This window comes from Vibrio sp. 10N.261.51.A4 (assembly GCF_041471945.1).
In the GTDB taxonomy this organism is placed as follows: Bacteria; Pseudomonadota; Gammaproteobacteria; order Enterobacterales; family Vibrionaceae; genus Vibrio; species Vibrio crassostreae_C.
The window spans coordinates 173,015-230,685 of record NZ_JBFRPJ010000001.1 but is presented as its reverse complement, the minus strand read 5'-3'; the positions used below and the strand labels follow the sequence as shown (position 1 = coordinate 230,685).

53 protein-coding genes (2 of these 53 running past the window's edge) are annotated in these 57,671 nt (G+C 45.2%); 18 read left to right on the top strand and 35 right to left on the bottom strand.

Going from position 1 to position 57,671, the window contains the following annotated elements; genetic code table 11:
- The 3 genes from treR to gmhB all read right to left on the bottom strand — a co-directional run.
- Positions 1-782 carry the 5' portion of a trehalose operon repressor TreR gene (treR, locus tag AB4384_RS00970; protein WP_017060760.1) on the bottom strand. It extends 163 nt beyond the left edge of the window, so the window shows 782 of its 945 coding nt (coding positions 1-782); its start codon is at positions 780-782; the stop codon falls past the left edge of the window.
- A 91-nt stretch (positions 783-873) separates the two neighbouring features.
- Complete coding sequence (locus AB4384_RS00965) at positions 874-1,215, bottom strand: MliC family protein (RefSeq protein ID WP_017060761.1); 342 nt, start codon at positions 1,213-1,215, stop codon at positions 874-876.
- 112 nt (positions 1,216-1,327) lie between these two features.
- Complete coding sequence (gene gmhB, locus AB4384_RS00960) at positions 1,328-1,912, bottom strand: D-glycero-beta-D-manno-heptose 1,7-bisphosphate 7-phosphatase (protein ID WP_017060762.1); 585 nt, start codon at positions 1,910-1,912, stop codon at positions 1,328-1,330.
- A 207-nt stretch (positions 1,913-2,119) separates the two neighbouring features.
- On the opposite strand from gmhB, the gene metN reads away from it, so the two are divergent.
- The 3 genes from metN (at position 2,120) to AB4384_RS00945 (ending at position 4,703) form a co-directional block, all read left to right on the top strand.
- Positions 2,120-3,154 carry a methionine ABC transporter ATP-binding protein MetN gene (gene metN, locus AB4384_RS00955; protein ID WP_017060763.1) on the top strand — a complete coding sequence of 345 codons (1,035 nt, stop codon included), beginning with the start codon at positions 2,120-2,122 and terminating at the stop codon, positions 3,152-3,154.
- On the top strand, positions 3,144-3,827 hold the full coding sequence (locus tag AB4384_RS00950) for a methionine ABC transporter permease (protein ID WP_017060764.1): 684 nt from the start codon (positions 3,144-3,146) through the stop codon (positions 3,825-3,827). Before metN ends, AB4384_RS00950 begins: the two co-directional genes overlap by 11 nt.
- Before the next feature lie 66 nt (positions 3,828-3,893).
- A complete protein-coding gene (locus AB4384_RS00945; protein WP_017060765.1) occupies positions 3,894-4,703 on the top strand; it encodes a MetQ/NlpA family lipoprotein in 810 nt (269 codons plus the stop codon).
- Between the two features lie 91 nt (positions 4,704-4,794).
- On the opposite strand, the gene AB4384_RS00940 is transcribed toward AB4384_RS00945, so the two are convergent.
- From AB4384_RS00940 to syd, 3 genes are all read right to left on the bottom strand, one after another.
- On the bottom strand, positions 4,795-6,000 hold the full coding sequence (locus AB4384_RS00940) for a carbohydrate porin (protein WP_372128730.1): 1,206 nt from the start codon (positions 5,998-6,000) through the stop codon (positions 4,795-4,797).
- A gap of 397 nt (positions 6,001-6,397) precedes the next feature.
- Positions 6,398-7,174 (bottom strand): Zn-ribbon-containing protein, encoded by a 777-nt coding sequence (locus AB4384_RS00935; RefSeq protein WP_017060766.1) that lies wholly within the window; start codon positions 7,172-7,174, stop codon positions 6,398-6,400.
- A 4-nt stretch (positions 7,175-7,178) separates the two neighbouring features.
- Positions 7,179-7,724 carry a SecY-interacting protein gene (syd, locus tag AB4384_RS00930; RefSeq protein WP_372128729.1) on the bottom strand — a complete coding sequence of 182 codons (546 nt, stop codon included), beginning with the start codon at positions 7,722-7,724 and terminating at the stop codon, positions 7,179-7,181.
- A gap of 131 nt (positions 7,725-7,855) precedes the next feature.
- Between syd and queF the strand changes: the two genes are divergently transcribed.
- The 5 genes from queF to xni all read left to right on the top strand — a co-directional run bounded on the left by queF (position 7,856) and on the right by xni (position 15,177).
- Positions 7,856-8,701 carry an NADPH-dependent 7-cyano-7-deazaguanine reductase QueF gene (gene queF / locus AB4384_RS00925; protein WP_372128728.1) on the top strand — a complete coding sequence of 282 codons (846 nt, stop codon included), beginning with the start codon at positions 7,856-7,858 and terminating at the stop codon, positions 8,699-8,701.
- Positions 8,702-8,759: 58 nt separating this feature from the next.
- Positions 8,760-11,018 (top strand): tetratricopeptide repeat protein, encoded by a 2,259-nt coding sequence (locus AB4384_RS00920; RefSeq protein ID WP_372128727.1) that lies wholly within the window; start codon positions 8,760-8,762, stop codon positions 11,016-11,018.
- Between the two features lie 118 nt (positions 11,019-11,136).
- Positions 11,137-12,702 (top strand): GGDEF domain-containing protein, encoded by a 1,566-nt coding sequence (locus tag AB4384_RS00915; RefSeq protein WP_081229491.1) that lies wholly within the window; start codon positions 11,137-11,139, stop codon positions 12,700-12,702.
- Positions 12,703-12,945: 243 nt separating this feature from the next.
- A complete protein-coding gene (gene ppnN / locus AB4384_RS00910) occupies positions 12,946-14,310 on the top strand; it encodes a nucleotide 5'-monophosphate nucleosidase PpnN (protein ID WP_017060771.1) in 1,365 nt (454 codons plus the stop codon).
- 93 nt (positions 14,311-14,403) lie between these two features.
- A complete protein-coding gene (gene xni, locus AB4384_RS00905) occupies positions 14,404-15,177 on the top strand; it encodes a flap endonuclease Xni (protein ID WP_017069498.1) in 774 nt (257 codons plus the stop codon).
- Positions 15,178-15,257: 80 nt separating this feature from the next.
- Here the strand turns inward: xni and rlmM are convergent, their stop codons facing one another.
- The 7 genes from rlmM to pomA all read right to left on the bottom strand — a co-directional run bounded on the left by rlmM (position 15,258) and on the right by pomA (position 22,421).
- The gene (gene rlmM / locus AB4384_RS00900) at positions 15,258-16,349 is read right to left on the bottom strand and encodes a 23S rRNA (cytidine(2498)-2'-O)-methyltransferase RlmM (RefSeq protein ID WP_017070491.1); all 1,092 of its coding nucleotides are present in this window, start codon (positions 16,347-16,349) and stop codon (positions 15,258-15,260) included.
- Positions 16,346-16,744 (bottom strand): DUF423 domain-containing protein, encoded by a 399-nt coding sequence (locus AB4384_RS00895; protein ID WP_102319950.1) that lies wholly within the window; start codon positions 16,742-16,744, stop codon positions 16,346-16,348. Before AB4384_RS00895 ends, rlmM begins: the two co-directional genes overlap by 4 nt.
- Complete coding sequence (locus tag AB4384_RS00890) at positions 16,734-17,357, bottom strand: alpha/beta fold hydrolase (RefSeq protein ID WP_102319949.1); 624 nt, start codon at positions 17,355-17,357, stop codon at positions 16,734-16,736. The genes AB4384_RS00895 and AB4384_RS00890 overlap by 11 nt, the downstream gene beginning before the upstream one ends.
- Complete coding sequence (locus tag AB4384_RS00885) at positions 17,350-18,258, bottom strand: transcriptional regulator GcvA (protein WP_012604639.1); 909 nt, start codon at positions 18,256-18,258, stop codon at positions 17,350-17,352. Before AB4384_RS00885 ends, AB4384_RS00890 begins: the two co-directional genes overlap by 8 nt.
- A gap of 671 nt (positions 18,259-18,929) precedes the next feature.
- The gene (thiI, locus tag AB4384_RS00880; protein ID WP_029235325.1) at positions 18,930-20,378 is read right to left on the bottom strand and encodes a tRNA uracil 4-sulfurtransferase ThiI; all 1,449 of its coding nucleotides are present in this window, start codon (positions 20,376-20,378) and stop codon (positions 18,930-18,932) included.
- A 318-nt stretch (positions 20,379-20,696) separates the two neighbouring features.
- Positions 20,697-21,644, bottom strand: a complete 948-nt coding sequence (locus AB4384_RS00875; RefSeq protein WP_017060777.1) for a flagellar motor protein MotB — start codon at positions 21,642-21,644, stop codon at positions 20,697-20,699.
- A gap of 12 nt (positions 21,645-21,656) precedes the next feature.
- On the bottom strand, positions 21,657-22,421 hold the full coding sequence (pomA, locus tag AB4384_RS00870) for a flagellar motor protein PomA (RefSeq protein ID WP_017060778.1): 765 nt from the start codon (positions 22,419-22,421) through the stop codon (positions 21,657-21,659).
- A gap of 298 nt (positions 22,422-22,719) precedes the next feature.
- Between pomA and xseB the strand changes: the two genes are divergently transcribed.
- The 3 genes from xseB to dxs are packed head-to-tail and all read left to right on the top strand — an operon-like array spanning position 22,720 to position 25,772.
- On the top strand, positions 22,720-22,962 hold the full coding sequence (gene xseB, locus AB4384_RS00865; RefSeq protein ID WP_010436379.1) for an exodeoxyribonuclease VII small subunit: 243 nt from the start codon (positions 22,720-22,722) through the stop codon (positions 22,960-22,962).
- 20 nt (positions 22,963-22,982) lie between these two features.
- A complete protein-coding gene (gene ispA / locus AB4384_RS00860) occupies positions 22,983-23,867 on the top strand; it encodes a (2E,6E)-farnesyl diphosphate synthase (RefSeq protein ID WP_010436376.1) in 885 nt (294 codons plus the stop codon).
- 21 nt (positions 23,868-23,888) lie between these two features.
- The gene (dxs, locus tag AB4384_RS00855) at positions 23,889-25,772 is read left to right on the top strand and encodes a 1-deoxy-D-xylulose-5-phosphate synthase (RefSeq protein WP_372128725.1); all 1,884 of its coding nucleotides are present in this window, start codon (positions 23,889-23,891) and stop codon (positions 25,770-25,772) included.
- A 119-nt stretch (positions 25,773-25,891) separates the two neighbouring features.
- Here dxs and pgpA read toward each other — a convergent pair whose 3' ends face one another.
- The 14 genes from pgpA to AB4384_RS00785 all read right to left on the bottom strand — a co-directional run bounded on the left by pgpA (position 25,892) and on the right by AB4384_RS00785 (position 38,683).
- A complete protein-coding gene (pgpA, locus tag AB4384_RS00850) occupies positions 25,892-26,398 on the bottom strand; it encodes a phosphatidylglycerophosphatase A (protein ID WP_017060782.1) in 507 nt (168 codons plus the stop codon).
- The gene (gene thiL, locus AB4384_RS00845; protein WP_372125750.1) at positions 26,398-27,372 is read right to left on the bottom strand and encodes a thiamine-phosphate kinase; all 975 of its coding nucleotides are present in this window, start codon (positions 27,370-27,372) and stop codon (positions 26,398-26,400) included. The genes pgpA and thiL overlap by 1 nt, the downstream gene beginning before the upstream one ends.
- 114 nt (positions 27,373-27,486) lie before the next feature.
- On the bottom strand, positions 27,487-27,954 hold the full coding sequence (gene nusB / locus AB4384_RS00840) for a transcription antitermination factor NusB (protein WP_004734399.1): 468 nt from the start codon (positions 27,952-27,954) through the stop codon (positions 27,487-27,489).
- Complete coding sequence (gene ribE / locus AB4384_RS00835) at positions 27,954-28,424, bottom strand: 6,7-dimethyl-8-ribityllumazine synthase (protein ID WP_004741508.1); 471 nt, start codon at positions 28,422-28,424, stop codon at positions 27,954-27,956. Before ribE ends, nusB begins: the two co-directional genes overlap by 1 nt.
- 295 nt (positions 28,425-28,719) lie before the next feature.
- On the bottom strand, positions 28,720-29,829 hold the full coding sequence (ribBA, locus tag AB4384_RS00830) for a bifunctional 3,4-dihydroxy-2-butanone-4-phosphate synthase/GTP cyclohydrolase II (protein ID WP_017060784.1): 1,110 nt from the start codon (positions 29,827-29,829) through the stop codon (positions 28,720-28,722).
- Between the two features lie 108 nt (positions 29,830-29,937).
- Complete coding sequence (locus tag AB4384_RS00825; RefSeq protein WP_010436361.1) at positions 29,938-30,594, bottom strand: riboflavin synthase; 657 nt, start codon at positions 30,592-30,594, stop codon at positions 29,938-29,940.
- A gap of 69 nt (positions 30,595-30,663) precedes the next feature.
- Complete coding sequence (gene ribD / locus AB4384_RS00820) at positions 30,664-31,743, bottom strand: bifunctional diaminohydroxyphosphoribosylaminopyrimidine deaminase/5-amino-6-(5-phosphoribosylamino)uracil reductase RibD (protein ID WP_017060785.1); 1,080 nt, start codon at positions 31,741-31,743, stop codon at positions 30,664-30,666.
- A 40-nt stretch (positions 31,744-31,783) separates the two neighbouring features.
- Positions 31,784-32,233, bottom strand: a complete 450-nt coding sequence (gene nrdR, locus AB4384_RS00815; protein ID WP_004734394.1) for a transcriptional regulator NrdR — start codon at positions 32,231-32,233, stop codon at positions 31,784-31,786.
- 156 nt (positions 32,234-32,389) lie between these two features.
- Positions 32,390-33,640 (bottom strand): glutamate-5-semialdehyde dehydrogenase, encoded by a 1,251-nt coding sequence (locus tag AB4384_RS00810; protein WP_372128723.1) that lies wholly within the window; start codon positions 33,638-33,640, stop codon positions 32,390-32,392.
- A 66-nt stretch (positions 33,641-33,706) separates the two neighbouring features.
- Positions 33,707-34,891, bottom strand: coding sequence for a glutamate 5-kinase (gene proB, locus AB4384_RS00805; RefSeq protein ID WP_012604650.1), 1,185 nt, complete (start codon positions 34,889-34,891; stop codon positions 33,707-33,709).
- Between the two features lie 76 nt (positions 34,892-34,967).
- A complete protein-coding gene (gene crl / locus AB4384_RS00800) occupies positions 34,968-35,357 on the bottom strand; it encodes a sigma factor-binding protein Crl (RefSeq protein WP_017060787.1) in 390 nt (129 codons plus the stop codon).
- A gap of 144 nt (positions 35,358-35,501) precedes the next feature.
- A complete protein-coding gene (gene frsA / locus AB4384_RS00795; RefSeq protein WP_372128721.1) occupies positions 35,502-36,755 on the bottom strand; it encodes an esterase FrsA in 1,254 nt (417 codons plus the stop codon).
- Positions 36,756-36,844: 89 nt separating this feature from the next.
- A complete protein-coding gene (gene tet(34) / locus AB4384_RS00790; RefSeq protein ID WP_009847475.1) occupies positions 36,845-37,309 on the bottom strand; it encodes an oxytetracycline resistance phosphoribosyltransferase domain-containing protein Tet(34) in 465 nt (154 codons plus the stop codon).
- 84 nt (positions 37,310-37,393) lie between these two features.
- The gene (locus tag AB4384_RS00785; RefSeq protein WP_017060789.1) at positions 37,394-38,683 is read right to left on the bottom strand and encodes an NCS2 family permease; all 1,290 of its coding nucleotides are present in this window, start codon (positions 38,681-38,683) and stop codon (positions 37,394-37,396) included.
- 1,063 nt (positions 38,684-39,746) lie between these two features.
- Here AB4384_RS00785 and AB4384_RS00780 point away from each other — a divergent pair.
- Complete coding sequence (locus AB4384_RS00780; RefSeq protein ID WP_372128719.1) at positions 39,747-41,219, top strand: aminoacyl-histidine dipeptidase; 1,473 nt, start codon at positions 39,747-39,749, stop codon at positions 41,217-41,219.
- Between the two features lie 138 nt (positions 41,220-41,357).
- Here AB4384_RS00780 and AB4384_RS00775 read toward each other — a convergent pair whose 3' ends face one another.
- Positions 41,358-41,897 (bottom strand): DUF3332 domain-containing protein, encoded by a 540-nt coding sequence (locus tag AB4384_RS00775; protein WP_017070352.1) that lies wholly within the window; start codon positions 41,895-41,897, stop codon positions 41,358-41,360.
- 271 nt (positions 41,898-42,168) lie between these two features.
- Between AB4384_RS00775 and AB4384_RS00770 the strand changes: the two genes are divergently transcribed.
- Entirely contained in the window at positions 42,169-43,215 is a 1,047-nt protein-coding gene (locus AB4384_RS00770) for a succinylglutamate desuccinylase/aspartoacylase family protein (RefSeq protein WP_017060792.1), read from the top strand.
- A 202-nt stretch (positions 43,216-43,417) separates the two neighbouring features.
- Here the strand turns inward: AB4384_RS00770 and AB4384_RS00765 are convergent, their stop codons facing one another.
- Positions 43,418-43,735, bottom strand: coding sequence for a DUF3622 domain-containing protein (locus tag AB4384_RS00765; RefSeq protein WP_372128717.1), 318 nt, complete (start codon positions 43,733-43,735; stop codon positions 43,418-43,420).
- Between the two features lie 354 nt (positions 43,736-44,089).
- Here AB4384_RS00765 and AB4384_RS00760 point away from each other — a divergent pair, with 354 nt between their 5' ends.
- On the top strand, positions 44,090-45,097 hold the full coding sequence (locus AB4384_RS00760) for an adenosine deaminase (RefSeq protein WP_372128715.1): 1,008 nt from the start codon (positions 44,090-44,092) through the stop codon (positions 45,095-45,097).
- Between the two features lie 67 nt (positions 45,098-45,164).
- Here AB4384_RS00760 and AB4384_RS00755 read toward each other — a convergent pair whose 3' ends face one another.
- Positions 45,165-46,349: an NnrS family protein gene (locus tag AB4384_RS00755; RefSeq protein ID WP_136973734.1), complete on the bottom strand. Its 1,185-nt coding sequence runs from the start codon at positions 46,347-46,349 to the stop codon at positions 45,165-45,167.
- A gap of 288 nt (positions 46,350-46,637) precedes the next feature.
- On the opposite strand from AB4384_RS00755, the gene AB4384_RS00750 reads away from it, so the two are divergent.
- A complete protein-coding gene (locus AB4384_RS00750) occupies positions 46,638-47,192 on the top strand; it encodes a gamma-glutamylcyclotransferase family protein (RefSeq protein ID WP_017060795.1) in 555 nt (184 codons plus the stop codon).
- Positions 47,193-47,238: 46 nt separating this feature from the next.
- Here the strand turns inward: AB4384_RS00750 and AB4384_RS00745 are convergent, their stop codons facing one another.
- Positions 47,239-47,571, bottom strand: coding sequence for a tRNA-binding protein (locus tag AB4384_RS00745; protein ID WP_017060796.1), 333 nt, complete (start codon positions 47,569-47,571; stop codon positions 47,239-47,241).
- Between the two features lie 197 nt (positions 47,572-47,768).
- Here AB4384_RS00745 and AB4384_RS00740 point away from each other — a divergent pair, with 197 nt between their 5' ends.
- Positions 47,769-48,767, top strand: a complete 999-nt coding sequence (locus tag AB4384_RS00740) for a substrate-binding domain-containing protein (RefSeq protein ID WP_017066816.1) — start codon at positions 47,769-47,771, stop codon at positions 48,765-48,767.
- A 219-nt stretch (positions 48,768-48,986) separates the two neighbouring features.
- On the opposite strand, the gene galM is transcribed toward AB4384_RS00740, so the two are convergent.
- The 4 genes from galM to galE form a co-directional block, all read right to left on the bottom strand.
- Complete coding sequence (galM, locus tag AB4384_RS00735; RefSeq protein WP_248366597.1) at positions 48,987-50,066, bottom strand: galactose-1-epimerase; 1,080 nt, start codon at positions 50,064-50,066, stop codon at positions 48,987-48,989.
- Positions 50,067-50,177: 111 nt separating this feature from the next.
- The gene (gene galK / locus AB4384_RS00730) at positions 50,178-51,338 is read right to left on the bottom strand and encodes a galactokinase (protein WP_372128713.1); all 1,161 of its coding nucleotides are present in this window, start codon (positions 51,336-51,338) and stop codon (positions 50,178-50,180) included.
- A 231-nt stretch (positions 51,339-51,569) separates the two neighbouring features.
- Entirely contained in the window at positions 51,570-52,625 is a 1,056-nt protein-coding gene (locus AB4384_RS00725; RefSeq protein WP_017060800.1) for a UDP-glucose--hexose-1-phosphate uridylyltransferase, read from the bottom strand.
- 227 nt (positions 52,626-52,852) lie between these two features.
- Positions 52,853-53,863 carry a UDP-glucose 4-epimerase GalE gene (galE, locus tag AB4384_RS00720; protein ID WP_372128712.1) on the bottom strand — a complete coding sequence of 337 codons (1,011 nt, stop codon included), beginning with the start codon at positions 53,861-53,863 and terminating at the stop codon, positions 52,853-52,855.
- 393 nt (positions 53,864-54,256) lie between these two features.
- Here galE and ebgR point away from each other — a divergent pair, with 393 nt between their 5' ends.
- Positions 54,257-55,240 (top strand): transcriptional regulator EbgR, encoded by a 984-nt coding sequence (gene ebgR / locus AB4384_RS00715; RefSeq protein WP_017069515.1) that lies wholly within the window; start codon positions 54,257-54,259, stop codon positions 55,238-55,240.
- A gap of 324 nt (positions 55,241-55,564) precedes the next feature.
- Positions 55,565-57,671 carry the 5' portion of a beta-galactosidase subunit alpha gene (gene ebgA, locus AB4384_RS00710; RefSeq protein WP_372128709.1) on the top strand. It continues 1,025 nt past the right edge of the window, so the window shows 2,107 of its 3,132 coding nt (coding positions 1-2,107); its start codon is at positions 55,565-55,567; the stop codon falls past the right edge of the window.

The window sequence follows — 57,671 nt, the reverse complement described above, 5'->3', positions numbered from 1 at the left end:
ACGACCACATCTTCACGTTGTAGTTCTTGCAGACGCTTGATTACACCAAGAGCCAGCGTATCACTGGCACAAACGATCGCTTGAGTCGCGGGAGTTAACACCTCATCCACCAGCTGATAAGCACTTTCGTGATGAAGTTGACCAGTACGATAGTTTGCCACTGAACCTGTGTTTTCACACCAATCGAGATAAGCCTTAAGACGCAGTTCACCGGTTGATTTATCACTAGGATCAACCCCGATAAAGCCAACGTCAGAGATCCCTTGATCCGATAAATGCACCAACGCACTATTGATCACCTGTTGGTTATCATAGTTAATCGACGTCACGTTCTCGGTATCCAGAGCAATCACCACCGCTTTGTGTTCCCAAGCTTCGATTGCCGGAATATCGCAGTCAGTAAAACCAAATACAATAATGCCATCAACGTTACGACGCTTTAGAACTTGCAGGTGCTCATTGGCTTTATCTCTATCAAGTTGGCTTTCCATGATCACGACATCGTAATCCGCTCGATACAACTCGGCCAGCATCGTGCTAACGGCTTTGTTTTCAGAGGGAGAGTCCAAACGAGAGATAATCACGCCGATGACTTTTTGGCTGCCACCGCGCATCGATTGCGCAGATTTTGAAGGCGTGTACCCAGATTCTTGAATTACTCTTTCCACCCTTTCACGGGTTTCAGGTTTCACTTTTGGATCATTGGTCAGAACGCGTGATACGGTTGACTTACCAACACCGGACAGCTTTGCAATATCAAGAATAGTGAGTTTTTTGCTCATAAAAAGTCTAACGTTAAAGGGAAGAGAAGAAAAAGTGAGGGTAGATTCCCTCACTTAACTGTTTGTAAATACTAGCAGTTCTTACTATGACTTACTTTTGGCAATTTCGATAGACTACGCGACCAAGTTCTAGACGCGCATTGTCACCTTTCGTGCGCAAAGTGATGCTGTTAATCATCTCTGAAGTGCCATCATCTAAGATGTATTTGGTTCCTGAGCCCGCTGGAACTTGAGTCAGGCGGTATTCATTATCAGGCAAGCGTAGTACCGCTTTTTCATTATCAAGGTAAGACACATCAAACGAGACGTCAGACTCACATTGATAAGTCGCGAATTGATCATTCGATGTTGCGCTATCAGTCTCAGGGGCTGCTGATTTAGAGCACCCAACCAATGCTACTGTACATAGAGATGCTACCAACATAGCTTTCATACTTCGTTCCTCATCTTTATATAGTCAACGACACTTAGCCTATTCACAGGTTCGAACAAACCTAATGTAAGTGCCTAATGATAGGTCCATACCTTAGTGATAAATAAAACGTTTAGCCTTTTAAGAAAGCGGGTACGTCTTTAATGCTATCAAGTACCACGCTAGCCAACGCTTCACCTTTTTCAGTGATGGGTTTACCCGTTCTTACCAAGACTTTAGTACCAACACCTGCTGCTTCTGCAGCCATCATGTCTTCCGCTTTATCGCCGATCATGACCGAGTTAGCCATATCAATCTTCAGAAAGTCACGAGCAGAAATGAACATGCCTGGCTTTGGCTTACGACATTCACAATCTTGCTTGTAGTCACCAATACCGTGCTCAGCGTGGTGAGGACAGTAATAAATGCCATCGAGCTCGACACCATTATCAACAAAGTTCCAATCCATCCACTGCGTTAAAGAAAGAAAACGGTCTTCACTAAACATGCCGCGAGCAATACCAGATTGGTTGGTCACTAGCACCAATAAATAACCCATATCTTTAAACGCTTTCGCCGCTTCAAACACACCATCGATGTATTCAAAGTCATGCTCATCATGTACGTAGCCGTGATCAACGTTAATCACTCCATCACGATCTAAAAAAACAGCAGGTTTAGACAAAATTTTGTTCTCTATCAACTCTCTATTAATCATTAATTATTACACGCTTTATTTGCTTCATCACTATCTATTTAGTTTTGCGTTCGTTAACGATTTGTTTCTAGCTTAGCCATACAATCGACGTTTAGCCGTCTAGACGTAAAAATATCTATTGACTTAGATCATAGAACACCATAGCATCGTCTGTAAATCGAGCGAGCTATCGACATATTATTCTGTTCTACCTGCACGGGTTTCTCTATGATTAAAGTGAATCAAGTCAATAAGGTTTTTTATCAAGGCACTAAAGAAATCAATGCCTTAATTGATATCAACCTCCACATTCCTCAAGGTCAAATCTTTGGAGTCATCGGCTCTTCAGGTGCAGGCAAAAGTACCCTAATCCGCTGTGTAAATATGTTGGAAGCCCCGACTTCGGGTGAAGTGATTGTTGATGGTATCGACCTAACAAAACTCAGCAAATCAGAGCTTAGCGAAGCGCGCCGTAACATCGGCATGATATTCCAGCACTTCAACCTGCTGTCTTCTCGTACTGTATTTAACAATGTAGCACTGCCTCTAGAACTTGCTGGTAAAGATAAAGCGATTATTGAAGCGAAAGTCAGCGAGTTACTTGAACTGGTTGGCCTTGCTGATAAGCGTGACACCTACCCGGCAAACCTAAGTGGTGGTCAAAAGCAGCGTGTGGCGATTGCTCGCGCACTGGCCTCTGACCCGAAAGTACTGCTATGTGATGAAGCCACCAGCGCATTGGATCCAGCAACAACTCAATCTATCCTTGAGCTGCTGCGTGAAATCAACCGCAAGCTGAACATCACTATCCTGCTTATTACACACGAGATGGATGTGGTTAAAAGCATTTGTCACGAGGTTGCGATCATTGGCGGCGGTGAATTGGTAGAGAAAGGTACAGTCGGTGACATCTTTGCTCATCCGAAGACAGAGCTAGCGCATCAGTTTATTCGCTCAACGTTGGATCTGACGATCCCTGAAGATTACCAAGCACGTTTGCAAGAGACTCGCGTAAACAGCAGCTACCCGCTGGTGCGTCTTGAGTTTACTGGTGCAACGGTTGATGCTCCGCTAATGACGCAAATCGCACGTAAATTCAATATCGATGTCAGCATCTTAAGTTCTGACCTTGATTACGCCGGTGGCGTGAAGTTCGGCATGATGGTCGCTGAACTGTTCGGTAATGAAGCAGATGATAATGCTGCTATCCAATTCCTACGCGACAACAATGTAAAAGTAGAGGTGCTTGGTTATGTCCTTTAGTTTCAACGAGATTGCTGACTGGATCAGCCTTAACGGTAACCTTCTATTAGGCGCAACAGGCGAAACGCTTTACATGGTTGCTGTTGCAGGCATTGTTGGCTTCGCGGTCGGTATTCCACTAGGCGTGATTCTGCATACGACTAAAAAAGGTGGCCTGTTAGAGAACACCAAAGTAAACAAGATTCTAGGTGCGATTGTGAACGTGGGTCGTTCAGTACCTTTCTTAGTTTTGATGGTTGCGATTATTCCACTGACTAAGATGCTGATTGGTACCTTCATCGGTACAACAGCAGCGATTGTTCCACTGACGATTGGCGCTATCCCATTCGTGGCTCGACTTATCGAAAGTGCACTACTTGAAGTACCAACAGGTCTAGTGGAAGCGGCCCAATCAATGGGCGCAACACCAACACAAATCATCAATAAGGTTCTGCTTCCAGAAGCACTACCGACTATCATCAACTCAGTAACGATTACGCTCGTGACTCTGGTGAGCTACTCAGCAATGGCCGGTACTGTAGGCGGAGGTGGCCTAGGTGATGTCGCGATTCGTTACGGATTCCACCGCTACGATGTGACCATCATGGCTGTGACAGTAGTGATGTTGATTGTGCTGGTACAAATTATTCAATCAATCGGTGATTCATTAGTTCGCCGTGTTGACCACAGATAAAGACTCACACATAAAGAGTAGAGTCGTCTGAACCTAATTAAATAGATTTATTAAAAGGAGATTATTATGAAATTTAACCTTAAAGGTTTACTAACTATCGCAGCAGCAGCTTCAGCGCTAGTTCTAGCAGGTTGTGGCGATAAAGAAGTGGATACTTCTAAAGTAAAAGTTGGCGTAATGGCAGGTGCAGAAGCGCAAGTTGCTGAAGTGGCAGCTAAAGTAGCGAAAGAGAAATACGGCCTAGACGTTGAACTGGTTACTTTCACGGATTACGTAACACCAAACGCAGCTCTAGATGATGGTTCTATCGACATCAACGCATTCCAACACGCACCGTACCTAGATCAGCAAGTGGCTGACCGTGGCTACAAGCTAACTATCGCTGGTAACACGTTTGTTTACCCAATTGCGGGTTACTCTAAAGAAGTGAAATCGGTAGACGAAATCCAAGACGGTGCTCGTATTGCTGTACCAAACGACCCTACAAACCTAGGTCGCTCTCTACTTCTTCTTGAGCAACAAGGTCTTCTTGAACTTCGTGAAGGCGCAGGTCTTCTAGCTACAGTTCGCGACATCGTGGGTAACCCTAAGAACCTAACGATTGTTGAACTAGACGCAGCTCAACTGCCACGTTCTCTTGATGATGTTGCTCTATCTATCATCAACACAACTTACGCGAGCTCTATCAACCTGACTCCACAAAAAGATGGCGTATTCGTTGAAGACAAAGATTCTCCTTACGTAAACCTAATCGTTTCTCGTGAAGACAACCTAAACGCTGAAAACGTACAAAACTTCGTTAAAGCTTACCAAACTGAAGAAGTGTACAACGCAGCTTCTGACATCTTCCAAGGTGGCGTCGTTAAAGGTTGGTAATCAACTAAACGACAGCACTGTATAGATACCCGAAGGGGCTGACATAACGTCAGCCTCTTTTTGTTGGTTAGGATTTACCAGAAAGTTCGACTTACCACCAAGCTTCCACTTGCATGCCAACGCTCATTTCACTGTTTTTACCTTCACCGAAGGCATTGTCGTTTTCAGCATCATTCAGGTAAGTGGCGAAGATACGGAATTCAGGACGAGACCAGAAACCCACTTGTGGAACCCAAGCCTGAGCGATGGTGAATTTACCACCTGCCCCATCTTGGTTATCAATCGTTTCTACAAAACCACCAATTTCAAGAATGGTACGCATGCGCTTGTCCCACTTATAAAGCGGACGAATAACTGCACTGAAAGAGTCATCATCACTGTTATTAGCACCCACACCGGTTGACGCGGCATAACGCACAGTATGGCCAAACTCAATGTTCTCACCAATCGCAAGCACGCCCCAGTTAATCAAACGGAAACCCTCGGCGTCGTTGTTGTTTGCATCACGAACAATGCCTTTACCCGTTCCAAAAGTCGTCATCTGCTCGGCATAACCAGAGTTAGCAACCTGTAGAATAGTTTTATTGAAGCCGCCTGATAGGTTTTGATTCAGGCTCGCCGTTAGCATTACGCTGTCATCCGCATCTACCGTTTGACCTTGTTTTTCATTGGCGAAGTTCATATCAATACCGACCTCAAGATCCGCATTGTTCCACAATGGAATGCCTGCATAACGCACATCAGCAATCATGGCTGTGGTTTCTTTGCCATCAAACACATCGCCAGTCACCGTGTCTTGAATCAAAGCCACCGATAATTTACCAGGGCCCATATTGATGTGTTCAACGCCGGCACCAATACCACTTACATCCCAGTAGTAGTTATCAACGATGTGCACATCATGACGTTGGTAGTAGCGCTCACCCGCCCAAATCCCAATGTCCTTATCTTCAAAAAGCCCTACCGCTTGAACATTCAATTGCACCACATCCACGCTTTTATCCGCGGCATTCTCATCTTGGCCTTGCCAGTACGACAACATGGAATCAACTAAAAATGAAACGTCGTCCTCAGCATACACCTCTTTCTTAAAGCCAAACTCACCATACAGGTCATTTTCGTTGCCGAGTCGGCCAACTTTACTCACCTCCCACTTGCTGTTTGAGCCGCCTTCATTACTCAAGCCAACGCCGCCGCGCATGTAGCCATTGAACTCCAATGGCGTGGTTTCATCAGCGTATAAATTAGGGGCAAGTAAAGCAGTAGAGAGTGCAGCAGCAATAGGTAACAGTTTCATCGTCCATTCCTTTCAGATCTAGAATCAGGTTATTATTCACAATGGGAATATTCCCATGGGATCGATCCCATTTATATTGAGCAGAATATAAATTGAAAGAGAACTGATTGATTATTGTGATCAGGCTAACTATTGAGGTAACTAAAAGTTGATGGGAGTTGGATTATCTCAATGAATACATTAGTGCTACAGAAAGAGCTGAATATCACGTTCTGTGCGTATTGAAAGGAGAAGTGGGTAACGATAAGAGAGTAACAAAGATCGAGCTAAGACAGGTAACGAAGTCACTGCATCGGGGATGATACAAGGTGCTAAACATTTAATATAAAAAAAAATATCGGAGCACTAAATAGCACTCCGATATCTAAAGCATGACGCTTAAATAACCACAAGAAGACTACTTCAGGTGATCCCAAGAGATGTTTGACACCAATCGGCAGTCATCACACTTGAAATAGAAAATATCGTGGATAGGCGCATCTAGCAGCCATTCACCACCACATTGCGGGCATTTGCGCTCTTTTTCATCTTTCAGGCTGATCCCACCGACACGGTATAAGTAGTAGTAGGTTGGAACCTTAGTCAGATACTCAATGCGCCCTCTTAGACCCCAACCGCGTTTAAACAGCACACTCTTCGTGTCACTGATCTCGGTTAGCGTTGCATGTTCCGCGCGACAACCACCACCCATTTGTACTTCATCACAGGCTTGCCATTCGGTCTGCCATTTCAACACGGCTTTATGGTCGCCATTGAAGGTAGGTGGATTGCGATACAAAGGGATTGGTAGCAAGCTATCGCCACTACGCAGCGGTGAACAGGTGTGCACGAATGTCGTGTATAACACCTGCCAGCTTGGTGTTTCATCTTCTGCCACTTCTTCTGAGTTCAGATCTCGACCGAGCAAACGCATTTTAGGCGCTAGTAGGCTCGCGTTAGACAAGCGATCAAAACACACTTTCACAAAGTCTGAGTGATTCCGCGGGTGCAAGCTATCTTGCTCCGGGCACACAACGCGAACATAGAATTCCCCATCGCCCATCACGATTGGGAACTCACGACCTAACACTTGTCCGTTATAACGAAGTGCATCCATTAAGCCATTAACCGCCTTGTCGACAGCGCTTACCGTTGTGTTATCAAAACACTCAAATTGAAGTTCTAGTACGTACATCTATTTATACCGCTGGTTGTAGCTTTTCTAAAAATTCTGCCAATGTCTCGGCGAGCACATCACGATTTTTGGTACCGAAGCGCTCCAAAATCACGTTACCCGTTAGGTTACAGATAGAGATAACATCCAGCTCAGCATCGGTCGCGGCAATGAAAACCGTTGGTTTTAGCTTCAAGCGACGCTGAGTTACTAGGTGACCCAAAATGTTTTCTTGTAGGCATTCGAAGTCTTCATCACTCCAAATCTGTAACAGAGTCAATTCGTTACCATCGAAAGTTGCGTTCATATCTGCGCTGAATTGTGCGCCGTAGAAAGTTTTGATGTCTTCATGCAGAGTCAACTCAATACCGGTTTCAACGTTGGTGAAATCCGCGAATTGCTCACGTGGATAGTGCTTCCACAACACGGCATCGCCACTCTTTTCTTCTACGCATGGCGATACGATGTCCACCAACTCCTCATTACGAGGTAAGCTTTGGTGTTTCTGCTGCCACGCGTCAACGTATCGCTGACTAAAAGAAAGTAGTGCGTCTTGAGCACGTTGAGTCATGAAAATCTCCTAAACACAAAATAATAAATAGAATCCGAGCCCTTTCCGCGCCGATTAAGCGATGACTTAATGACAGGGTAAGGGGGATTCAGTAAAATCGACCCCATTCTAATCGAATTTGAAACGAAAGTATGAGCAAATATTCTGACGCAAAAGAGCTAGCGGGTTTAACCCTTGGCCAAAAAACTGAGTACTCTAACCAATACAATGCAAGTTTATTGCAACCAGTGCCTCGTAGCCTTAATCGCGATGATCTTGCGCTAAACGGCGAGCTGCCTTTTGTTGGTCATGATATTTGGACGATGTACGAGCTTTCGTGGCTAAACACCAATGGTCTACCACAAGTGGCTGTCGGTGAAGTTTTCATCCCAGCAACCAGCCCAAATTTAATTGAATCAAAATCTTTCAAGCTGTACCTGAACAGCTACAACCAGACTCAATTTGAAAACTGGGATCAAGTAACCGAGCGCCTGACCCAAGATTTGTCGGCATGTGCAGGCGAAACGGTGATTGTGAATGTAAACTCAGTAACCGACTACACTAACCAACCTATCGTGACGATGGAAGGTGACTGTATCGACAACCAAGACATCCAAATCACTAGCTACGACTTTGAAGCGTCGCTGCTTGAAGGCGCTGCTGGCGAACAAGACGTTGAAGAAACACTGCACAGCCACCTATTGAAGTCGAACTGTTTGATCACCAATCAACCGGATTGGGGCAGCGTTGAGATCGCATATTCTGGTAAGCAAATTGACCGTGAAGCTCTGCTACGCTATTTAGTTTCTTTCCGTGAGCACAATGAATTCCACGAACAATGTGTTGAGCGTATCTTCACTGACATCATGAAATACTGTGCACCTTCGAAGCTAACTGTGTTCGCACGTTACACACGTCGTGGTGGTCTGGATATCAACCCATACCGTTCAACAGAGCAAGATAGACCAAGCCACAATAAGCGTATGGCTCGCCAATAATCAGGCGAGAACCACCCACACTTATTTGAACCTACCAAATCTTTAAAGGGACATTGAAATGCGTTGGTTATACGTTGTTAGTCTATTTATTTTAAGCTTAAGCACATCGGTCAATGCGTCGGTTTATTCGTCGGCGCTACTCAATGAAGCCAATAATTTGGTTGAGATCGAGCCGAGCCAAGCAAAACAAATGGCCAACAGCTACCTAACGCTGCGTGTCCTTTCTGATCAACGCGAGAAAAGCCCTTCAGCTATTTCTCGCGAAGAGACAGACTCCTCGATTCGAACACCAAACAGCAGTATCGATGCGTATAAGATCTTAGCCAAAGCGGAATACAACCTTGGCAATATGCGTATTGCGATTCAGCACATCGACAAAGCCTCCGAGCTAGCGCAAACCTATAAGCTTGATTACCTAAAAATAGATCTTCAGATCCTAAAAGTTCGCTTACTTTGGCTGAGTGATAGAAAATCAGCCAAAGCAAAATCAGAGCTCACTAACATTGAAAAAAATCTAGAGTCGGTGAATAAAACCTTACGCTTAACGGAAGGCATTACCTATCGCTTGATCATGTTGAAAGCCGACATCGCCTCTTACGACAACAAGATCGATGAAGCCGAAAAGTTCTATCAAGAAGCCAAAACCTATCTCGATCAACGTTACTCTGAAAAAGTCACCATCGACTACCATATCTCCGTCGGCGAGTTTTATCTGACTCACAAAGAGTACAACCACGCGTTATCCGAGTTGTTGTATGGCTACTGGAAATCAGTAGAGGGCAATCTAAGTTCACGTTTGGCCAAGGTCAACCGCCTACTTGCGCAGCTTTTCTTTGAGCGCCAAGTGTTGGATAAGGCGTTAGAACACCTATCTCAAGCCGCTGATTTCTATGACAACTTTGAAAACTCGCCTGTCTTAGCACAAGTGCTTAAGAAAATGGGGGATGTGTACTTCTATCAAGGGAAATATAACCTTGCCTTGGTACACTTCTTCAACGTTCTTGATCACGAAAGCACTGACCGAGATATCCACCAAGTCATTGATATCCGACTAAGTCTATCGGCGACCTACTTACGCCTTTATAACTACCCTCTAGCAGAACAGTACCTAACCCGTGCCCTTGAGCTGCTGGAATATACCGACATTCCAAAGCTGGAAGGCCGTGCTGCACTGTTATCTGCAGGGTTAGCGTATCACCTACAAGAAAGCGAAGACGTGATAAAGCATGCGACACGTGCACTTGAGATCTCACGCCAGATAGAGAACATGCGCCTTTCACAACGCTCGTACTACTTACTTTCTTTGGGTTATGAACAGGCAGGTCGTCCACAGCAAGCATTGGCAAACCTCAAGCAATACAACAGCCTTGTCTCTCTAGAGCAGCAAAAACTCAACCGTGTTGGCGAAGACGCGTTCCGTCAACAGAAAGAATTTGCCGAACAAACCCTGCACTACGCAGGCCAAGCGCAAGAGCTAGAGCAATACAAACTGGAGCATCGTAAGTTCCAAAAAATATCGTTCGCCCTATTCCTGTTCAGCATTGTCTTGTTCTTCTTTGTTCTGCGCCGTGGCTATCTCATTCAAACCTTAGCCAAAGAAGTGGACTCACTGCGCACCGACCTATTTACGCACTCACGTTCAAAGCTTCCGAACTTAAGAATGCTCAATGCGAAGCTCTCTAACTCGCTGGAACAAACCAGCCAGACCTTCGAACAGTGGCAACTTGGCGAATTGATTCATGAGCCACTCAACGACCGCTTACGCTTCGTGATGATTGATTTACCGTTCTTACGCAATATGTACACGCAGAACGGTTACAAAGCCGGTCTAGAACTGGAAGACGCTTTCGGTGAATTCCTAAAATCTAAGCTTGAAGGCCCAGCTCGTGTCTACCACTTCTCGGATGCGAACCTGCTTTATATCGAGCCAAACGCGGACCGTGATTTGTCGCCTGAGGACATGTTCAGAAAGATTCAGTCTTGGGTGAATGACTTCGAAACAGAGCGAAACATCAACCGAACGGTCCGTATGGGCATCGCTGACTACCCATTCTTGCCACGCGCTTACACCGCAATTAACGATCAAGAGCTGCTCGACGTATTGTTGATGTCGACCAATCTCGCCCGTGAGATCAGTCTCAAAGAGCGCAGTAGCCAATGGGTCTATCTAAAAGCTATCGATAATGCACCAGCAGCGAGCCTTGCAACTGGTAACATAAGAGAAGCGTGTAAACATGCGATTAATCAAGGGTTAATAAAAATACAATCCTCGTACCAGAATGAGGACAACATCAAAAAAATGCTAAAAGATGACTGATTTGCGAGCGGTTAAGAGCAGCAAGTCGTGACCTTATTTTTAGTTTTGTTATTATCGATGTAACGGAATTTCATCAAAATGATCGAGATCGGTCTACGCGGCGCTAATAAATACATCTATGGGCATTCTTGAAAAAGACATTCAGGCGCAACTCCACCAGCTGAAATCTCAGTTGGAGCAGGTCCGTTTGACGCAAAGAGACACCTCGTTCAAGTTTATTAGAGAACAGAAAGTTCTAAAGCGTATCGTCACGTCTTTAAGTGATGCATGTGTTGGTAGTAACAGCCATTTAGATGAAAACCTCATTGCCCTTAGGGAAGAGCTAGAAAAGCAAAAAGACATTAGCTCAATGATCCCAAAACTGGCAGTATTAGAAAGGATGCTTAAGCAGAAAACGTTGGCTATGGATAAACAGAACGGGTATCTGGACGATAGCATTAAGCACAGTGGGGAAACGCTGCAGCGCATAACTGGCCTTCCAGCACAGCTCAAACGCGACCTACGAAACTTACTTAGCTTCTCCGAATGCAATGGCAGTCAGAAAGTCGACCACGCCATGAAACTTCTCGGTATTTATGAGCGTGCCATAAAGATTATGGCGAATAACTCACGCACCCATTTTGCTGACGCTGCGCACTCTCCGGAACAAGAGCTCCTTTCCGACCTATCAAACGAACTACAACATCTGATCACTGAACTCGACTTCGAGGGTGAATCGGGTGATCTGCTTACCGATATTCGAGCGAAGCTGCTGCTTGGTGTTTCCACACAAAACCTACTTGAGCTAACACTTCAGATCCTCAAACTGGTTATTGAAGGCACCAACCTAGAACGTAAGAAGTCTGAACAATTCATCGATCAGCTTAATTCTTCTTTAGCGTCCAGCATCAAAACGGCAGACCAAAATGCCGACCAGAGCCAGAGCTACTTTGAGCACCGACAAGGTCTAAACTCTGAGTTAAATGAACTAGTCACTAGAAGCCAAAGCTCGGTAGATAAAGCGAAAGATATTGATAGTTTAAAGCTGTCGATTAATCCGCTACTCAGTGAAATCGCCTCTCTTTCGGAAAGGCTGAACCACGCAGAGCAAAAAGAACAAGCTCTGATAGAGAGAATGAGTTACGGAAAGACTCAGTTAGATTCACTCTATGAAGTGACGCAAGATTACCGTAAGCGCTTGGAAGATCAGGCTCAGCGTATGCTGCTTGATCCTCTAACCAAGGTTTACAATCGCACTGCCTTTACTGATCGCTTAGAGCTTGAGTATCGCCGCTGGATCCGCGCGCAACACTCGCTACGCGTAGTACTGCTCGACATCGACAACTTCAAAGCAATTAACGATAGCTTTGGTTACACCGCGGGCGACAAAGCACTCAAGATCATCGCAAGAACTATTACCAAAGAAGCAGGCACCACCGATACTGTGGCACGTTTTTCAGGTGAAGAGTTTGTGTTATTGCTGCCAGAGCAAACCGATGAATATTGCCATCAGGTGATTCAGAACATTCAAACTCAAGTAAGCCGCCTGCCCTTTAAATTCCGTGACCAGCAAATCACGATCACTTTATGCGCGGCAAGTACTCAGTTTAAAGAGTCAGATACACCGGAAGAAGTGTTAGAGCGACTCAATACAACGCTAAATAAAGCAAAACAACGCGGTAACAACCAACTTGTTTGGCACTAGGCCAGCCCTAGATTTAATTTATTTCATTTTTTCAAATACTTATCACATACCATTTCCCTCAATGTTTGCTAAGCTAATGATTAACATTCGCTTAACAAGCATTATTGGCAAGCAACGCTGTCGTATCCGTTTCGTCTGGTTAACTCTCTCCTACCTTTAACCAAACACTTTCAACGTTTGCTTCTCACTCTCGAGCCAGAGGGTCACTTCAACGTCCCCTGCTCTTTTCAACAAGGAGGCACTATGATCACTCATATCAGCCCTGCCGGTAGCATGGATTTACTCTCTCAACTTGAGGTTGAGCGTCTTAAGAAAACCGCGTCTAGTGATCTGTACCAACTGTATCGTAACTGTACGTTAGCGGTTCTGAACTCGGGTAGCCACACCGACAACTCCAAAGAGTTGCTCGACAAATATCTGTCGTTCGATGTTGAGGTGGTGCGCCGTGAGCGTGGTATTAAGCTCGAACTGAGCAACCCACCTGAGCACGCCTTTGTCGATGGTGAAATCATCAAGGGTATTCAAGAACACCTATTCTCAGTGTTGCGTGACATTGTTTACGTCAACATGCATTTAGCCGATAACCAACGACTCAACCTGACTAATGCCACTCACATTACCAACCTTGTGTTTGGTATCTTGAGAAATGCAGGTGCGCTGACGCCGGGCATCGAGCCTAACCTGATTGTATGTTGGGGTGGTCACTCTATTAATGCCAGCGAGTACCAATACACTCGTGAAGTGGGTAATGAACTCGGCCTGCGTGAACTGAATATCTGTACCGGTTGTGGACCGGGTGCGATGGAAGGCCCAATGAAAGGGGCTGCCATTGGTCACGCGAAGCAGCGTTACACCGATCATCGTTATCTGGGGCTTACCGAGCCTTCGATCATTGCGGCTGAGCCACCAAACCCAATCGTGAACGAACTGGTGATCATGCCAGATATTGAGAAGCGTCTTGAGGCTTTTGTTCGTATGGCGCATGGCATCATCATTTTCCCAGGCGGCCCCGGCACGGCGGAAGAGCTGCTGTACATCTTAGGGATCATGATGCACCCGAATAACGCCGAACAACCAATGCCGATTGTGTTAACGGGCTCGAAAGAGAGTGAGGCTTACTTCCGCTCAATCGATAAGTTCATTGGGGAAACTCTAGGGCCTGATGCGCAGAAACATTACGAGATCGTGATTGATGACCCAGCACGCGCTGCGAAAATCATGAAACAAGCGATGCCAGATGTGCGTTCTCACCGTAAAGAGACCGGTGATGCCTACAGCTACAACTGGTCACTGCATATTGAGCCTGAGTTCCAACTGCCATTCGACCCAACACACGAATCTATGGCGGCGCTTGATCTTCATATGGACCAAAAAACAGAAAGCCTAGCCGCTAATTTACGTAAAGCGTTCTCAGGCATTGTGGCTGGTAACGTCAAAGCAGAGGGTATTCTGGAGATCGAGAAGCACGGCCCATTCCTAATTGATGGCGACAAAGAGCTAATGACCAAGATGGACCAACTGCTGAATGACTTTGTTGAGCAACATCGAATGAAGTTACCGGGAGGGACCGACTACGTGCCTTGCTATAAAATCGCCTCACGTGATTAAGGCGTTTACGTTACCAACGTTTCAACTCACCAAGTGATACGTTACTATAAGGGGCTAGCAGCCCCTTTTTTATTGCCTATTTAGTGGAAACTTATGTCTATCCATCTTGTTATTATCGATGCCTTAAACCTCATCCGACGCGTGCACTCTGTTCAGCCGGATCCAACCGATATAGCAAGAACCATTACCACCACAATTCGCACTCTCAATAAGATTCTGAATGAATCAAAGCCCACCCACATCATCGCGGTATTTGATCACCATTTACAAGACCGTGGCTGGCGCGCAGATGTGCTTCCTGCTTATAAGCAGAATCGTAAACCCATGCCAGAACCATTGATGAAAGGCCTTGATGCTATTCAACAAGCTTGGTGGGAGTTAGGCATTGATTCACTGCTGTCTGATGGCGATGAAGCGGATGATCTCGTCGCAACACTGGCAAAGAAAGTGGCTGACCACGGAGAAACCGTCACCATCGTCTCGACGGATAAGGGCTACTGCCAACTGTTGTCACCAACGCTTCAGATCCGAGATTACTTCCAGCACCGCTGGTTAGATAAACCCTTTATCGAAGCTGAGTTTGGCGTTAAACCTGAACAACTGGCGGATTACTGGGGATTAACGGGCGTAAGCTCAAGCCAAGTACCGGGCATCCCAGGTATCGGGCCAAAAGCAGCCAAAGAGATATTGACCACTTACCCAGATATCGAAGCGGCCTATCAAGCAGAAGATCTGCCGAAAAAATATCGTAAGAAGTTCGACGAACACATCGAATCCGCTCGTGTATGTAAGCAAGTATCGGCACTCAAAACCGATATTGATTTAGGGTTCAACCTGCAAGATATTCGTTACGAAGCAAACGCTTAAGTCGCTGTGACTCGATAATATTGATACAAAAAATGCCCCTTAAAGGAGCATTTTTTATCACTGACACACTAACGTAAATATTAGTGCGGTGAGATGTTTGAAAGCGCCTGAATGTGGACCGTGATCTCTTCGCGATCGTGGTAAAGGTGCTTAGCCTGCATCTTGAACTTCACTTTGTTCTCAATCAGGAACACTTTTAGGTTCTCGATATCTTGCAGTACTTCATCGTAACGGCCTTTCATAGGCAGTTTAAGGTTGAACAGTGCTTCTTTCGCCCAGCCTTTGATGATCCACTCACCCATAAGGTGAGCAACACGAGCTGGCTTCTCAACCATGTCACAGATAATCCAAGTTACGTTCTTACGGTCTGGTTCAAACTTAAAGCCATCCACCATGTGGTGCTTAATTTGACCTGTTTCCATTAGGCTGTCTGCCATCATGCCGTTATCAACACAGTGAACGAACATCGAGCGCTTAACCAATTGGTAAGTCCAACCACCTGGACATGCACCTAAATCAACACCCCACATACCTGGAGCCAAACGCTCGTCCCACTCATCACGAGGGATGAATACGTGGAATGCTTCTTCTAGCTTCAATGTAGAACGGCTTGGCGCATCTGATGGGAACTTCAGACGAGGGATACCCATAAAGAACTGGGAGTTGTTCGTTGGGTAAGAGTAACCAACAAAACAGTGGCCCGGAGCGATGAAGCATAAATGAAGCACAGGCTTCTTAGCGTTATCTTTCGCTGTCATCAGGCCTTTACCACGCATCGCTTGACGCATCGGCACGGTAAATTTACGGCAGAACTTCAAAAGCTCTTTTGCTTCGTTAGTATCTGGCGTTTCAATACGGATATCACCACAACGAGGGAAACCTTCTTTCTCAGAAAGCGCCTCAAGAATTGGAGAAATACGGTCATCGGTTGGCAGGTCTTTAATTTCAACAGCCACTGCCAACATTTGACGAGCAAAGATCAGTGATTGGAAATCGATCTCTTTGATCAACTTGTCCGCTTCACCTGCTTGGTAACATTCAAACAATACAAAACCTGTATTGTTCTTTAGGCGAGGAAAACCAAACACTTCCAGTTGTGTTGCCTTGTCTTGAATTTCGCCAGCACATTCTTTTTCAAAACCAGAGCGACAATAAAGTAGTACGTGTTTCACTGAGTTACCTCTTTTATATTCAAAGCAGCGAAGGAGAAGACTCCCCAACCAATGATAAATAGTAGACCACCAAACGGAGTGATAGGGCCAAACCATTTTATTCCTGTCAGTGCCAAGCCATAAAGGCTGCCACTAAAACAAAGGATGCCGATGATAAAGCAAATTGCCGCAATGAAAAAATATTTTTGTGATTTAGCGCCAAGTTTCATCTGCAGCAGAGCGCCACACGCCAATATCGCTAGAGTATGGATAAATTGGTACTGAACACCCGTCTCAAACACGCCTAGCAGATATTCAGACAAGATAGCTTTCAAACCGTGAGCTGCAAATGCGCCAAGCATCACAGCAACCGCACCAGAGATGCCAGCAAACGTGAGTAAATACTTACTTCTCATTGAGTACCTCTTTGATAAACGCTGATAACTTCTCAACGGTTAACGCAATATTCTGCTGCTCGGTGTAACCAGAACTCTTACGAGGTTTAAAGCTGTGGTCGCCATCGGGAATAAATTCAACACGAATAGAATCAGACAGATCAAAATCAGCAAACTCTTCACGCTTACCAAAGGTATCGCGCTCACCTTGTAAAATGAGGCATGGCTTTGCTAACTCAGCCAGATGCTCACCTTTGTATTTCTCGGGTTTACCTGGTGGGTGGAAAGGAAAGCCTAAACACGCCATTGCGGCCACCTTATCAAGTTCAGACAAATGGCTCGCCATACGCCCTCCCATCGACTTACCACCAATCACAAGCTTATCGGCATCAACCTGCTCAATAATCTCTTGATAGGCTTCAAGTAGCTTAGGCGCTCTGTCAGGTGGACGACGCTTACCATCTTCAGCACGTTTAATCATGTAAGGGAAGTTGAAACGAATCACTCGTATCCCTTTAAAGGCTAACCCTTTGGCTACCGACTGCATGAACTCATGCTCCATGCCTGCGCCAGCACCATGGGCAAAGATAAAGGTGATGGGATTGTCTTCACCATCAATGATGACGTTATTCATCGAGTAAGTCCTCTTGTTCACTTTGCGCTTTCGCTAGCATCCAGTCGCGGAAGGTAGCAATACGACCCATGTCGGCTTGTTTCTCATGACAAACCACATAGAAGGCGTTCTTACTCACCAACACTTCATCAAAAGGCGCAATCAAACGACCCGCTTCGATTTCAGGCTGCGCCAACACGTTGTTACCCAGAGCAATGCCCTGGCCGTGAGCCGCTGCCTGCAGCACCATGGTTGAGTGACTGAAGATAGGGCCGTGATTAACGTTTACCCCATCGATGCCATTTTGCTTAGCGAACTGTTTCCAATCCTTTCGAGAAGTATCATGCAATAGCGTATGACATGCTAAATCACTGAGAGATTCTAATGGTTTTACTCCTAGCAGCACGGAAGGTGAGCAAAGAGGGATCAAGTATTCTTGGTAAAGCTTATCGGCTCTAAGCCCCGACCAATTACCTCGGCCATAATAGATAGCGACGTCTACATCATCGGTTAGCGAGCCTTCATCCATATCAACGGCTTTGATTCTTACATCAATATCAGGCTCTTGCTGATTAAAGTCAGCGAGCCTTGGTACCAACCATTGAATAGCAAAACTCGGCGGTAAACTGATGGTCAATGCGCCCTTCTCACTTCGCTCCAGCACTTTGTCTGTCGCTTCTGCTAGTGATGTGAAAATATCTTTGATATCTAAGAAGTAGCTTTGACCTTCTTCAGTTAGCAGCAAAGAGCGGTTTCTTCGGCGAAACAGCTTCAAAGATAAGAATTCTTCAAGCGCTTTGATCTGATGACTGACTGCCGCTTGAGTAACAAACAACTCTTCTGCAGCACGCGTAAAACTCAAGTGTCGAGCTGCAGCTTCAAACACTCTTAGCGAGTTTAATGGGGGTAATCGACGAGACATAGTTACTCTCTAAATAAGCATTAGTTTTTTTTATCTGAAACATTATAATTTGTCCATTGCCTAGCAGCCAGAGAAATTCTATATTTCATCCCGCAGCAGCTAGCCTGAACGGCTTGATTCTCTCTAGAATCAATTGGCTTAGCTCCTGCGATGTTGTGTTTGCAAACTCGTTCTTTTCGAGTTGGGTAGAGTTCTACCAAATGTTTTGTTGCAGTTTATACTGAAACGAGGCATGTACTTCCTGTATTTATTTTGACCTGTCTGTCAAATTTGTTTACACCGCCTTATGGGCGGTGTTTTTTTATGTGCAAAGAAATGTAACAACAAGTTTATCAATAGCTGTGCTAATTAATTTTTATTATTTTTCATCGCCAATCACAGAATCAGACACCCACTCAAATAATCAACTGAACACATACAAATAGCACCATTGAGTTGCACTAAAAAGTAACAGAATACTTCAAGATACTCACACTTCTTCGGTACTTATAAACCCGTTTAGAACACACTCTTTCTATCAATCAAAAATTTCAAAGCTGAGCATGACGATAGCACGCCCAAACTCACGCCTCTGTCTGACTACTGTAAATCATTCACAATAGAAAATAAAAAAGCCGCTTACTTTTCAGTAAACGGCTTTGCAAAATGATTAACGCTTGGTCAACACACCACTATGGGCGGTAAACCTTAACGTTATGGAAGCCCTGCTCTTGTAGGTAAAGTGCCTGTAGACGGCTCATTACACCACGGTCACAGTACAGCAAGTACTCTTTCGCTTGGTCTAGGTCGCCAAACTGAGTCGAAAGCTTGAAGAATGGGATGTGTTTAATTTCAACACCCTCGATCTCTAATGGGCTTTCGTCTTCTTCTTCTGGGCTACGGATATCAAGAACGATAGCGTGCTCAGCAACAGCTTGAACTTGTTCAACTTCAGGCGCTTGCTCTTGGCTCTCTTTCTCGATGTCACGGATATCCATAACACGAGCGTTCTCGATCACTTGATCCAGCACTTCAAAGTTAAACTTAGCTTCTTCTGCTTCCAGTTTGCCTTTCTTCGCTTTCACTGTTGGCTTCTTAGAAATAACACCACAGTACTCAGGCATTACCTTAGCGAAGTCTTCAGTACCGATGATACGAGAAAGGTCGATGATGTCTTCTTTATCCCAGTTGATAAGCGGACGAAGAATCAAAGTATCTGTCACGTTGTCGATGTGACGCAGGTTAGTTAGCGTTTGGCTTGATACCTGACCTAGTGCTTCACCAGTAACCAACGCTTCGATCTTGAACTTGTCTGCAACCATACCACCAGCACGCATGAACATACGCTTAAGAACAACGCCCATTTGGCCGTCTTCTACGTTCTCAAGGATTTCAGCAACCACAGGTTCAAAGTCTACAGAAATGAACTTCACCTTTGCAGATGAGCCGTATTTATTCCATAGATAGTGAGCCACTTGTTTAACACCAATCTCGTGCGCTGGGCCACCAAGGTTGAAGAAACAGTAGTGAACCTTAGAGCCGCGTTTGATGTGCAGGTAACTTGAAACACCAGAATCAAAGCCGCCAGAGATCAAGCTCAGTAGATCTTCTTGAGTACCAAGAGGGAAGCCACCGAGGCCTTTGTGACGAGCTAGAACTTGGTTTAGCTTGTCGTTAGCCACTTCAACCTTAACGGTTACATCAGGGTTCTTAAGTCGAACTTTCGCTGACTCAACTGCTTGGTTTAGACCGCCGCCTACGTAGCGCTCAAGTTCAATAGAGGTAAAGTCATGCTTACCACGACGCTTAGCACGTACAGAGAAAGTCTTGCCTTCAATGTCAGCACGGCTGCGTTCTAGTACTTGCTCGTAAATATCGTGCAAGTCTTTGAATTCAGACTGTTGAACTTCAAGAGAGTGGTGAATACCTGGAGTGTGAGTCAGAGCCTCTAACACTTCTGCGTAGTACTGGTCACTCTCAGACGTCACTTCAATATGATCGCGACGGTTGAATACCGCAACACTTTCACAGCGACGTTGAATAACGTTACGAATGTTGCACTCTAGAATCCTTGTGAAGCGCTTACGCACCGATTCACTTTTTACAAAAATTTCCGGATGGGGCTTAACAATAAATTTCATAGTACTTTCACAACATTAATGTTCAAAATTTTGAAAACGCTCATCGCCAAGTAAATTAGAGAATTTACACAGCACTTGAAGCAAGAATAGATCATATCTAAATCTAAGGGCGCGAATTATACATGAGAAAGTGAAGCAAGGAAAAGAGTGCTTGCTGTAACACCATCATTAAACCGCTTGTTATTAACAGTAGCAGGTTTCGAAACGACATAAATGCCGCAGAGAGAACCATTGAAGACCAGCAAACAAAAAGCCCAACCTCATTATAAGGTTGGGCTTTCGATGCTATCTGCATGCTACCGTGTGTACACGTATCGGCTATTCATTAATAACAGGCACTTCGTCACTGTAAAGCGGCTCGCCCTGCATGATGCTGATTTCAACGCGGCGGTTGAGGCTACGTTGCCATTCAGTATCGTTCGGCTCGACTGGCTCGGTATCCGCCATGCCGCGTACTCTCAAGCGTTGATGAGAGAAACCACGCACCTTTTCCATCTCTTGAGCAACAGACACTGCTCGCTGTGATGACAAGTCCCAATTAGAGCGATAAAGCTCGGAATCAAGACGTTGATTATCGGTGTGCCCTGAGATTCGAACGATACCCGGAACATCTTTCACCAACTCAGCAACCTGTCTCACCAAAGGTCGGAACTTAGGCTGTAGGAAAGCAGAACCCGATGGGAATGCACCCTTCTCACGAATTCGAATCACAATCTGCTGGCCAAGGTTTTCAACTTCAATCGCGCCTTGGTCTATCTCTCGCTCCAACGCCTTCTTGATGCTTTCCATCAAGGTTTCCATCTCTTGCGATTGAGCTTCAGCTTGTTGTTGCTGTTGGTCTGACTCAGAGTTTTGATTGTCGTGAGTCGAAACCTCTGGCGACTTGCCTCCGGTCATCTTGCCTTGATCACGCATGGTACCGCCAGCACGCTCAGATTCACCTTCATGAAACTCAAGCGTTTGCTGCGTAATATCAATCGTCTGCTGCATGATCACATCAATCGGTGTCGGCTCTGGACGACCAGGTCGAAACTCTTGTGCAATGATGCTGGTGCCTTTAGGAATGTCTTTCACTTCCAAGCGGTTTTGTACACCAAACGCAAATTTCATCGAGCCAGCGATCTGTTTGAACTTCAGTACGTCCATCTCAGAGAATGAGAGCAGCAGTACGAAGAAACACATCAGCAGTGACATCAAGTCAGCAAATGTCCCCATCCATTGAGGCAATCCCGGAGGAGGACATTTACATGGATTTTCTTCATCCATCTTCAACTCCTCTTACGCAGGTTCACCATCAATCGTACGCTTACCTTCGTTTAGGTAGCTCTTCAGGTAACCATCGATTACTCGTGGGTTCTGACCATCTTGAATCGCGAGTACGCCATCCATAACCAAACGACGGTTGAGTGTCTCTTGGTCACGACGCAGCGCAAGCTTGTCGGCAATTGGGAAGAACACCATGTTCGAAAGAATCGCACCATATAGGGTGGTTAAAAGTGCCACCGCCATCGCAGGGCCGATCGCTTTTGGATCATCCATGTTAGAAAGCATGGCAACCAAGCCAACCAAGGTACCAATCATACCCATCGCGGGTGCTACATCACCAAATGCAGAGAACACCTTCGCGCCCTGCTCATGACGCTCTGTGGTTAATGCGATGTCTTTTTGCAGTGCAGCACGAACTACATCTCCATCATGGCCATCCACCAAAAGATCGATGCCCTTTTGCATGAAACTGTTGTTAATTTCCATCTCTTCCAGTGCTAAAAAACCACCTTTACGAGCCGCATCAGCCATCTCTACAACTTTCGCAATAAGATCTTCAGGCTCATCCGCTTTAAACATAAAAGCTTTGCCGGCAATCTTAGTCGCGCCAAAGAACTGTCCCATGGTGAACTTCATCAGAACAACAAACGTTGAACCACCAACCACGATCAAAATGGATGTCGTGTCATAGAACATCCCGAGGCTTCCACCTAGGATCATTGCCATGATTACAAAGGCAAATCCACCAATCAAACCTATTAGGGTTGCTAAATCCACTGAGCACTCCTCATGCTTTTTTGTAGCTCTACGTCGACGATAATCTTTTTATCGGCCAGACTATAAGATCTTTTAGTAAATTCTTGGCTTAAGTATCACACTTTTCGTTTTTGAGTCACTACTATTCGCAGACTTTACCCCTATACGTAGCGCATAAACTCGATAAAGCTAAGGTTATTCAATCAAAGTGAGTTCAAGCCCCTTAAAAACGAACTTTCTAGCAAAATTCCTTTGTTACATTTGACCATATCAGCGGCCTAGGGTAACGTTCGTTCATCTTTCCAAACGCAGATTTATTATGGCTACTAAGAAACCTGAAAATATGAGCTTTGAAGCGGCAATCGAAGAGCTTGATGGCTTGGTTGATCAACTAGAAAATGGTGATCTAGCTTTAGATGATGCGCTGAAAAAATTCGAACGAGGTATCTCCCTCGCTCGAGCCGGTCAAAGTAAACTAAACGATGCAGAACAACGCGTTAGCATCTTACTGCAAAACGATCAAAATGCAGAACTTAGCGACTTTAACCCACAACCTGAATAACAAATTGTATGAGATCCCCTATGATCGAGACGTTATTGTCTTATCAAGCACGTAATAACGAGCAACTGAACCTTTGGCTTGATCGCCTGCCACACCAAAATCAAAATCTTATCAACGCAATGCGTTATGGATTGCTTTTAGGCGGCAAACGTGCGCGTCCATTTCTTGTCTACATTACAGGGGAAATGCTCGGGTGCACGGCTGAAGAGCTCGATACTCCAGCTTCTGCAATCGAATGTATTCATGCCTATTCTCTGATTCACGACGACCTTCCGGCGATGGATGACGATGAACTGCGCCGTGGTCATCAGACTTGTCACATCAAATTTGATGAAGCGACCGCTATTTTAACTGGCGATGCACTACAAACTCTCGCGTTTACTATACTTGCGGAAGGCACGTTAAGTGCTGATGGGGAAAGCAATCGCGTTCGAATGATTCAACGCTTAGCTGAAGCCTCTGGTGCTCAAGGTATGTGTATTGGTCAGGCGCTTGATATTGAAGCCGAAAACCGCGCTGTTACGCTAGAAGAATTAGAAGAAGTTCACCGAAATAAAACGGGCGCTTTAATGAAGAGTGCCATTCGATTAGGTGCACTCGCTGCTGGTGAAAAAGCGTTAGAAGTAATGCCTCAATTAGATAGGTACGCCGATGCCATCGGGTTAGCCTTCCAAGTTCAAGATGATATTTTGGATATCACCAGCGACACGGAAACTTTGGGTAAGCCACAGGGTTCTGACCAAGAATTAAACAAAAGCACCTACCCTTCTTTGTTAGGTTTAGAGGGCGCTCAAGAAAAAGCGCAAACTCTGCTACAGGAAGCGCTTCAAGCTTTGGCTGCAATCCCATACAATACCCAGTCACTCGAAGAGTTCGCCCGATACGTCATCGAGCGCAAGAACTAAGACAATAAGCGCGCATTACCTATGACTCTTGATATATCAAAGTACCCAACTCTTGCTTTGGCTGATAAGCCAGAGGATTTGCGTCTACTTCCGAAAGAGACGCTAACACAGCTTTGTGATGAATTACGCACCTATCTTCTTAACTCAGTGAGCCAGTCAAGTGGCCACTTAGCGTCAGGCTTAGGTACAGTAGAGCTAACAGTGGCTCTGCACTATGTGTATAACACTCCTTTTGACCAATTGGTTTGGGATGTTGGCCACCAAGCATACCCGCACAAAATTCTTACTGGTCGTCGCGACCGCTTGTCGACTATTCGTCAAAAAGATGGATTGCACCCATTCCCATGGCGACAAGAGAGCGAATACGACACCCTTTCTGTTGGTCACTCTTCAACATCGATCAGCGCCGGACTTGGTATGGCGATCAGTGCGAAGAAAGAAGGTAAGAATCGTAAAGTCGTGAGTGTGATTGGTGATGGCGCGATTACCGCAGGTATGGCTTTCGAAGCCATGAACCATGCGGGTGATATTCACAATGACATGTTGGTTATCCTTAATGATAACGAGATGTCGATCTCTGAAAATGTAGGAGCTCTAAACAACCACCTAGCTCAAGTTCTTTCTGGCAGTCTTTACACGTCAATTCGTGAGGGTGGCAAGAAAGTGCTATCAGGCGTTCCGCCGATAAAAGAGTTGGTCCGTCGTACAGAAGAACATCTAAAAGGTATGGTTGTCCCTGGCACTATGTTTGAAGAGTTAGGTTTCAACTACATTGGTCCAATTGATGGTCACGATGTCAATGAGTTGATTAAAACGCTCAAGAACATGCGAGATCTTAAAGGTCCTCAGTTCTTACATATCATGACGAAGAAAGGCAAAGGCTACGAGCCAGCTGAGAAAGATCCAATTGGTTATCACGGCGTACCTAAATTCGACCCTGCACATTCAAGTCTGCCGAAGAGCACCAGCTCTAAACCAACTTTCTCTAAGATTTTTGGCGATTTCTTGTGTGATATGGCGGCGCAAGATCCTAAGCTAATGGCGATCACGCCTGCAATGCGTGAAGGTTCTGGCATGGTGCGTTTCTCGAAAGAGTACCCAGAACAATACTTCGACGTAGCAATTGCTGAGCAGCATGCTGTGACCCTAGCAACGGGTATGGCGATTGCGGGTGATAAGCCGATTGTCGCTATCTACTCGACGTTCCTACAACGTGGCTACGATCAACTGATCCACGATGTGGCTATCATGGACTTACCGGTCATGTTCGCTATTGACCGTGCAGGTCTTGTCGGTGCTGATGGTCAAACACACCAAGGTGCGTTCGACTTAAGCTTTATGCGTTGTATTCCAAACATGGTGATCATGGCGCCAAGCGACGAAAACGAATGTCGCCAAATGCTTTACACTGGCCACCAGCATACAGGTCCAAGTGCCGTTCGTTACCCTCGCGGTAATGGTATGGGTACTGAGATACAAAATAAATTTACCGCGCTTGAGATTGGTAAAGGTCGTATCGTTCGCGAAAGCGAAAAAACAAAAGATGGCTCGAAAGTCGCTATCTTAAGCTTTGGTACTTTCCTTGAGAGTGCACTTCAAGCCGCTAACGTCATCGATGCGACAGTTGCAGATATGCGCTTTGTGAAACCACTCGATGAAGCTCTGATCAAACAACTTGCTGCTGACCACGATGTACTGGTAACTATCGAAGAGAATGCGATTGCAGGTGGTGCGGGCGCAGGTGTGATTGAGTTCTTGATGCAAGAGAAACTGCTGATGCCAGTATTGAACCTTGGCCTACCAGACAAGTTCATTGCTCAAGGTACGCAAGGCGAACTGCATGAAGAGCTTGGTTTGGACGCGAAAGGCATTGAGAAGTCTATCACTGACTATCTTGCCAAGTAGCTTTAATACGTAAGCTCGTAAGCTCCGCAAACAAAAAAGGTTGGCCCTAGGGTCAACCTTTTTAGTATCTGCTAATTAGTTTGGTGTATCGCCAACTAAACCTTAGCCCTTCAGTTAACTCACACTAACCAACCAGCGAAATGTGCCACGGCATACAACGAAATAGCCGCCATAATACCCGCTACAATATCGTCAATCATGATACCTAAACCGCCGTGAATTCGTGCATCTAACCAACCAATCGGCCATGGTTTCACCATGTCAAAGAAGCGGAAAAGCACAAAACCAGTCAGCAGCCACTTCCAGTCATCAGCAGGGATATTCAACATAGGCACTAAGCTCATGGTGATCCAAAAGCCCGCGAACTCATCCCAAACGATAGAACCGTGGTCATGCACGCCCATATCGTCAGACGTTACTTGGCAGATCTTAATACCAATAATGCAGCTTACCACCACCACGGCAACGTAAGCAGGAAACGGTAACTGAACCAACAATAGGTACAACGGAATTGACGCAAGCGTGCCCATTGTGCCGGGAATAATAGGCGATAAGCCACTGCCAAAACCCGTTGCTAAGAAATGCCAAGGGTTTTTAAGAGAAATAAGAGAAAGTGGGTTTGTCATCAATTAACCTTAAAGTGATCGTAACCAGTTAAGTTCCAGCTTAGTGGTTCACCATTATTGTGTAATTCAAAATATTCTACAGGTCTTATCTGGCCAATGCAGGTGACTTTTGTACCTGTGTGTGACAAAGCACTTTCCAACGACCCTTTATTCTCTTCTGGTACAGTAAAGCACAGCTCGTACTCTTCACCACTCGTTAGCGCATACTGCCGAGCTGAAATGATATCAGGAGCGAACTGACGTAATTCTGCAGAGATAGGCAGCGTGCTTACATCAATACTCGCGCCAACTTGAGAACGCTTAAGGATATGTTTTAAATCAGCAATAACACCATCAGAGATATCAATCGCAGATGAAGCAAGGTTCACTAGCGCCTGACCCGCTAACACTCGTGGAGTGCTCACATAATGTCTCTCTTCTAGCTCAGCAGCATAGGGCTTCGCTTTGTTCTGCTCTGGGTTAAGTAGCACCTCTAGGCCAGCTTTACTGTCACCTAGGTTACCTGTTACGTAAATCCAGTCACCCACTTTCGCGCCATCTCTGCGCAGCGCTCGTCCTTCAGGAACAAAGCCCTGTACCGTCAGTGTCAGGCTTAGTGGACCTTTGGTTGTGTCGCCACCAATTAACTGAATACCAAAGTAGTCTGCGAGTTTAAAAAAGGAGTCACAGAAGGGAGCAAGCCATGCTTCATCGATTTCAGGCATGGTTAAAGCAAAAGACACCCAAGCAGGCGTCGCGCCCATTGCAGCAAGGTCACTGATATTGGAAGCCAACGCTTTGTGTGCCACCCAAGCCGGATTCGCCTCAGCTAAGAAATGGGTACCAGCCACTAAGGTGTCCGTGCTGATCGCTATCTCAACATTGCCCGGCGCTTTGACCAAAGCACAATCATCGCCAGCAGCTAGAAGAACGTCTTTACGTTGTGGTTGTCGATTTACAAAATATTTTTCAATCAGGTTAAATTCGCCAGACATCACATGCCCTATCTTTAGTCTCATAAAAATCGCCGTAATCATGGATATTACAGAAATTTAGTTACAAAAAAGGCCAGCATAAAAGCTGACCTTTAGATTCAATATACGAACGTCTTATTTCTTACGAACGTGCGGTGCAGCTTTATCAAGCACACCGTTAACAAACTTATGGCTGTCTTCTGCTGCAAATACTTTTGCAAGCTCGATAGCTTCGTTGATAACCACTTTGTATGGTACATCTTCGCGACGAGTCATCTCGTACATAGCTAAACGTAGAAGCGCTAGTTCCATCAGATCCAGATCTTGCATAGGGCGAGATACGAATGGACGAAGCTTGCTATCAAGTTCCATGTGGCTAAGAGCAACACCAGTTAGTAGGTCGCGGAAGTATGCAACGTCTGTTTCTGGCATAGCAAGAGCAGGCTCTGCAGCATGATGCTCTTCTTCATCATACTTACCACCAGATAAGAACTGTTCTTCAACGGTAGCAATATTTTCTTTAGTAATTTGCCAAGAATAAATTGCTTGTAGAGCAAATTGACGTGCGTTACGACGTGCGGCTGGTTTCACACTGGCCCCCATTAGGAATCGATTTCAGAAAGAACGTTGATCATCTCAAGTGCGCTAAGTGCTGCTTCTGCACCCTTATTACCAGCCTTGGTTCCTGCGCGTTCAATAGCTTGATCGATCGTATCAACAGTAAGAACACCAAACGCTACTGGAAGAGAATATTCCAGAGACACTTGTGCCAAACCTTTATTACATTCACTACAAACATAGTCAAAGTGAGGTGTACCGCCACGAATTACTGTACCAAGAGATACAATCGCATCGAACTTACCTGTTTTTGCAACGCGCTGCGCTACAAGTGGAAGTTCTACTGCACCAGGGCAACGAACAACAGTGATGTTGTCTTCGCTTACTTGTCCATGACGCTTTAAAGTATCGATTGCACCAGAAAGTAAACTTTCGTTAATAAAACTGTTGAAACGAGCAATAACGATAGCAATTTTTGCATTTGGCGCTGGGAAGCCACCCTCGATCACTTTCATAAGCCTTCCTTTAACTATTTTCATCAAGTGAGAATCGCCGGATTCTAGCACAAAACTGTGAGCAATATCTAATGGTAATTTAGAAGAACAGACACCGGCAATGTAAAGATGATAATGCAGCGCTGATCCCAAGCATATAGGAACAGCGAGTAACCAAGTTTGTGTGTTGAACACGTTTTGAGTCGGACTTGGCTACTTTGCTCTTTTGGCAAGATTTATCACCAAAAGAGCCACTGAAATCATCGGTAAATTATGTTGCTACAAACGGAGAAACGTCTGCTTGCTAACGCATGGTTTATTCGCAAACGTACTCAACAACGTTAAGGCCAAAACCACCCAATGCGTGGTAACGCTTAGTGCTTGAAGAAAGCAGACGCATATCGTGCACACCTAGATCTTGAAGAATCTGAGAACCGACACCAACACGACGCGAGGTACCCTGCTTCTTCGCCATAGTTGGCTGCTCGTTCTTGTCTTGCGCTTCGAATGTCTTCACTTTGTGAATCAAAGAATCAGACGACTCTTCGTTGCCAAGAATAACCAACACACCGCCTTCGTCGCCAATACGCTTCATCGCTTTATCTAGCGACCAGCTGCGTTCAGTACCACGGTCTGAATGAAGCAGATCGGTGAACGTGTCATGCAGGTGAACACGTACCAAAGGAGCACCTTCAGATAGGTCGCCTTTTTGCATCGCGTAGTGGATCTGGTTATCAATTGTATCGCGGTAAGTCACCAGCTCGAAATCACCAAACTCTGTTGGTAAATGGCATTGTGCTACACGCTCAATCGTTGTTTCTGTGTTGTTGCGGTATTCAATCAAGTCAGCAATCGTGCCTAGCTTGATGTCGTGTTTTTCAGCAAACACTTCAAGGTCAGGGCGACGAGCCATAGTACCGTCGTCGTTAAGGATCTCAACGATAACCGATGCTGGCTCGCAGCCTGCAAGACGTGCTAAATCACAACCTGCTTCTGTGTGTCCTGCGCGAGTCAGAACACCGCCATCTTGCGCTGTCAGTGGGAAAATATGACCAGGTTGAACAAGATCAGCCGCTTTCGCATCTTTCGCCACTGCCGCTTGAACCGTCACTGCACGGTCTGATGCAGAGATACCCGTTGTTACGCCCTCTGCCGCTTCAATCGAAACAGTAAAGTTAGTGGTGTACTGTGCGTTGTTATCTTGAACCATAGGCGCTAGACCCATGCGGTTTGAACGCTCTTTGGTTAGCGTCAGACAAATTAAACCACGGCCGTACATCGCCATGAAGTTAATCGCTTCTGGCGTCACATGTTCTGCTGCCATGATCAGATCGCCTTCATTTTCGCGATCTTCATCATCCATCAGGATAACCATTTTTCCTAGGCGAATGTCTTCAATAATTTCTTGAGGAGTACTAATTGGCATTGTTCTATATCCTTTGAAATGGTTCTGCTTCCTAGAACCGACACTATTTAAACCTGATGATATTGCTTCGCTTTACAAAGTCTCGCTTAACGCACTTTGTATCAACGGTTAGGCAAAACCATTCTGCTGTAAGAATTCCATCGTTAATCGAGATTCAGGCTCAGATTCTTGTTGCTGACCTTGCAGTAAACGCTCCATGTAACGTGCTAATACATCAACTTCTAGATTCACTTTACGACCGACATTGAATTGGTCGATGGTGGTTTCTGAAGAAGTATGAGGAACGATAGTCAGCTTGAATGCGTTCTTACGTAAATCGTTCACAGTCAGGCTAATGCCATCAACTGTTACTGAGCCTTTTTGAGCAACGTATTTTGAGATTTCTGCTGGCATTTCTACCCAGAATTCAATCGCACGGCCAACTTGGTTACGTTCAACAATCTCACCCACGCCATCAACGTGACCAGACACTATATGTCCACCGAAACGCGTGGTTGGTAACATTGCTTTCTCAAGGTTAACTTTATCGCCCGCTTGGTAATCGACAAAACCCGTTTTTTTCAGGGTCTCAAGCGAAAGATCTGCACTGTAGCTGTGGTCGTTATATTCAACAACTGTCAAACACACACCATTGGTAGCGATACTGTCGCCTAACTTAACGTCAGCCATATCAAGCTTACCAACATTAACCGTTACGGTGATGTCTTCTCCGCGGGGAGTGATTGCACTCAATGTACCTACGGCTTCTACAATTCCTGTAAACATTTTAAAACTCTTTTTGTTGTCAACGACACGTATGCAGTTGGAGTAACTATTTCCACTGTGGTTTCGTTACTATCTGTTTCGAAATACGGGTTTCGCAACGATGCGAATATCCACACCAACCTGTCGAACATCTTTAATTTCTAGGTCAATAACGTCAGACATTGAAGTGAGCCCTAATGCACCCATCAAACCTCGTCCGTCACTGCCCATAAGTTTAGGTGCTAAATAAAGGATTAGCTCATCCACCAGCTGCTCTTCAATCAAGCTTTTTGCCAATGTTGCGCCCGCTTCGACCCAAATATGGTCGATATGATTGGCAGGTAATTGACGCATCAGATCGTGCAAATCGAGCTGACCTGCATCTGTGGTTGCGACTTCAATATCAGCAGATGCTTCGGCAACTCTCAACACCGATGTTGGAGTCTGGAATAACTTGAGTTCAGGACGCAGTTGGTTTTGACGATCAAGAATCACGCGAATCGGCTGACGCAGCTCGTCTTCAGCGTAATGACCTTTGATACTGCTTGGCAACTCTGCCCAACGAACATTCAACGACGCGTTGTCTTCAATCACCGTCTGGCTAGTTGACAACACAGCGCCTGATTTTGCTCGGTAGTTCTGAACATCACGACGTGCTTCTGGCGATGTGATCCACTGGCTTTGGCCATTTTCCAATGCCGTTTGCCCATCAAGGCTAGCGGCCATCTTTAACTGAACGAATGGCATGCCAGTTTGCATACGCTTGATAAATGCAGGGTTCAAGTCGAGAGCGTCTTGCTCTAGCAAACCGATTTCAACCTCAATACCCGCATCGCGTAGCATTTTGATACCACGACCTGCGACTTTTGGGTTTGGGTCCTGCATGGCACAAATCACTTTGGCTACTTGAGCCTTAATCAAACCTTCAGCACAAGGCGGCGTTCGACCGTAATGCGAACAAGGCTCTAGCGTGACATAAGCCGTCGCACCTTTTGCTTTGTCGCCTGCCATTCGCATGGCATGTACTTCAGCATGAGGTTCGCCCGCTTTGGCATGAAAACCTTCACCAACGATCTGACCGTCGGTTTGTACAATGACACAACCCACATTAGGGTTTGGCGCAGTAGTGTAAATGCCGCGTTTTGCTAACTGAATAGCACGCGACATCATTTGAAAATCTAGGGGAGTAAAGTTTGACATGATTGAGGAGTTAATCCTCTAATTTAGCGATTTCTTCGCCAAACTCTCGGATGTCTTCAAAGCTGCGGTAAACAGAGGCAAAACGAATGTACGCCACTTTATCCAATTCTTTCAATTGGCCCATCACAAGATTACCAATCATCTCGCTTGGTACTTCACGCTCACCAGTTGCACGGAGTTGTGACTTAATCGTACTGATCGCAAGTTCAATCGCGTCAGCACTCACTGGGCGTTTTTCTAGGGCGCGCTGTACACCACCCACCATTTTATCTTCATTAAATGGTTCGCGGTTTCCATTCGACTTTATGACTTTAGGCATCACAAGTTCTGCCGATTCGAACGTAGTAAAACGTTCACTACATGCAAGGCATTGACGGCGACGACGAACCTGATGGCCATCGGCTACCAGTCTTGAATCGATTACTTTAGTGTCGTTCTCTGAACAAAAAGGACAATGCATATCACCTCCAAATAATTGAATATCAGTGTAACGGAATTGCCAAACGTTAGGAAAGAAAAAGGGCCAATTAAGGCCCTTTTGTGTGGTGATTCATTGATTATTGCTACTCGACCGCCATTTCAAAAATGAGCTGAGGAGTAAAATTAACGACCAGCGTTAACCGCGGACTAAATAGTTCGCTTTACCTACCCATTTGTAGCTTGTCAGCTCTTCTAAGCCCATTGGGCCGCGAGCATGCAATTTCTGAGTAGACACGGCAACTTCAGCACCTAAACCAAACTGTGCTCCATCAGTGAAACGTGTTGATGCATTCACATAAACCGCTGCAGAACCAACAGAGTTAATGAAACGCTCTGAGCTCTCTAAGCTATTGGTCATGATCGCATCTGAATGACTCGCGTTGTGTACACGCATGTGGTCAATCGCTTCTGCCACATCCGCTACCACTTTCACGCCTAGCGTGTAGCTTAGCCATTCAGTGTCAAAGTCGCCTTCAACCGCATCACGTTGGTCTTCAAAACCCGCTAGCAGCGATTTTGCACTGGTATCAGCAACTAAGGTTACCTTGCCGGCTAAACGCTGTTTCAGCTTAATTAGGAAAGCTTCAGCAACCGCTTCATGCACTAGCAATGTATCTAATGAGTTACACGCTGATGGGCGCTGAACTTTAGAGTTTTCGACCACATCGACAGATTTATCAAGATCAGCGCTTTCATCAACGAAGATATGGCTGATACCAAAGCCGCCGATGATAACTGGAATGGTGCTGTTCTCTTTACACATCTTGTGTAAGCCAGCTCCGCCACGAGGAATGATCATATCCACGTAGTCATCCAGTTTAAGCAGTTGAGAAACGAGTTCACGATCAGGCTTCTCGATGTACTGAACAGAAGCCGCAGGAAGTTCCGCTTTCTCTAATGCAGACTGGATAACCTTAACCAGTTCCATGTTCGAGAAAAACGTCTCTTTACCACCACGTAGAATGCTTGCGTTACCTGTCTTCAGACACAGAGCTGCAATATCGATGGTTACGTTCGGACGCGCTTCATAGATAACACCCACCACACCAAGTGGCACGCGGCGGCGAGACAGTGACATACCGTTTTCTAGTACTTTGCTGTCAATTTCGCTGCCAACTGGGTCATTCAGGCTAATCACGTTACGAACATCGTTAGCGATACCGGTTAAGCGCTCTTCGTTAAGAAGTAGACGATCGAGCAGTGCGTCAGTTAAACCCGCTTCACGACCCAGTTCGATGTCTTTCGCGTTCGCTTCTAAAATCGTTGTTGCGTTTGCTTCTAGCTCATCAGCGATAATCGCCAATGCTTTATTCTTTTGCGCCGTAGATGCGGTCGCTAGGTGGAAAGCAGCGTCTTTTGCTGCGATACCCATGTTAGTTAAATCCACGTTTAACTCTCCCTAAATTCTGTCTGTCTTTGGATGCAAAAAGGTGATTCACCTTATCATCACGAGCTACTCTTGGATTACAACTAGGTCGTCACGGTGAATGACTTCTGACCCATAATCGTATCCAAGGATGTCGCCAATATCTTTACTGTGCTTGCCTGCAATTTTTGCTAGGTCTTGGCTTGAATAACTGGCGATACCACGCGCAATTACTTTGCCTTTGCTGTCTGTGACTTGGGTAACTTCACCACGAGAGAATTCGCCTTTAACTCGAACAACCCCTTTCGCCAACAAGCTGCTGCCTTTGGTGTTGACTGCGTTTACTGCGCCGTCGTCAACCACGATGTCACCTGCTGAAGCAGGGCCCGCTAAAATCCAGCGTTTACGGTTTTCAAGCGCTTCCGCTAAAGGCAAGAAACGTGTGCCTTGTGGGTTATCACTCAGTGAATCAAACACCACATTTTCAGCACTGCCCGCAGCAATAATCACTTCGATGCCTGCGCGACGAGCAATGTCAGCCGCCTGCAGTTTTGTCGCCATGCCGCCAGTACCCAACGTAGTACCGCTGCCACCTGCGATCTTACGCAGCGTGTCATCAATGGTTTTCACTTCTTTGATGAGCTCAGCATTTGGATCTTTACGAGGGTCAGCCGTAAACAGGCCTTTTTGGTCTGTTAGTAGCAAAAGCTTATCAGCACCGCACAAAATACCCACTAAGGCCGACAAGTTATCATTGTCGCCCACTTTAATTTCGTTGGTTGCTACTGCGTCGTTTTCGTTTACTACCGGAATAATATCGTGCTCAACCAGTGCGTTGATCGTGTCACGTGCATTAAGAAAACGCTCGCGATCATCGAGATCAGCACGAGTCAGTAGCATCTGGCCAATCTTAAGGCCATAGATAGCAAACAAAGACTCCCAAACTTGAATCAACTGACTTTGCCCAACTGCCGCAAGCAACTGTTTGCTCGCCATTGAGTTGGGAAGTGCGGGGTAACCAAGGTGCTCACGTCCTGCTGCAATTGCACCAGACGAAACCATAACCACAGAGTGGCCTTGTTTTTTTAATTCAGCACATTGACGAACCAGCTCAACCATATGAGCGCGGTCTAATGCCAATGTTCCACCAGTTAAGACACTGGTACCCAGTTTAACAACGACAGTTTTACGCTGTGTTGTTGTCCCGCTTTGATGATTTGTTGTCATGAAGTCTTTTATGGATAAAACAAATAAGAGGTGATGTTTTAGCAATCAAAAGGGGAATTCACAAGCAGAAAAGGTGCGAAATCGCACCTTTTTGTTTTATATAGAAGAGTAACCTTTAAAATTAGACGAATTCGACAGACTCTTCGTCTAATTGGATACTGATTTCAAACTTACTTTGAAGTTCATCAACCAGTTTCTTGTGGAAGGCTTCTTGAGTTCGAGAGACCTCAGCGACCGCCTTTTTAGGTAACGGCAAAGAATCCCAGTTACCATCGATGTTGTACTTGCCGATATTGTACTTCGCCGAATATCCCTCTTCCGACTTATCCAATTCCAGCCACCAGCCCCAGAACTCGCGTTCTTCTGGTGATTTTTTATCGTTCACACATACAGACAAGCAATCAAAGATATAGTGGCCTTCTTCTGATTGCGGTTCCCTTAAGTAAGGCCCGATCGCCTTTAAAACATTCAACAAGCGGTAATGCGTAGGTTGTTGTGTCACTTCTGACATATTGAATCTCCATTTTCAATGTTAAGAATGACGTTACTCAGACTGTTATACGTAGAAACTACGCATTTGGATTTTATAAATGACCTCTGAGTATCAGGTACTTAGTTTGTACATTTTTCATGCTTAACTAATTTAGGAGAAATGTCATCTAAATAATTCATCCTCAAGCCACTTTATCGCCAATTCGAGGGATTGCTCATAACCTTGTGTAATTGACTTAGCTTTGATTTTCTTCGCTTTTCCGTAATCACTGTAAATAGCAACCAGTTGATTATCCATTGGCGGTGAAACCGGGTCGCCTTCCAGAGCCAATGCCAAGATAGGAACACTGGTTTTACTGTTTGACAGCAAACCTTGTACCTTGAGTGACCACGCCATCAACTGCCCAGAAAGGCTATTGATATCGACCGCCCCTTTACCAAGGCGCGAAGCCAACACATCTAGATGCATTTTAGGCATCTGCTTAAGTTTGTCTGCATGAACAAAGATATCGTGAATTGGCGCGCCTAAAGAAATACACGCTTTAATCTTATGTTGCTCGAGGAAAGATAATCTCACCATCGCATTGCCACCGAAGCGGAAACCAAACAAGCCGACTTTGTGGTGATCGACCCATGGGATGTTAGGCAATTCATTCAGCACTGCTTGGTGAAGACAAGATGAGTCTTCTGTTAACGGCCAATGTGCACTGTGCCCTATTGATGGCATGTCTACCGTTAACATAGCAATGTTCTTAGGTGCTAAATAATCCCTAAACAGGCGCCACATATCGGTTTGCAAGCTATCTAGACCCGCGCTGACAATCACAACAGGCTGAGGTTTATCTGTTTTGGTGAGATGCAAGTTCGCCTTAATTTTCTTATTCTGATACGGCACTTCAAGTTGCTTAACGATCAGCTTGGTATGCTTGATGGCTTCAGAATAAGCCGCGTTCGCCAGCACTTGAGCCTGAGCTGCCAAATTGTCGTTCTTGAGATGTGGGTAACCCGCTATGCTAAAACATAACGATGCTGAAAACAGCTCTTCAGCCATCTCTTCACCGTTCTTTTCATTAGAGCGATTTTGATGCTGCATACCAAGCTTAGTCCACTCGTATGCCCAGTTACCGCTGCGATAACCCATGACGGTATCTAACCACTCGTCCGTCGTGCGAGAATTATCTGACGACGCGATGCGAGCCAATACCGCTTCCTGCTCTATTGGATTAACGCCTTGCCATACCCACTGAAGACGTCTTAGGTTTCGATACCATGATGAGTTTTGCTGTTCACGTTTCTCATCCAATAGCGCTTCAGAGCTTGGCATGTATTGTGTCAACATTGAGGTCTCTTTCGCTTGCTTGTGCTTTACAAACAAAGTTTCCGAAAGGTTCGAGCTCGTTTCTTCTGGTTCAGACATTGGGATACTTAATAAGAAATGGTTGTCACTAATAATATAAAAAAAAATGACCCTATAAAGGGTCATTTCTCAAAAAACTAAGTTTACGCTTATTTTGACTTGCGATTTACTGGCTCTACGTAGCTTAGGCTAGTATCCCAAGGTTGCTCAATCCATGTGTCTTGAGCGATATCAACAATGTACTCGTCTAGCAAATCAGCGCCAGATGGTTTTGCACATACAGCGATCAGTTTCGCTTTAGGGTACATTTCGCGAAGCTTACGTGCAGTGTCACCACTATCAACCAAGTCTTCAACGATTAGGAAGCCTTCGCCGTCACCTTCAGGCGCTTTAACTACTGTCATATCACGTTGGTGATCGTGGTCGTAGCTAGAAATACAAATCGTATCTACGTGACGAATACCTAGCTCACGAGCCAAGATTGCACCAGGAACCAAACCACCACGGCTTACTGCCCAGATGCCTTTCCACTGCTCTGCTGGCATTTGCTTTTCAGCAAGTTGACGGCAGTAAGTCTGCATGTTGTCCCAAGTGATAACGAATTTGTTGCTCATAGTATAAAACCTAATAATTTTGTCATGTTATTAGAGGCTATTTCAAACATAGCCTCTTCAGCGATTAAGCAGAAATCTAGACGATTAAGCGAAAATGTATTTAAGAATAAAGATAGCCGACATTACCCACACAGCAGGTGAAACGTCGCGACCTTTACCACTTAGCAGCTTAATTGCAGCGTAAGCGATGAAACCTAGTGAGATACCCTCAGCGATAGAGTACGTCAGCGGCATAAGCAGACATGTTACCACGACTGGTGCTGCTTCCGTAAGATCACGCCAATCAATGCCAACTAGGCCAGACATCATCAGAATTGCTACATAGAAAAGTGCACCTGATGTTGCGTAAGCCGGAATCATACCTGCAAGTGGCGAGAAGAAAAGAGCCAGTAGGAATAAGATACCAACAACAACAGCCGTTAGACCGGTACGGCCGCCTTCAGCAACACCCGCAACACTCTCAACATAAGAAGTAGTATTTGATGTACCTAGCAGTGCACCAATAGATGTTGCTGTAGAGTCAGCAAGCAGTGCTTTGTTCAAGCGAGGTAGTTTGCCGTCTTCTTTGATTAGGTTTGCTTTCGTTGCAACACCAACCAGAGTACCCGCTGTATCGAACAAATCGACGAACAAGAATGCGAATACCACTGAAATCATACCGATTTCAAATACAGCAGAGAAATCAAGCTGCATGAATGTAGGAGCAAGGCTTGGTGGTGTAGACATGATGCCGCCGTATTGAACGTCACCAATAACAATGCCAAGAGCTGTGATAGCTAGAATCGCAATCATTACTGCCCCTTTCACGCCACGGTGAACAAGAGCAATCGTTAGGAAGAAACCAAGTGAGCCTAGGATAGGAGCAATCGCGGTAATGTCGCCCAGTGAAACTTTAGTTGCTGGGTTAGAAACAACGATGCCTGCATTGCTAAGCGCAATAAACGCTAGGAAAAGACCGATACCTGCAGAGATACCAACACGCAGAGACATAGGGATCGAGTTGATAATCCATTCACGGATCTTAAAGATGCTTAAGAAGATGAAGATTACGCCTGATACGAAAACCGCTGCCAGAGCAACTTGCCACGTATAACCCATACCCATTACAACAGCGTAGGTAAAGAATGCGTTCAAACCCATGCCTGGAGCTTGAGCAATTGGGTAGTTAGCAACAAAGCCCATGATGAAACAGCCAATAGCAGCCGCTAAACAGGTTGCTACAAATACAGCGCCATGGTCCATACCAGCATCAGCTAGAATCATTGGGTTTACAAAAATGATGTAAGCCATTGTTAGGAAGGTTGTTAGACCTGCGATGATTTCAGTGCGCACATTGGTGCCATTTTCACTGAGTTTGAATAGCTTTTCGAACATTATCGAATCCTATAAGGGTAAAAAGTAAACGGTTGCGTAATCGATTGGCTGTGGATTATAAAGTTATCAAATAACAAATTCCAGATAGAATTAAGGCTCTAATCGATATTTATCAGAATGCCGTATGAAACAAAGCGATTAAAAATGAAGATATCATCGATAAATAACCATTAAAAACAAACAATTAACAACAATAGACTCACTAAAACTAGTTGGTTGTTTTTTCTACCATCGGTTATTTTCATTGATAATCTAGCCAGTGAATTCTGAATTCAAACTCACAATAGTTATGTATTTTTCAACAGGATCAGTAATAAGGCGCAAATTGATATTTCGGCGTTTAAAAAACAACCACGCAGAACAGCAAGGAAAGTGACAAGCGAAAGCGGTTTGGAAAAGTAGCAGGCAAAAAAAACGCCACTCAAAACTGAGTGGCGGTAGAATCTGTCAACCAAAAGGGCTGTAAAAGAATTCCAATATATAGGGGTGAACAAAACTGTTCGAGTTACATGCTTACGGTATTAGTAACCAAAGCTTGTAGGGTATGCAAAGTTGCTAGTGTAAACAGAGCTGTTAATCCAGAACATTGCAGATGGTAAACCTTTCATAACTATCACCTTAATAAATCAATAAAAAACGAATTTGATTTCTCGGTTCCTTGGAGGCGATAAAACGGACTCATCCTTTGAGCATTTACTCTTCATCTCAGAAGATGGTTATTAATATACCCTAAAGAAAAAAGATTACAAGTATTTTTTGCTATACGTCACATTTTTGGCCATTTACGGTTATTTTGCAAACTTATTTTGTAATAAAATTACAAAATAGAATTAAACAAACGTTTGCCTGCTCCATTTATAAGCATCAAGGCGCTTAGCTGTGATCAGATGGACAAGATCGCTTTCAAAATTTGAGCTATTTGAGGTTTAGAACCGCTACTCGTCAAAACGCTCAAGTGGTATGCTGTTGCCATCAAAACAGACCCATATTTTAGATTTTTGTTCTAGGTTTTTCCCCATACAAAACCTAAATATATGGTTATTAAATAAAAAAGGAGTCATCCGTGTCTGAATTCCATTCTGAGATCAGTAAATTATCCCCTGCCCCTATCTGGCAGTTCTTCGATAAGATTTGCTCAATCCCACACCCTTCTAAGCATGAAGAAGAGCTTGCTCAATACATTATTGCTTGGGCAACAGAGCAAGGCCTAAATGTACGTCGTGACCCAACGGGTAACGTATTCATCAAAAAGCCAGCAACGGCGGGTATGGAAAACAAAAAAGGTGTAGTGCTACAAGCTCACATCGATATGGTTCCACAAAAGAACGAAGACACAGTTCATGACTTTGCTAAAGATCCAATTCAACCATACATTGATGGTGAGTGGGTTACAGCTAAAGGCACAACGCTTGGCGCTGATAACGGCATGGGCATGGCTTCTTGCCTAGCGGTTCTTGCTTCAAACGAAATCCAGCACGGCCCTATCGAAGTTCTACTAACAGTAGATGAAGAAGCAGGCATGACTGGTGCTTTCGGTCTTGAAGCGGGTTGGTTAGAAGGCGATATCCTTCTTAACACCGATTCAGAGCAAGAAGGCGAAGTGTACATGGGTTGTGCTGGCGGTATCGACGGCGCAATGACATTTGAAATTGCTCGTAATGCGATTCCAGCTGACTTCGTAACACGTAAGCTAACGCTAAAAGGCCTAAAAGGCGGTCACTCTGGTTGTGACATCCACACAGGTCGTGCAAACGCAAACAAACTGCTTGCTCGCTTCCTAGCGGGTCACGCAAAAGAGCTAGACCTTCGCATCGTCGAATTCAAAGGTGGTAGCCTTCGTAACGCGATCCCTCGTGAAGGTTTCGTAACGGTTGCTGTTCCTGCGGCAAACCAAGAAAAACTGGCTTCACTATACAACTACTACACTGAGCTGCTTTCAACAGAGCTAGGTAAAGTAGAAGACAGCATCGTGACTTTCAATGAAGAAGCTTCTGTAGAAATGGGCGCACTTGCGTCAGCAGACCAAGCTCGCTTTATCGCTGCACTTAACGCATGTCCAAACGGCGTGATTCGTATGAGTGACGAGATTGAAGGTGTTGTGGAAACGTCTCTAAACGTAGGTGTTATCACAACAGAAGAGAACTCAATCACAGTACTTTGCCTGATCCGCTCTCTTATCGATTCAGGTCGTAGCCAAGTAGAAAGCATGCTTCACTCTGTTGCTGAACTAGCAGGCGCTAACATCGCGTTCTCTGGTGCTTACCCAGGTTGGAAACCAGACGCAGATTCAGAAATCATGCATATCTTCCGTGACATGTACGAAGGTATCTACGGTCACAAGCCAAACATCATGGTTATCCATGCTGGTCTTGAGTGTGGTCTATTCAAAGAACCTTACCCGAACATGGATATGGTTTCTTTCGGCCCAACCATCAAGTTTCCGCACTCTCCTGATGAGAAAGTGAAGATCGACACCGTTGAGCTATTCTGGAACCAAATGGTTGCATTGCTTGAAGCGATCCCAGAAAAAGCTTAATTCGATAAGCTATGTTTGTTCAGTAAATGGTGTTTTACAGTAAACACCGTTTATCTGAGACAAAATAAAACAGGTACTCAATGAGTACCTGTTTTTGTATCTAATCTTTGTAGCTACTACTTGTGACTAAATAAACAATTAAGCGCGTGAAGCCGCGTAGCTTTCTAGCTCATCAATTGAAGTTTGTGCCACAACTTCGCCATCGATGAAGTACGTCACCATCTCGCCATCACGAACACCGATTAACGTCGCACGCTCACCAGACTGGTAAGTAATGTCCATTTGGATCGTGTTTTCATCAATCTGCTGCATTTGACCTTTTTCGATCACATCTGCACTCGTGATAGGACCCACTGGCGCTTCCGTTAGAGACGGATCAAGTTGGTGGTTGATGTCTAGGTAAGTATCAGTCTTAGTATCAAAGATGTGCGGAGCACCTGTTAGTGGGTTGCTACCAGTCCAGAACTCTAGTGAGTTGAATACTAGGTAATCGGCAGCAACTGTTAGACCGTATGCAGGTGCAAATAGCATGTTCAAACCACCACGAGCGTAACGGTTATCAACAGCCTTGATGTTGAACTTCATTAGGTAACCCGTTACTGCGTTGCTACCAACACAGCCAGATAAAGCAACAGATACCACCGCTAGTGCTACAACTTTTGAAATTGTTTTTTTCATTTTGATCTCAATATTTGAATTTGGCCGCCAAAAAATGGCGGTGGATAATACCAACGAACTGAATGACAAATATCAGCTCTAAGTTAATGTATTGTCAGAAAATTCAAAATTTTAAACACCCTTCAATTAGCCAGATAAAAAACTGAAACCAATTCAGAAGCCCCTTCATAAAAAACTTTTGTCGTCACCGTAAAGCGATTGATTCGTACTAAAAATCAACGATTGCTACATTCCGTGTTAACGAATTATCACCATGTTGAGAACAACCTAAATGGCAAGACTAAAACCTAATCAACCATTCGAATTACTTGGTTATACTGTTCAGCCAGGACAGCGAATGGAGATTGAACTGCAAGCGGCTCAGCTTTACACGCATTCTCCACTTTCGATCCCGATTGAAATTATTCACGGTCGCCAAGCAGGCCCAACACTGATGGTAAATGCGGCTATCCACGGCGATGAGCTAAACGGTGTTGAGATTGCACGACAACTGACCAATGCGATTGATCCAAAGAAACTGAAAGGGACATTAATTGTTGTGCCTATCGTTAACGTATTTGGCTTTATCCATAAATCTCGTTACCTACCAGACCGTCGTGACCTAAACCGTTGCTTCCCTGGCAGTGAGAAAGGATCGTTAACATCACGTATCGCTTACACCTTCTTTGAGAACGTGGCAAAGCACTGTGATTACATTCTGGATCTACACACGGGCGCGATTCACCGTACCAATCTGCCACAGATTCGTGCAAACCTATCGAACCCTGAGACACTGCGCATCGCAAAAGCGTTCGCAACACCCGTGATTATTGATTCTCCACTGCGCGACGGTTCACTGCGTAGCGAAGCGGAAAAACTGGGTATTCCTGTATTAACTTACGAAGGTGGTGAAGCGCTGCGTTTTGATCACCTCGCGATTCGTGCGGGTTACCTTGGCGTGCATCAAGTGATGAAAGAAATCGGCATGCTGCGCCCTAACCGTAAGAAGTTACCAGAGCCAGTATTGAGTAAATCCACCAGCTGGATCCGCGCTGAATCAGACGGTATTTTGCGTAACATGGTAAGACTTGGCGAACAGGTTGAAGCAGGACAAACCCTTGCTTACATCAGCTCTCCATTGGGTCACCAAGAAGGCCAAGTGATCACAACCAAAGGCGGTATCGTGATTGGTCAGCAAACTCTGCCTTTGGTCAACGAAGGTGATGCTGTGTTCCACATCGCTTACTTCAAGCAAGACGATGAAGAAGTAGGACAATCAGTAGAAAGCTACATTGAAGAAGTGGCAGAAGACGATTGGCTAACTGCACTGAATAACTGATCAGACAATGCTTAACAGTTTAAGAGCTCGACGTTAAAAGCGAGAAGCCAAACCGAGCTCTTAAACACAATAAAACAGAACTCCACAAACTAAAAAGCCCCAATACACTTTTAACTGTAAAGAAAAAAGTTGTATCGGGGCTTTTTTTTCACAAATCCCTTATCTTAAAATTAAGGGATCTATAAATTAGTCATGCACTGAATTACTCAGCGTCTTCTTGCTCTTCTGCACGAGCTTTAGCGCGCGCTTCACGTGCTTGCTCAGCTTTAAGCTCTTTAGTGTGACGTAATTCATCACGCTCTTTACGCTGCTCTGATTTACGCTCGTTACGTTCAGCTTGGTTAGCGATGAAAGATGCTAGCTCTTTCTCTGCCCAATCTTGTGCTAGAGCTTCAGTTTCGAAACCAGACTCACGCTTAGATACTGTAGTGCTGCGAGACGTTACTTGACGAGTAATCTCTGCACACCAACCGTTGCGTTTTTCTGTAAGGCGGATATCAAATTTTTTGTTCTTAGACATGTTCTATTTTTTCCTAAGGGAGATCATTAAGGGATCGGTCACTTTGATAACTCCATCTAAGTGAGCATCTTTTAACACCATCCCTTGGTAAGCGCGGTATTAGAGCACAAATCAATGAATATTGCTGCAAATATTTGCAGCGGATCACACTCCCATGCTGCAAATCGTTTGCGCCGGATTTCAATGGGTTCGTAACTCTCGATTCATCATCAACTTCTGTGCAATTTTATCGACAACAATGAAATGAACTATGCTCAAACAGAGATAAATGAAAGAGATAACCTGCAGGCTCAGGTTTACAGACTCTACTGTCTCGCCTACTCCGCCCATAATTAAAATAGCTAAGGAGTTGCTATGGATAGCTTCATCAAACATTTACCCAAGGTTGAGCTGCATTTACATATTGAAGGCACGCTAGAACCTGAGCTGATGTTCCAACTGGCCAAGCGCAATAACGTGTCGATTCCCTTTGATAACCCAGACCAAGTAAGAGACGCGTACCAATTCCACAATCTTCAGTCTTTTCTCGATATCTATTATCAAGGCGCTAACGTACTGATTCATGAACAGGATTTCTATGACCTGACTTGGGCTTATCTACTCAAGTGCCAACAAGATAATGTGGTTCATACTGAGATCTTTTTTGACCCTCAAACCCACACCGAACGTGGCATTGCCTTTGAAGTCATCATAGGTGGGATTACTCAAGCTTTGAATCAAGCCGAGCAAGAACTAGGGATCAGCAGCCAACTGATCATGTGCTTTCTGCGTCATCTCGATGAAGACAGCGCTTTTGAAACACTCAAACAAGCCCTTCCTTATAAAGATAAGATCATTGCCGTTGGGTTAGATTCATCAGAACAGGGCAATCCACCAGAGAAGTTTAAACATGTATTCCAAGAAGCGATCAACCAAGGCTTTCTGACTGTCGCGCACGCCGGAGAAGAAGGCCCAGCACAAAATATTATCGACGCAGTGAGCTTGTTAGGCATTACCCGAATTGATCATGGCGTTCGCTGTGTAGAAGATGAAGACTTGATGGAACAGCTAATAGCAAAACGTACACCACTGACCGTCTGCCCGCTGTCGAATACCAAGCTCAAGGTGTTTGAGACCATGCAAGAGCACAACATCGTCGAGTTGCTGAGAAAAGGGCTGTGCGTCACCATCAATTCCGATGATCCGGCTTACTTCGGCGGCTATATGAATGATAACTTCCTCGCCGTCGCCAATGCTCACCCAGTGACCAAAAACGAATTGGCGCAGTTCAGTATTAATGCCATCGAAGCCAGTTTTATCTCGCCTCACGCCAAGGAAGATCTCATCACACAGGTACGCCAATACCTTGCTGCGAGTACTTAATGAGTTATCAAGATCAAAAAGGGAAGCTCTGAGCTTCCCTATCTATATCAATAGATAACTAATTGGCTTAGCCCGGGTGACCATCCACTCTTGGCGTTAACAGCATCATCCCAAATTTCCAGATAAATAGACCGAACGCTAACGTCCATAAACCCGCGCTGATATTGACCATCTCAAATAAATACGCCGGGAAGAATGTCACACCTAAACTACGAACGAGTGCCGCGATAAATATAGCCGAGAACGCCAAAGCCATACTTGGCCCTTTATAGATAGCACGGCCAGTATGTCCCATTGTCACGCGCGTGATCATCGCCAGAATTAACCCACTCAAACCGCCAATCGCAAACAGGTGCAGCATGTTATGGCTCGCGAACGGGTTATCTAGCAAACCGCGTAACAGCAAGCTGAGAGGGATACATAGGTAAGCCGCATGCAGCGACCACACCAAGGGTTCTGATAGTGTTGTCCAAGGCTTCCAGCGGATAAAGCGCACCAACTGTGTCACACCTGCAAATACCATCAACTCATTGCCGACTTGAGCAAAGGTCAATGGGAAGAAGCTCAACACAAATAAGCCAACCAAAGGTAGATTGGCTAACCATTCCAACCAAACCAAGGGCTGCGCTTTTTCGAAATCAAAACGACGCGCTGTAAAGAATGGGAGCACTCGCCCACCCATCACTGATAACAGCAAGGTAAACCACCACAACATAGCCTGCCAAACTGCAGACGATGGGAATGGAGGCATCCCCTTAATGGTCGCGTAACTAGCAAAGTTCGCCACGATAGCCAATATAAACAGTGGCACAAAGAATAGATTCTTCCAGCCTTTCGACTTCACGACTCGGAAACCAATTTCGTAGGCGGCGAAGATTAAGAACAGCGCCTCAACCGACGAGATCAGCCATAACGGAGCGGGTGTCCAAAACAGAATACGAGGTGCGAGCCACAAACCGACTAGCGCAGCTAATCGATAATGCTTGGTGCCATTGACACCCGTCCACGTTTGTACTGCCGTTAACACAAAACCGACCACTATCGCCATTGAGAAACCAAACAGCATCTCATGCACGTGCCACCACAGTGCGGGAACTTTTAAAATCTCAGGCTGACCGTTTTGGAACATGATGACCCAAGCGACAATCGCGATCACTGCATAGAGACTGCCTAAAAAGAAGAAAGGTCGAAAGCCTAAACGCAGGTAGGCTGGAATCGCGTCTTCTACACTTTTATCTGTGATATTTAACAAACTCGCTCCTAATTCTCAGATAAGCGGCCAAGGTATTACCTAAACCAAATTTTGTGTGCATCAAATCCGATGCAATATGCAGATCACATTGCATGAAACGCGCCAATTAGATAAAACCAGTAAAAACAGCGACTCACGAGATTCAATAGCCAATAAATAAGTCAAAAAAACACAACCAAAAGAGTCATAAGGACATATACATGTATAAATAGAAACTTACTGACTTTTGGTATCTCGCCACATATAGTAAGACTAGACTTAAATGGAACAACTCAGACAAGGAATGCGATGTATATTTTTGGTTATGGCAGTTTAATCAACTCATCTTCACGTCAGCTTACCGGTCAGACAGGGCAAGCGATCCCTGCGATTGTTCATGGTTTGATTCGCCATTGGAGCAAGATCGATGACAGCTATGTCTTATCCCCTTTGATCGTCAATCTCGGCGAAGGACAAGTGAATGGTGTGTTGCTTGAGGTGGATGATATTGCACTGGCTGAGTTTGATCGCCGTGAGCGTGGTTATCACCGTATCGAATTAAAGGCCTCTCAGATAGAAAGCCAAGATGAATTCAAACAGGATCAACCGATCTGGGTTTACATCAAAGACGAGATTGAAGCACCTTGCGAAAACAGCCCTATCGTTCAAACCTACGTCGATACTGTATTAGCAGGATGTTTAGAGGTGTCTGAAAGCTTTGCGGCGCACTTCGTTAAACACACACAAGGTTGGCATCACCCATTAGAAAATGATCGCCACCAGCCTAAATACGGCAACCTTGCTGGGGTTTCCGATCACCATCACAGTGTGATTGATGGCTTGATACTAACTGTACGCAGCTAGTTGATTTAGGTTGGTGAACACATTGACTCACCAACCTAAAGTGAGCTTAAACGACACGAATACCTGCTGGCATCGCACGTTCAGGTGTTAGCAATACACTTTCAGATTCATCTTCCGTTTCTGCACAAAGCAACATGCACTCAGAAGTGTGGCCTCTCATCTTCGCCTTCGCTAGATTGCACAAAACAACAACCTGCTTACCCATCAACTCTTCTTCTGTGTAGTAAGGGACTAGGCTGGTCACCGTTTGCAGTGTCTTGTCACCAACATCCACTTGCACTATGTAAAGCTTGTCGGCGTTTTCATGACGCACAACCTCAATGATCTTACCCACACGCATTTCTAACTTAGCAAAGTCACCATAAGAGACAGTATCCATTTCTCACTTCCTATATTGGTTTATTTTCACTCATTAAATCATTTACTAAAATTAAGTAAAATGTAAATGTTTACACTAGCATTAAGCCTAATAATTACAAGCGGTAAAGATCTCATTACTGGAAGTAAAATGAGAGTTTCGTTGCCTTACTATCATTGTCGGTGTTAAATAGATGAAGCAATGTATAGAGGTTAAAAATGGCAACAATTAAAGATGTAGCAAAGGAAGCTGGTGTTTCTGTTGCAACCGTATCTCGAGTGATCAACAAGTCTCCCAAGGCGAGTGCAAGCTCGGTAGAATCTGTAACTAAAGCGATGTCTAAACTTGGCTATCGACCGAATGCCAATGCTCGAGCGCTGGTAAGCCAAAGCACGAACACTGTTGGTGTATTGGTCGGTGACATCTCCGATCCCTTTTTTGGCACGCTGGTTAAGGCTGTCGACAATGTCGCTCGTGAGAACGGAAAACATATCCTTGTCGGTAATGGCTCGCACGATCGTGAAGAAGAGAGACAAGCGATTGAATTGCTGATTAACAGCCGTTGTGACGCCCTGGTGATCCACTCTAAAGGCCTCACCGACGAAGAACTGATTGCCTATGCAAAAGAGGTCAAAGGCTTAGTACTGATCAACCGTTATATTGCTGAGATTGCCAACCACTGTATTTTCTTAGACAACAAAAAAGGTGCGTATCTTGCGACGGAATATCTGATCCGCCATGGCCATAAGAACATTGCCTGTATCGCCTCATCGCATAGCATTGAAGATGCCGATGAGCGTATCCAAGGTTACTTAGCGGCACTCTCAGATTACAAAATAGCGCTCTCTGACAGCTATATTGAATACTCAGCGCCGACCAGTGACGGTGGCGAATACGCCATGACTAACCTTCTGACTAAGTCACTGCCAATCACTGGCATTGTGGCGTACAACGATTACATGGCAGCTGGTGCTTTGTCTGTCCTTGATGAAAACGGTATTCAAGCGCCAGACAAAATGTCGATCATCGGTTTCGATGATGGTTTGATTGCCCGCTATGTTCATCCAAAGCTCACCACTATTCGCTACCCGATTCAGATGATGGCAGAGAAAGCGACACGACTCGCGTTGCACTTAGCCAAAGGTGAAAACACCTCAACTGAACCAATGATGTTCTCTCCAACTCTGGTACGCCGTAATTCGGTAGAGAAAGTCTAGGTTCTGGTCGACTCATCAAGCAATAAACAAAAAAAAGCCCTAACAGAATCGCTTCTGTTAGGGCTTTCCTACCTTACTCAGATACTCAACAATCGCGCTTAATAAACCGCACTCTTGTTGAGCGCCACTTTTGCTCATCCCCCAAGAACAACGCGATAATTCACATCGTCCTATTCACAAACAAAAAATATTGACGTAACCGCTTTGAGCTAGAGCGTACTAGTTTGAAGAATCCCCCGAAAATTCAAACTGGTAACAGGTACTGTAGTTATATTCTTGTTCAGGCTTGAGAATACAACTGTCCTGCTTCCACTCTGGGTGGTTAGGAGAGTCAGGTAAGAACTGGGTTTCTAGCGCCAAACCAGCGTAGTCTTCATAGCTGCCACCACTTCGGTTTGGTGTGCCACCAAGCCAGTTTCCGGTGTATAGCTGCATCGCAGGTTTGGTTGAAAATACTTTTAGTGTGACGAGCGCATCCGGTGAGGTTACGGTCGCGGCGCATTGAGTGCGTTTGCAGCCATCAGCCAATAAGAAAGAGTGGTCGTAACCCTTTGCTGCTTTCTGCTGTTCATCGCCCAACAAACGCTCTGAGATCATCATAGGCTGATTGAAGTCAAAGCTGGTCGATTTCACTGATTTAAGGTTACCTAACGGAATACCCACCGAATTGGTCGGTAAGAACTGATTAGCATTGATACTGACAATGTGTGACAAACAATCGTGTCCAGCTTCAGCGCCAAGTAGATTGAAGTACGCATGATTCGTTAGGTTGACTACAGTCGGCTTGTCTGTGGTTGCAGAGTAATTAATGGAAACTCGATTGTCTTCGGTGATGTCATAACGTACCGACACATTCAAATTCCCCGGGAATCCTTGGTCGCCATCAGCAGACTCTAGACTGAACACCACTGACGTTTCGGTTTGCTCGGCAATATTCCAACGGCGTTTATCAAATCCGTTCGGGCCACCATGTAAGGTATTGCCCGCTTGGTTGGTTTCCAGCTTGTAATTCTGACCATCAATTTTGAAACGACCATTAGCAATGCGGTTAGCATAACGGCCAACGGTTGTGCCCATATAGCTGGCTTGTTTATCGAAGTTCTCCATTGAGTTAACACCCAACAAAACTTCTCTTTTGTTTCCTTTTACTGGCAGGATACAGCTCAACCATGTTGCACCAATATCCATGAATGTCACTTGCATGCCATGCGTATTTGATAGCGTCACTAACTGAGCGGGTTGGCCATCATAGGCAGGAGTCTGCGTCATGGATTGATGCAGGTTTTGCTCTTGTGTCATTCTAAATTCCTTCTAGTGCCAGTAAAAAGCCTCTACCTGAAGTAAAGGCTTTAGCATTTGGCCTACCATGATCTTTTTAGTTGGTAAGCTCTATATTAAGTCTCGAAGCCGTTAGATTACTTCAACTAAGCCTGCTCCGTCTTTCGCTTGGCACACATAAATAGATTCTTTTAGACCCGTCGCCGCTTGATATTTCTGCTCAACGGTTGTTTTGATTTCATCAACCAATGCAGGTGGAACCAATGCCACAATACAACCACCGAAACCACCGCCAGTCATACGCACGCCACCTTGCTCACCGATCACTTCTTTGACCATATCAACCAGCGTATCGATTTCTTTCACCGTGATTTCAAAATCATCACGCATTGATGCATGCGATTCAGCCATCAACTCACCCATGCGTTTCATATCATGAGTGCGCAGAGCTTGAGCCGCTTCAACAGTACGGTCATTTTCAGTAATCACGTGACGAGCACGTTTCGCGACCATTTCATCTAACTCAGACTCTTTCGCTTTGAACTGCTCAATGGTCACATCACGAAGTGCCGGAACACCAAAGATGCGCGCCGCTTCTTCACACTGTTCACGACGTGTGTTGTATTCGCTGTCGACTAAGCCGCGTTTCTTGTTTGAGTTGATGATAACCACAGCCATATCTTCTGGCATTGAAACCGCTTGAGTTTCTAAGCTACGACAATCCAAAAGCATCGCGTGGTTTGCACGACCTTCTGCAGAGATCATTTGGTCCATGATGCCGCAGTTACAGCCCACAAATTCGTTTTCGGCCTGCTGACCATTTAGCGCCACTTCGGCTTGGCTGATCTCTAGGTTATAAAGCACCTTGAATGTTTGACCAATCACCACTTCCAGTGCCGCAGAAGAACTTAAACCTGCACCTTGAGGCACGTTACCCGTTACAGAGATGTCTGCACCTGTAAATTCAAAGCCGCGACCTTTTAAGCACTTCACCACACCACGAATGTAGTTAGCCCACATCTTGTCTTGTTGGAATGTGATCTCTTGAGTTAAATCGAACTCATCGACTGCATTACCGTAGTCCACTGATACTACGCGAACAATGTTGTCGTCACGCTTAGCCGCGGCGACTACCGTTTGGTAGTTAATGGCACACGGTAGAACAAAACCATCGTTGTAGTCAGTGTGCTCGCCGATCAGGTTCACACGACCTGGTGCTTGGATAATATGAGTCGCTTGGTAACAAAGGACTTGCTCAAAAGATGCTTTCACGTTTTGGATTAGGTCAGACATAAGTAAACTCTCTGGTTAAACTCTTTGTTCAATTGGTTATGGCCCCTTCACGGCACCACTTTAATTCTTTTAGATTCCCTATATCGTTCGTCGCTCACGGTAGGGAATGACAACATCAGCGACTAAACTTTTAAGCTTCTAAGCTCTTAAACTTATGGGCTTTTCATCTGCCGTCATTCCAGAATCGAGGGACGAGATATCAGGAATCTCGCTCGTTATCTACGAAACAGGCTATTCCTGCTCTTTGTAGTGAACGTCACTCAAATCACGAAGACGTTGTGCCGCTTGTTCTGCGGTTAAATCACGCTGAGACTCAGCCAACATTTCGTAGCCGACCATGAATTTACGAACCGAAGCACTGCGCAACAGTGGCGGGTAGAACAACGCATGTAGCTGCCAATGGTCGATGTCAGTACCTTCTTCGAAGAACGGCGCATAGTGCCAGCCCATTGAGTAAGGGAATGAGCATTGGAACAAGTTGTCGTAACGGCTCGTCAGCTTCTTAATCGCAAGCGCTAAATCATCACGCTGCTCGTCAGTCAGTTCACTCATACGGCGGATGTGTGTTTTTGGCAGCAACATGGTTTCAAATGGCCACGCTGCCCAGTAAGGCACCACAGCAATCCAATGTTCGGTTTCAACCACAGTACGAGAGCCGTCTTTCATTTCAGCTTCAACGTAATCCACTAAAAGATTAGAACCTTGTTGTTCGAAGTACTCTTTTAGTAGTTTTTCTTTGCGTTCAATCTCGTTGGGTAAAAAGCTGTTTGCCCAGATTTGACCGTGTGGGTGTGGCTGAGAGCAGCCCATGGTCTCACCTTTGTTTTCAAACGCTTGAACCCACAGGTAGTCTTTACCTAGCTCTTCAATCTGTTCATTCCAGGTATCGATAACACCACGGATCTTGTTTACCGGAAGCTCCGGCAGCGTTTTGCTGTGGTCCGGAGAGAAACAGATCACGCGGCTCAACCCACGTACACCTTGAGTCTTGAATAGAGGGTTATCAGACTCTGGAGCATCAGGTGAGTCAGGCATCAACGCCGCGAAATCATTACTGAATACATAAGTGCCGTCGTAATCTGGGTTTTCATCGCCCGAAATACGCGTATTGGTTGGGCACAAGAAACACTCTTTCTCATACGCAGGAAGCTGCGCAGTCGATGGTTTTTCATCTTGGCCACTCCAAGGACGCTTTGCTCGGTGCGGTGATACTAAGATCCACTGACCCGTTAATGGGTTATAACGACGGTGCGGATGGTCTACTGGGTTAAATTCAACTTTTGACATGTTTAGATTGCTCTCAAATTTTGTGTCTTGGTCAATTCACCAAGATGAATAATTCTTCTACAAGGAGATTCCCTATCACGCTCGTACCTCGCTGTAGGGAATGACGTGTAATCTCATGTGCTAGTGATACAACGGCTATCGCTTCATATCCTTATGCTCATCCGTCATTCCAGAATCGAGGTACGAGATATCTGGAATCTCTCTTTTTTCAATAACTTAAAAGTTCTTTAGTAACCTTGTGGGTTATTCGACTGCCAATTCCACGTATCCGCTGTCATCTCCATCACGCTACGCGTCGCCTTCCAGCCAAGCTCGCGCTCTGCTTTTTCAGTGCTTGCCCAACATTCGGCAATGTCACCTGCGCGGCGTGGGCAAAGTTCATAAGGAACCGGTTTGCCCGATGCTTGTGCGAAGGCTTCAACCATCTCGAGTACACTTGAGCCTTTGCCCGTACCTAGGTTGTAAATGTGTAAACCCGCCTTCTCGCCAACCGCTTTCAATGCGGCTACGTGTCCGTCCGCTAAATCCATAACATGAATATAGTCGCGAACGCCTGTGCCATCGACTGTTGGGTAATCGTTTCCAAAAACAGCCAATTTGTCGCGACGACCTACCGCTACTTGAGCAATAAACGGCATCAGATTGTTTGGGATACCTTGTGGGTCTTCACCCATAGTGCCCGATGGATGGGCGCCAACTGGGTTGAAGTAACGCAGTAAAGTGACGCTCCAGTCGTTCTCCGCGTTGAACAGATCGCTCAAGCACTCTTCCACCATATATTTGCTGCGACCATAAGGGTTAGTTGTCGCGCCAGTTGGTGAAGTTTCAGTAATCGGCACTACTTCTGGATCACCGTAAACGGTAGCCGAAGAACTAAATACGATGCTTTTCACGCCCGCTTTCTTCATGCTTCGAGCTAACACTAGTGAACCATTAACGTTGTTATCGTAGTACTCCAAAGGCTTAGCCACCGACTCCCCTACCGCTTTCAGGCCAGCAAAGTGAATCACGGCTTGGATATCGTTTTCTGAAAACACGCTATCTAGAAAAGATTGGTCACGAATGTCGCCAAGATAAAACGTTGGTCGCTTGCCAGTTAACGATTCGATTCGTTTCAGCACTAGCTCTTTGCTGTTGCAAAGGTTATCAACAATGATCGGCTCCATACCTGCCTGTATCATTTGAATGCATGTATGACTTCCGATGTAACCCATGCCGCCCGTAACCAGTACTTTCACAATCAACCTCTCTTTGTCGTCATTCGTGGGCTAACTCGAACTGACATTCAGCTCAGTAGCACCGTATGTCAGAAATAGTAGCAGCCATTTTGACTATAATTCTGTGATCAAAACCACGAAGTGTAAACGTTTACACTAACTTTCATCATTGGTACTGCTAATGACATAGAGGAAATGTATAGCTGTTAACCTCTAATTTATTGAATTTTAATAAGATAATTATAGATAGTTAGATTTGAGACATCACAGATGAGTTGAGCATTTATTTTACTAAAAGTTAATGCAATGACGTCCAGTTTGATTACAATAGGTCTGTAGAATAAAGAGGTGCATTGCTTTTTTACTAAATACCAATTTCAAAGCAGCGCAATGTTCCAATAACAGGAAGTGAGTATGGCAACGTTAAAAGATATCGCGACTGAAGCGAATGTATCATTGGCTACAGTTTCAAGGGTTCTCAATGAAGATCCAACATTAAGCGTCAAGGAAGAGACCAAAAGGCGTATCTTTGAAATTGCAGAGAAGTTGGAATACAAAACCAGCAGCTCACGAAAAACCGTTAGCAGTAAAAAACAAAACCATCACTTCCTAGCACTGTATAACTACAAGCAAGAAGCGGAAGTTAACGACCCTTACTATCTATCGATTCGCCACGGGATTGAAACCCAATGTGAAAAGATGGAAGTTAAGCTAACCAACTGTTATGAAAGTAAAATACAGATCAATTCAGCACCAATCACAGGTGTTTTGTTGGTGGGTAGAATGACACCAGAGGTTATCGAGCAAGCTAAAAAGCTGAGCGATAATATCTGTTATGTCGATTTTACCGATCACTCAGAACCTTATGACTCTGTCGATATCGACCTGGCTTTGATCAGCAAAGAGATCACCAACTTCTTTATCAACCAAGGCTATGAGCGCATCGGCTTTATTGGTGGCCAAGACGACGTCAATACCCCTGATATTCGTGAAGTCGCTTTTGCTGAATATGGTGGCCTCAAGAACGTTGTCAGTGAGCAAGACATCTACCGTGGTGACTTCTCTAGCTCATCAGGTTACAAGCTTGCAAAACAGATGCTCGCGACGGGCGACTACCCTAAAGCCATGTTTATTGCGTCAGATTCCATCGCAATTGGCGTTTTACGAGCAGTTCATGAGCACGGATTAAACATCCCTGAAGATATTGCGCTGATCAGTGTAAACGACATCCCAACAGCTAAATTTACCTTCCCATCTTTATCAACTGTTCGTATTCACTCTGAATTGATGGGAATTCAAGGCGTTAATCTGCTGATTGAGAAAGTACGCGACGGCCGAACCATCCCACTACGTGTCTATGTACCAAGCAAACTCAAGCTGCGCGATACAACAAAATAATTAAATATATCAAGTAGATAAATAAAGGCTACCTTTGTTGAAGGTGGCCTTTTTTGTGCCCGTCACATACATCAATCTCCACGTATCCCCCTCTTTAATCTGCTACATAAATCAGCCAATAGCATTCTTTTAAGTGGATCACACAGCACCGTAAAAAGACCATAAAAAACGTGATGAAGTTAAAGTAAAACGTTTTCACCATTTTCATTTAGTAAAACTTTTACTAATAATTACCTCAATCCAAAAATACTCGTATTCACTACGACCCAATTACGCATAAGAACGTCGGTCAGCAAACTGCATTCAGACCGAGAGAGAGGCAACGTGAACAACTGGGAAAACTTCCTGAACTTACATGAGAACCGTATGGCACCGCGTGCATACTTCTTCTCGTACGCATCAGAAAAAAACGCAAAAACGTTTCAGCGTGAACTGAGCAGCCACTTCCAACTATTGAGTGGCCAATGGAATTTCAGCTATTTCACCAATCCGCTATTGGTCCCTGAAGAGTTCTATTCTCAGGAAATGAGCGACTGGGGTAACATCACGGTTCCAAACATGTGGCAGATGGAAGGCCACGGCGATCTTCAATACACAGATGAAGGTTTCCCATTCCCAATTGATGTGCCTTTCGTACCATCAGACAACCCAACCGGCGCATACCAACGTTCGTTCTTCCTTGGCGACAGCTGGAACGAGAAACAAACCATTATTAAATTCGATGGCGTAGAGACCTACTTCGAAGTTTACGTAAATGGTGAGTACGTTGGTTTCAGCAAGGGCAGCCGCCTAACCGCTGAATTCGATATCTCTAGCCACGTAAAAGCGGGCAACAACCTACTTTCTATTCGCGTGATGCAGTGGGCAGACTCCACCTACATTGAAGACCAAGACATGTGGTGGACAGGCGGCATCTTCCGTGATGTTTACCTTGTTGGTAAAGAACAACTTCACGTTCAAGACCTAATGGTTCGTACTGATTTTGACAACGCTTACCAAAGCGCGACCCTTTCGTGCAACGTTGCTCTAGAAAACCTAGCAGCAGCGACTAACGCAACTCTTGAGTACGCATTGCTTGATGGCAGCCAAGTTATCTCCCAAGGCTCAGTAGATAACTTAACTGTTCCTAACCAACAGACTGGCGGCAATGCGAACACTCAATTCTCTATCGATGTCGTGAACCCTGTTCAATGGAATGCTGAAAACCCATACCTTTACCAACTGTTGCTGACGCTAAAAGACACAGACGGCGAAGTGCTAGAAGTGATTCCACAGCGCGTTGGTTTCCGAGACATTAAAGTTCGCGATGGTCTGTTCTACATCAACAACAAATACGTGATGCTGCATGGTGTAAACCGTCACGACAACGACCACCTGAAAGGTCGTGCTGTGGGCATGGATCGCGTTGAGAAAGACTTGGTGTTGATGAAGCAACACAACATCAACTCAGTACGTACTGCGCACTACCCGAATGACCCACGTTTCTACGAACTGTGTGACATCTACGGCCTGTTCGTGATGGGTGAAACCGATGTCGAAACTCACGGCTTTGCTAACGTTGGCGACCTAAGCCGCATCACTAACGATGCAGCATGGGAAGCGGTGTTTGTTGAACGTATCGAACGTCATATCCACGCTCAAAAGAACCACCCTTCTATCATCATGTGGTCGCTAGGTAACGAGTCTGGTTACGGTTGCAACATCCGCTCTATGTACGATGCAGCAAAAGCAATTGATGACACGCGTCTGGTTCATTATGAAGAAGACCGTGATGCTGAAGTAGTCGACATCATTTCAACCATGTACTCACGTGCTCAACTGATGAATGCCTTCGGTGAATTCCCACACGAAAAACCACGCATCATCTGCGAATACGCACACGCAATGGGTAACGGCCCGGGTGGTTTAACTGAATACCAAAACGTGTTCTACAAGCATGACGCAATTCAAGGTCACTATGTTTGGGAATGGTGTGACCACGGCATTCTAGCGCGTGATGAAGCAGGCACAGAATTCTACAAATACGGCGGTGACTACGGTGACTATCCGAACAACTACAACTTCTGCATGGATGGCCTGATCTACCCAGACCAAACGCCAGGCCCTGGCTTGAAAGAGTACAAGCAAGTGATTGCCCCAGTGAAGCTTCGCGATTTCGATGCACAAACCGGCACCTTCACGGTAGACAACAAGCTTTGGTTCTCAAACATCAATGACTACACCATCACTGCGGAAGTCCGCGCTGAGGGTGAAACCATTGCCGTGCAACACATCAAGGTTGAAGAGCTGGCTGAAAACTCTAGCCGTGAACTGACTCTAAACTTGCCACAGCTTGATGAGCGTGAAGTGTTTGTGAACTTTACGGTTCGTAAGGATTCTCGTACTTCATACAGCGAAGCGAACCACGACATCGCGGTTTATCAGTTCCAAG

What these genes read in the sequence shown, in the direction of transcription:
- AB4384_RS00965 (WP_017060761.1), bottom strand. Translation starts at nt 1,215, where the DNA reads ATGAAAGCTATGTTGGTAGCATCTCTATGTACAGTAGCATTGGTTGGG.
- gmhB (WP_017060762.1), bottom strand. Translation starts at nt 1,912, where the DNA reads ATGATTAATAGAGAGTTGATAGAGAACAAAATTTTGTCTAAACCTGCT.
- metN (WP_017060763.1), top strand. Translation starts at nt 2,120, where the DNA reads ATGATTAAAGTGAATCAAGTCAATAAGGTTTTTTATCAAGGCACTAAA.
- AB4384_RS00950 (WP_017060764.1), top strand. Translation starts at nt 3,144, where the DNA reads ATGTCCTTTAGTTTCAACGAGATTGCTGACTGGATCAGCCTTAACGGT.
- AB4384_RS00945 (WP_017060765.1), top strand. Translation starts at nt 3,894, where the DNA reads ATGAAATTTAACCTTAAAGGTTTACTAACTATCGCAGCAGCAGCTTCA.
- AB4384_RS00940 (WP_372128730.1), bottom strand. Translation starts at nt 6,000, where the DNA reads ATGAAACTGTTACCTATTGCTGCTGCACTCTCTACTGCTTTACTTGCC.
- AB4384_RS00935 (WP_017060766.1), bottom strand. Translation starts at nt 7,174, where the DNA reads ATGTACGTACTAGAACTTCAATTTGAGTGTTTTGATAACACAACGGTA.
- syd (WP_372128729.1), bottom strand. Translation starts at nt 7,724, where the DNA reads ATGACTCAACGTGCTCAAGACGCACTACTTTCTTTTAGTCAGCGATAC.
- queF (WP_372128728.1), top strand. Translation starts at nt 7,856, where the DNA reads ATGAGCAAATATTCTGACGCAAAAGAGCTAGCGGGTTTAACCCTTGGC.
- AB4384_RS00920 (WP_372128727.1), top strand. Translation starts at nt 8,760, where the DNA reads ATGCGTTGGTTATACGTTGTTAGTCTATTTATTTTAAGCTTAAGCACA.
- AB4384_RS00915 (WP_081229491.1), top strand. Translation starts at nt 11,137, where the DNA reads ATGGGCATTCTTGAAAAAGACATTCAGGCGCAACTCCACCAGCTGAAA.
- ppnN (WP_017060771.1), top strand. Translation starts at nt 12,946, where the DNA reads ATGATCACTCATATCAGCCCTGCCGGTAGCATGGATTTACTCTCTCAA.
- xni (WP_017069498.1), top strand. Translation starts at nt 14,404, where the DNA reads ATGTCTATCCATCTTGTTATTATCGATGCCTTAAACCTCATCCGACGC.
- AB4384_RS00895 (WP_102319950.1), bottom strand. Translation starts at nt 16,744, where the DNA reads ATGAGAAGTAAGTATTTACTCACGTTTGCTGGCATCTCTGGTGCGGTT.
- AB4384_RS00890 (WP_102319949.1), bottom strand. Translation starts at nt 17,357, where the DNA reads ATGAATAACGTCATCATTGATGGTGAAGACAATCCCATCACCTTTATC.
- AB4384_RS00885 (WP_012604639.1), bottom strand. Translation starts at nt 18,258, where the DNA reads ATGTCTCGTCGATTACCCCCATTAAACTCGCTAAGAGTGTTTGAAGCT.
- thiI (WP_029235325.1), bottom strand. Translation starts at nt 20,378, where the DNA reads ATGAAATTTATTGTTAAGCCCCATCCGGAAATTTTTGTAAAAAGTGAA.
- AB4384_RS00875 (WP_017060777.1), bottom strand. Translation starts at nt 21,644, where the DNA reads ATGGATGAAGAAAATCCATGTAAATGTCCTCCTCCGGGATTGCCTCAA.
- xseB (WP_010436379.1), top strand. Translation starts at nt 22,720, where the DNA reads ATGGCTACTAAGAAACCTGAAAATATGAGCTTTGAAGCGGCAATCGAA.
- ispA (WP_010436376.1), top strand. Translation starts at nt 22,983, where the DNA reads ATGATCGAGACGTTATTGTCTTATCAAGCACGTAATAACGAGCAACTG.
- dxs (WP_372128725.1), top strand. Translation starts at nt 23,889, where the DNA reads ATGACTCTTGATATATCAAAGTACCCAACTCTTGCTTTGGCTGATAAG.
- pgpA (WP_017060782.1), bottom strand. Translation starts at nt 26,398, where the DNA reads ATGACAAACCCACTTTCTCTTATTTCTCTTAAAAACCCTTGGCATTTC.
- thiL (WP_372125750.1), bottom strand. Translation starts at nt 27,372, where the DNA reads ATGTCTGGCGAATTTAACCTGATTGAAAAATATTTTGTAAATCGACAA.
- nusB (WP_004734399.1), bottom strand. Translation starts at nt 27,954, where the DNA reads ATGGGGGCCAGTGTGAAACCAGCCGCACGTCGTAACGCACGTCAATTT.
- ribE (WP_004741508.1), bottom strand. Translation starts at nt 28,424, where the DNA reads ATGAAAGTGATCGAGGGTGGCTTCCCAGCGCCAAATGCAAAAATTGCT.
- ribBA (WP_017060784.1), bottom strand. Translation starts at nt 29,829, where the DNA reads ATGCCAATTAGTACTCCTCAAGAAATTATTGAAGACATTCGCCTAGGA.
- AB4384_RS00825 (WP_010436361.1), bottom strand. Translation starts at nt 30,594, where the DNA reads ATGTTTACAGGAATTGTAGAAGCCGTAGGTACATTGAGTGCAATCACT.
- ribD (WP_017060785.1), bottom strand. Translation starts at nt 31,743, where the DNA reads ATGATGTCGCGTGCTATTCAGTTAGCAAAACGCGGCATTTACACTACT.
- nrdR (WP_004734394.1), bottom strand. Translation starts at nt 32,233, where the DNA reads ATGCATTGTCCTTTTTGTTCAGAGAACGACACTAAAGTAATCGATTCA.
- crl (WP_017060787.1), bottom strand. Translation starts at nt 35,357, where the DNA reads ATGTCAGAAGTGACACAACAACCTACGCATTACCGCTTGTTGAATGTT.
- frsA (WP_372128721.1), bottom strand. Translation starts at nt 36,755, where the DNA reads ATGTCTGAACCAGAAGAAACGAGCTCGAACCTTTCGGAAACTTTGTTT.
- AB4384_RS00785 (WP_017060789.1), bottom strand. Translation starts at nt 38,683, where the DNA reads ATGTTCGAAAAGCTATTCAAACTCAGTGAAAATGGCACCAATGTGCGC.
- AB4384_RS00775 (WP_017070352.1), bottom strand. Translation starts at nt 41,897, where the DNA reads ATGAAAAAAACAATTTCAAAAGTTGTAGCACTAGCGGTGGTATCTGTT.
- AB4384_RS00770 (WP_017060792.1), top strand. Translation starts at nt 42,169, where the DNA reads ATGGCAAGACTAAAACCTAATCAACCATTCGAATTACTTGGTTATACT.
- AB4384_RS00765 (WP_372128717.1), bottom strand. Translation starts at nt 43,735, where the DNA reads ATGTCTAAGAACAAAAAATTTGATATCCGCCTTACAGAAAAACGCAAC.
- AB4384_RS00760 (WP_372128715.1), top strand. Translation starts at nt 44,090, where the DNA reads ATGGATAGCTTCATCAAACATTTACCCAAGGTTGAGCTGCATTTACAT.
- AB4384_RS00750 (WP_017060795.1), top strand. Translation starts at nt 46,638, where the DNA reads ATGTATATTTTTGGTTATGGCAGTTTAATCAACTCATCTTCACGTCAG.
- AB4384_RS00745 (WP_017060796.1), bottom strand. Translation starts at nt 47,571, where the DNA reads ATGGATACTGTCTCTTATGGTGACTTTGCTAAGTTAGAAATGCGTGTG.
- AB4384_RS00740 (WP_017066816.1), top strand. Translation starts at nt 47,769, where the DNA reads ATGGCAACAATTAAAGATGTAGCAAAGGAAGCTGGTGTTTCTGTTGCA.
- galM (WP_248366597.1), bottom strand. Translation starts at nt 50,066, where the DNA reads ATGACACAAGAGCAAAACCTGCATCAATCCATGACGCAGACTCCTGCC.
- galK (WP_372128713.1), bottom strand. Translation starts at nt 51,338, where the DNA reads ATGTCTGACCTAATCCAAAACGTGAAAGCATCTTTTGAGCAAGTCCTT.
- AB4384_RS00725 (WP_017060800.1), bottom strand. Translation starts at nt 52,625, where the DNA reads ATGTCAAAAGTTGAATTTAACCCAGTAGACCATCCGCACCGTCGTTAT.
- ebgR (WP_017069515.1), top strand. Translation starts at nt 54,257, where the DNA reads ATGGCAACGTTAAAAGATATCGCGACTGAAGCGAATGTATCATTGGCT.